Genomic DNA, 55,331 nt, shown 5'->3' with positions numbered 1-55,331 from the left:
GGCGCTGCGGTCGGCGCGGTACGCGCTGCGGCTGCCGTCCGCGCCGGGGGACGGCTCGCCGGTGCGGATCGGGACGGCCGGCGAGGTGACGTCGGCCGTGCAGCTGCTGAGCGCGGTGCCCGACCACCTGCGCGCGGTGTTCGTCGAGCTCGTGCTCGGCCGGCTCCTGGAGCACGACGCGCGCTACAACTCGCAGCTCGTGGCGACGCTCGCGGCGTTCCTCGACTGCGGCGGCTCGTGGGTGCGCGCGGCCGAGCAGACGCACCTGCACCTCAACACGGTCCGCTACCGCATCGCGCGGGTGGAGGAGCTGACCGGGCGCGACCTGTCGAACACGTCCGACCGCGCCGACCTGTTCCTCGCGCTGCAGCTGCGCTGAGCGGCGGGGCGGCGCGGGGTCTCGATACGCCCCTTGCGGGGCTACTCGACCAGCAGGAATGCATGCTGATCGAGTAGCCCGCGGAGCGGGCGTATCGAGATCCACCTGAGCAGGGACGCGGGGTCTCGATACGCCCCTGCGGGGCTGCTCGACCAGCATGGTGCGGCTCTGCGGACCCGTGCGGGTCAGTCGCGCGGCGCCGGGGCGACGACGCGGCGGCCCCGCACGTGGACCGCGGCGATCGCGGGCTCGCGCAGGCCCAGGAGCAGGGCGAAGAGGAGCTGCGCCGTCGCCTCGGCGGCGTCGTCGGCGCGGATCCCGAGCGCGAGCACGTCGGCGAGCGGCTCCCACCGGTCGGGCTCGATGCGGAGGAAGTCCGCGTCCTTGCCGAGGTCGAAGTTGCCGAAGCGGTCCTCCATGTCGAGCGCCCGCGCTCCCGCCAGCGTCGCGGTGAAGAGCAGCTGCGCCGGGTGCAGCGCGATCGACGCGTCGCCCTCCTCCGACAGGTGCACCTTGAAGGCGTCGTTCGCCACCCGCGAGAGCAGCCACTCGTCGCCCGCGCCGATGTCGCTCCCGAGCGCGATCGTCACCCCCGCGGCAGCCGTCCGCCGCCAGGGCATCGTCCCCGAGCCGAGGAACTGCTGCGAGGTCGGGCAGTGCGCGATCGAGGTGCCGGTCGCGGCCATCCGGTGCAGCTCCTCGTCCTGGCAGTGCACGGCGTGCGCGAGGATCGTCCGCCGGCCGAGCAGCGACGATCCGCCGCGCAGCGAGCCGGGCAGGAACAGCCCGTCGTAGGTGTCGAGGTAGCTGCGGGTGCCGAAGCCGGCCAGGACCGCCGCGATCTCGCCGTCGCCGGGCCGGTCGTTCTCGTTGAGGTGGCTGTGCACGTAGACGCCGCGGTCGCGGACCCCGTCGTAGAGCTCGCCGAGTGCGGCGAGCGTCCGGGTCGTCACGGACAGCGAGAAGCGCGGGACGATCGCGACCTGAAGCAGGGCCGTCGCGGGGTCCCCGGTGTCGACGGCGTGCCAGCGCTCGATCTCGTCGACGACGAGCGCCAGGGCCTCGTCCTCTCCGGTGACCAGCGCCGCGGCCGAGGGCGGGCCGACGGTCTGCAGGCCGCGACCCGAGACCGTCCGCAGCCCCGCCTCGAGGCTCTGCTCGAACAGCGCGTCCTGCGCGTGCGGGAACGCCGAGCCGAAGACCATCGCGGCCGTCGTGCCCGCGCACACGCGGCGGCGGGTGAAGGCGCGCGCGACGCGGCCGGCGAACTCCTCGTCGGCGAGCCGCGACTCCGCCGGGAAGATCGCCGTGTCGAGCCACTCCAGCAGCTGCCCGCCGCCGTGCGCGTCGGTCGAGTAGGTCTGCGGGAAGTGCAGATGGGTGTCGACGAAGCCGGGCAGGAGGATCGCGCTCGCGTCCCCGGTCACCGGCCAGTCCGCGAAGTCCCGGGGGAGCGCCGCGTACGGCCCGACCCAGAGGATCGTCCCGGCGTCCCCGACGACGAGGGCGCCGTCCGGGATCGAGACGAGGGCGTCCGCCGCGGTCTCGACGGTGGGCCGGCCCGTCACGTGCAGCACGTGGCCGCGGTGCACCCCGCGGGGTCCCACCGCATCGGCGCCTGCGCTCGCCCCTGCGCTCGACCCCTCGACCCGGCCGGCCCCTGCGCTCACACCAGGCCCGAGTAGGCGCGCCAGGCGGGCCCGGCGTCCGGCGCGTCGTCGCGGGTGACGGCGGCCTGGATCAGCCCGTAGGGCCGGTCGGCGGCGTGGTAGACCTCGTTGTCGTTCTCGACGCCGAAGGGCGAGAGGTCGTAGAGGAAGTGGTGCTTGTTCGGAGCGGAGAGGCGCACCTCGACGATCTGCGGGAACTCCTCGAGCACCGCCTTGCCCATCTCGAACAGCGTCTGCTGCAGGGCGAGCGAGTGCACGGTCGCGAAGCGGCTGATCATCAGCGCCTTCACCCCGGCGTAGACGGCCTCCCAGTCGGCGGCGGCGATCTCCTCGTCCGAGAGGGCGAAGCGCCACTTCGCGACCAGCGACGTCGCCATCACGCGGTCCCGGGTGGGCGGGAGCACGGTGTACGGGTCGGTGAGGAAGCCGTGGAACTCCGAGCCGGTGGACTTGAGGATCGTCAGGTCCTTGAAGCCGCCGGTGATCCAGACCTGCTGGGCGTCGCCCTCGCCCTCGACGGTGACGGAGGCGGTGCGCACCTCCTGGCCCTTGCGGACCCAGGTGTGGTCGTGCTCCGCGCCGTCGACGAGGACCCGCTCCCAGGCGAACTCCTCGATCTCGATCCGCGCGCCGCTGACGGTGGGCGTGCCGTCGACGAAGTGCCGCGCCAGCTCGAGGCCGTACGCCTCGATCGAGCGCAGCCCCTTCTCCTTCGCGAAGGAGTACGCCGTCTGCTTCTGCGTGTCCGTGGGCAGGACGGCGGACTGGTCGCCGGTCAGGTGCGCGGCCTCGAAGTCGCCGCGCAGGGCGGTCGAGACGTTGACGTCGTGGATCTCGTGCCGGGGGCTGTCGCGGTAGATCCGGACGACGCGGTTCTCGGCCTTCCCGTACTGGTGGTCTCCGAGGATGATCGACATGTCCGCTCCTGTTCGCGTTCGGTGGTTCGTGCGGCCGGCTCCGCGCCGGTCGGTCCTGAGCGGCCTCCGCCCGGCGATCCGGTGACGGTGCCCGCCGTGGGGCCGTCTGCCAGGATGCCGCTCGCGCCGCGCCCCGCGCACCGGCGGAGTGCTCAGCGTCCGCGACCCGTCCGCCCCGAGTCTTGTGCGATCCGCCCGGAAGGCGGGTGCGAACCGCAGGAGTTCACACGGCCGAAACCTGGCCGGAACACGGCGGCGGCCAGGGGTGCTCGGGCCGTCAGGGATGCGCGAGCGGTCAGGGGCGCTCGAGCAGCCGGCCGACCGGCGCCGCCGTGTCGCCGGTGACCTGGACTCCGCCGACCCAGGTCGCCGCGACGGCGCCGCGCAGCACGCGGCCGTCGTAGGCGGAGACCTTGTTCTTGTGCGAGAGCGCGTCGACGTCGACCGGGGCGGCCGCGTCGGGCTCGAACGCGACGAGGTCGGCGTCCGCTCCGGCGCGCAGCAGGCCCTTCTGCCCGAGGCCCGCGAAGGCGGCGGTCGCGGTCGACATCCAGGCGACGACCTGCTCGAGCGGGATCCCGCGCTCGCGCGCCCCCGTCCAGACCGCGCGGAAGCTCAGCTCGAGGCCCGAGATGCCGCCCCAGGCGAGGCCGAAGTCGCCGTCGTGCGCGAACTTGAGCTCGGCCGTGGCGGGGGAGTGGTCCGACGCGATCAGGTCGATCGTCCCGTCCAGCAGGCCCTTCCAGAGCAGCTCGCGGTTGCGCTCGTCCCGGATCGGCGGGCAGCACTTGAACTGCGTTCCGCCGTCGGGGATCGTCTCGGCGTCGAAGGTCAGGTAGTGCGGGCAGGTCTCGGCGGTGATCCGGAGCCCCTCGGCCTTCGCCTCGCGCAGCAGCGGCAGCGCCTCGGCGGAGGAGAGGTGCAGGATGTGCGCCCGGCCGCCCGTCTCGCGGACGGCCTGGATCACGTGGGCGATCGCCGAGCGCTCGGACACCGGCGGCCGCGAGTCGACGAAGGCGCCGTAGGAGGTGCCGCCGTCGTTCTCGCTCGCCGCGAGCTCGTCCGGGTCCTCCGCGTGCACGATCAGCAGGCCGTCGAACGCGGCGATCTCGCGCATCGCCTCGAACAGCTGCTCGGTGCTCAGGTGCGGGAACTCGTCGACCCCGCTCGGCGAGAGGAAGCACTTGAAGCCGAAGACGCCCGCGTCGTGCAGGGCGCGGAGGGTGCCGAGGTTCTCCGGGACCGCCCCGCCCCAGAAGCCGACGTCGACGAGCGCCTGCGGACCGGCCGCGGCCTTCTTCGCCTCGAGTCCCGCCACGGTCGTGGTGGGCGGGATCGAGTTCAGCGGCATGTCGATGATCGTGGTGACCCCGCCGGCGGCGGCCGCCCGGGTCGCGGAGGCGAAGCCCTCCCACTCGGTGCGGCCGGGCTCGTTCACGTGCACGTGCGTGTCGACGATGCCGGGGAGCAGCACCTGCCCGGCGGGGAGGACGACCTCCTCGAGCGTCTGCCACGGCGCGTCGACGTCGCCGACGGCGACGATGAGCCCGCCCGCGACGGCGACGCTGGCGGGGTGCACGCCGTTCTCGGTGAGGACGGCGGAGGAGCGGATCACGAGGTCGAGCGAGGGGGAGTCGTCGGGCATGGGTTCGACCATATACTCGGCATGTTTCCCGCGTGTGAGCGCCCGCCGACCGCACGACCCGCCGGTGCCGTCGCCTCCCGCCCGTCGACGTCGGAGGCCGCCGTGCTCGAACTCGCAGTCCCGATCCTCGAGCGCGTCGAGGCCGGCGAGCGCGTCGCCGTGGTCACCGTCACCCACGTCTTCGGCTCCGCCCCGCGTGCCCTCGGCTCCTCGATGGCGGTCGACGCGGACGGCAGCGCGATCGGATCGATCTCCGGCGGCTGCGTCGAGGCCCAGGCCTACGCGCTGGCGCAGGAGGTGCTCGGCACGGGCGGCTCCGGCTCGGAGCACTTCGGCTTCGACGACGAGGCGGCGTTCGCGGCCGGGCTCTCCTGCGGCGGGCAGCTGCGGGTCTTCGGCCACACCGTCGACGCGGGCTCCGGCGCCGTGCTCGCGGAGCTGCGCGCGGCGCGGGCGGGCCGGCCGGCGGGGCTCTCGATGATCGTCGGCGGCCCCGACGAGCTCGTCGGCCTGGTGCTGACGGGGGCGACGCGGGCGCAGGACGTGGTGGGACGCTCCCTCGACGAGGACACCGTGCGCCGCATCCTGGCCGAGCGGGCCGCCCGGCTGGCCTCGGGCCGCTCGGCGACGGTCGAGCTCGCCTGCCAGGGCGTCGAGCTCGAGGTGGCGCACATCGTCAGCGCCGAGAGGCCGCGGCTGCTGATCTTCGGCGCCGTCGACTTCTCCGCGGCGCTCTGCGCGGCCGGGGCGCTGCTGGGCTACCGGGTGACGGTCTGCGACGCGCGACCGGTGTTCGCGACGACGGAGCGGTTCCCCGGAGCCGACGAGGTCGTCGTCGACTGGCCCTCCGACTACCTCGCGAGGACGGCCGTGGACGAGCGGACGGTGATCGCGGTGCTCACCCACGACGAGAAGTTCGACGTGCCGCTGCTGGAGACGGCGCTCACCCTGCCCGCCGCGTACGTGGGGGCGATGGGCTCGCGGCGCACCCACGAGCGGCGGCTGCGGCTGCTGCGCGAGGCCGGCGTGGCGGAGGAGTCGTTGGCCCGCCTGCACTCGCCGATCGGCCTGGACATCGGCGCGTCGACGCCGGAGGAGACGGCGGTGTCGATCCTGGCGGAGGTGCTGGCGGTGCGCTCCGGAGCGTCGGGTGCTCCGCTGGCGGCGCGGAGCGGGCCGATCCACGCGACACGCTGACCTGCACGATCCGCGCCGTCCCGGACCGGATCGCGCCGCCTCGCCGTGAGCGCGCCAGGAAGGCGACAGGGGAGTCGCGGGGCTGTGATCACGGCGGCGTTCCGCCGACCGAGTCCGCTCGACGCCCGACCTTCCTCCTCCTCCGCTGAGCGGCGCCGGTTGTCCGATGCGAAGGTGATCCCGCCGTGCGCGGGCGTCCGCACGCGGCAGGAAGGGGCGACGGCGTCGCGTCTCCTGCAGATCGAACCCGGAGCACCCGCGCCCGGGGAGGAAACCGCCGCGAAACACCGCGCTGCCATGCTCGGAGGATGCAGCGCCACGTCATCACCGGAGCCCACGTCGCCACCGTCGACGCCGCCGGAGCCGAGCACTCCGGCGGCCACGTGGTCGTCGACGATCGGCGGATCGTCGCGGTCGGCGCCGGAGCACCACCCGCCTGGGCACTGGACGGCCGTGCGCCGACCGGGCTCCCGTCGCCGGAGCCCGTCGTGCTCACCCGCGTCGACGGCCGCGGCCACCTGCTGACCCCGGGGCTCGTCAACACCCACCACCACCTCTACCAGTGGCTGACGCGCGGCTGGGCGCAGGACTCGATCCTCTTCGACTGGCTGGTCGCGCTGTACCCGGCCTGGTCGCGGATCGACGCCGACCTCACCCGCTCGGCGTCGCTCGGCGCGATGGGCGTGCTCGCGCGCTCGGGCTGCAGCACCGTCGGCGATCACCACTACGTCTTCCCGCGCGGCTCCGGCGACATCGTCGGCGGGATCGTCGATGCGGCCTCCACGCTCGGGCTGCGCCTGCATGCGACCCGGGGATCGATGGATCTCGGCGAGTCGCAGGGCGGGCTGCCGCCGGACTTCGCGGTCGAGACCACCGCCGCGGCGCTGCGGGCCAGCGGCGAGGCGGTCGCGCGCTACCACGACGCCTCCTCGGACGCGATGGTCCGCATCGCGATCGCCCCGTGCTCGCCCTTCTCCGTGACGCCGGATCTGCTGCGGGAGTCCGCGGTCCTCGCCCGGCAGCTCGGCGTGCGGCTGCACACGCACGGCTCCGAGACGATCGAGGAGGACGCCTACACGCGCGAGGCCTTCGGGATGTCGCCCACCGACTACCTCGAGTCGCTGGGCTGGCTCGGCGACGACGTCTGGATGGCGCACGGCGTGCACCTCGACGACGACGCGATCGCGAAGTTCGCGGCCACCGGGACCGGAGTCGCGCACTGCCCGTCCTCGAACGCCCGGCTCGCGGCGGGGATCGCGCCGATCCCGCAGCTGCTGGCGGCGGGGGCACCGGTCGGGCTCGGCGTGGACGGAGCGGCGTCGAACGAGTCGGGGCAGCTCGGATCCGAGATCCGCGCGGCCGTGCTGATGAACCGGCTCCGCGCGGGCGCCGACCGGATGAGCGCCCGCCAGGCGCTCTCGATCGCGACGATCGGCGGGGCGCGCGTGCTCGGCCGCCAGGACGAGATCGGCTCGATCGAGGTGGGCAAGCTCGCCGACCTCGCGCTGTGGCGGATCGACGGGATCGAGCACGCCGGCATCGCCGACCCGGTCGCGGCCCTCGCCCTCGGCGCGCAGCCGCCGCTGACGCTCCTGCTCGTGAACGGCCGGCCCACGGTGTCGGAGGGACGCCTCGTCACCGCGGACGAGGAGGCGATCGCCCGCGAGGTCGCCGCCGCGAGCGCGGAGCTGGCGTCGCGCGTCTGACGCCTGCTCGCGGGGTCTCGATACGCCGCTGCGCGGCTACTCGACCAGCATGGAGCGCGCGCCCGCGGGGTCTCGATACGCCGCTGCGCGGCTACTCGACCAGCATGGAGCGCGCGCGGCATGCGCGCGCTGGTGCCCATGCCGATCGAGCAGCCCGCGCCCGGTACATGCTGATCGAGTAGCCCGCGGAGCGGGCGTATCGAGATCCGCCGCGATCGAGCCTCAGCCGGGAGGTGCACCCGCGTCGACGGCCGTCACCGGCGCCGCGTCCGGGTGCAGCAGGCGCCAGACGCGGTCGCGCGAGAGGGGCAGCGCGTGCGGCCGCACGCCGATCGCGTCGCGCACCGCGTTCGCGAGCGCCGGCGCCACCGGGTTGTACGGCGCCTCGCTCATCGACTTCGCGCCGAAGGGCCCGAGCTCGTCCGCCGTGTCGGCGAAGAGGACCTCCGTCGGCGGCACGTCGGCCATCTGCGGGATGTGGTAGTTCCGCAGGATCGCCGTCGTCACCGTGCCCTCGCCGTCGAGGATGACTTCCTCGTACAGCGCCGAGCCGATCGCCTGCGCGACTCCGCCCTCGACCTGCCCGCGGCACTGCGCCGGGTTGATCACGAAGCCCGCGTCCGCCGCCTGCACCGACTGCAGGATCCGCACCTCGCCGGTCGGCTCGTGCACCGCGACGCGGAACCCCTGCACGTTGAACGCCAGCGAGCGCTGCGCGCCGTCCTCGCTGCCGGTCGCCGAGACCGGACCGCCGGCGGCGAGCACCAGGTCGGCCCAGCTCACCCGGGTGCCGTCGGCGGCGAGCAGTCCCGCGTCGTCGGTCTCGAACTCGCTGCCGTCGTGGCCGGTCAGCCGCTTGGCGAGCGAGCGCAGATCGGCCAGCAGCCGCAGCGCCGCGCTGTAGACGGCCTTGCCGGCCACGACCGTCCCCGCGCTGCCGAACGCGCCGGTGTCGTAGCGGGCGGCGGCGGTGTCCGACTGGCGGATCCGCACCCGGTCGGCCGAGGCCCCGAACGCGCTCGCCACGAGCTGGGTGTGCACGGTCGTCGTGCCGTTGCCGAACTCCGCCGTGCCGACCCCGATCGTCAGCACGCCCTCGGCGTCGACCGAGACGGTGGCCTCCGAGAAGTGGCCGCGTGGGGGCAGAGTCGCGATCATCGCGACCGCCATGCCGCGCCCGGTGCTCCAGCCCGGACCCTCGGGGGCCGCGGTGCCGGTCGCGCGGTCGAGCGCCGCCTCGGCGAGATCGAGGCACTGGTCGAGTCCGTAGGAGGCGAAGCCGATGTCGTCCCCCTCCTCGTGCGTGACGACGAGCGGCTCGCCGGGCTTCACCGCGTTGATCCGCCGCAGCTCGAACGGGTCGATGCCGAGCTCGCGGGCCAGCTCGTCCATCGCCGACTCGATGCCGAAGATCACCTGGCCGAGGCCGTAGCCGCGGAACGCGCCCGAGGGCAGGTTGTTCGTGTAGACGGCCTGCGCGTCGACGCGCTTGTTCGGCGCGCTGTAGACCGAGACCGACTCCGAGGTGCCGTGGAACATCACCCCGGGGCCGTGGTTGCCGTAGGCGCCGGTGTCCGAGAGCACGTCGATGCTCATCGCGGTCAGCCTCCCGTCGCGGCGCGCGCCGAGCCGGACGTCCACCTGCATCGGGTGGCGGCAGGGCGCCATCGTGAACTCGTCGGAGCGGGTGAACTCGAACTGCACCGGCCGCCCGGTCGCGAGCACGGCCAGCGCGACGACGTCCTCCGTGAGGATCTCCTGCTTGCCGCCGAACCCGCCGCCGACCCGCGCCGTGAAGACGCGGACGCTCGAAGGATCGCGGTCGAAGATCCGGGCGATCTCGTCGCGGACGAGGAACGGCACCTGGGTGGAGGTGCGCAGCACCAGCTCGTCGCCCTCCAGCCAGCCGATGGTGCCGTGGGTCTCGAGCGCGGTGTGCGCGACGCGCGAGGTGCTCCAGCGTCCGTCGACCACCACGTCCGCCTCGGCGAAGCCCGCGGCGACGTCGCCGTGCTCGCCGTGCAGCTCGGCGACCACGTTCGAGCCGGGGTCGGCGATGCGCGAGGCGATCGGGTCCTTGTCGGCGTGCAGGAGCGGGGCGCCGGGCGCGCGCGCCTCCTCAGGATCGAAGACGGCCGGCAGCAGCTCGTACTCGACCTCGATCGCGCGGCAGGCGGCCTCCGCCACTCCCACCGACTCGGCGACCACGACCGCGATCCGCTGCCCGCGGAAGCGCACGACGGTGTCGAGCATCCGGGTGTCGTCCGGGTCGTCCAGCCGCGACTCGTGCCGGGCCGTGGAGTAGAGGATGTCGGGGACGTCGGCGGCGGTCAGCACGGCGACGACGCCGGGCATCGTCGCGGCCACGGCGGTGTCCATCGAGAGGATGCGGGCGTGCGCGTGCGGGCTCTGCAGCACCTTCAGGTGCAGCAGCCCGGGCACGGCGACGTCCAGCGTGTAGGGCTCCCGGCCGGAGACCACGCGGCGGCCGGCGGGGGCGCCGAGCGAGCGGCCCACCCGCGACTCGTCGGCGGTGGCGCGGCCGGTGCGGCGGACGGGCGTGAGTCCTTCCGGCTGGGCGCAGGCGTGCTCTACGACGGCCTCGCGGATCGGCCGGTAGCCGGTGCAGCGGCAGAGGTTGCCCTTCATCAGCCGGGGCAGGTCCTCCTCGCGCGCCCCCTCGAGCGCGCTCGCGGTGACGACCATGCCGGCCGTGCAGAAGCCGCACTGGAAGGCGGCGTGGTCGACGAACGCCTGCTGCACGGCGCCCGGCTCCTCGGGCGTGCCGAGACCGGCGGCGGTGGTGACCTCGCGGCCCTCGACGCGGTGCGCGGGGTAGAGGCAGGAGTGGAAGGGCGTGCCGTCGACGAGCACCGAGCACGCGCCGCAGTCGCCGGCGTCGCAGCCCTTCTTGACCTCGAAGTGCTCGTGATCGCGCAGCAGCGTCCGCAGCACCTGACCGGGGCGGGGCGAGGCGTCGACCGGCTCGCCGTTGACGGTGAACCTCATGCTGCGCCTCCCGCGCTCGGGCCCGGCGCGCCGGTCGGCTGCAGCTCGATCCGGATCTCCTCGGCCAGCACCCCCACGACCGCGCGCCGCCAGTCGGCCGCACCGTGCGGGTCGGTGAACCAGGTCGTGATGCCGTCGAGCGCGGCGGCGAGCTCGTCGGCGGAGGGGAGCGCGGGCCGGCGCAGCAGCTCCGGGCGGATCGTCGCGGCCGTCACCGCGAGCACGAAGGAGCCGTCGGCGTCGACGCGCCCGATGACGACCGCTCCGGAGCGGCCGAGCGGCGAGAGCGCGGTCTTGCGGTAGGCGGTCCGCGCCTCCAGCGCCCGGCGCGGGAACTCGATCGAGCGGATCACGTCGCCGTGGCCGAGCGAGGTGGTCATGTTCCCCGTCACCAGCTCGGCGACGGGCACGAGCGCGTCCGAGCCGTCCGCCCGCCAGATCAGGGCCTCGGCGTCGAGCGCCGCGGCGAGGCTGATCATCGGGCCGGCCGGGAGGGCGTTGGCGATGTTGCCGCCGACGGTCGCGACGTTCCAGATCTTGAACGAGCCGAGCAGCGCGGTGCAGCACTGGAAGAAGAGCGGGTGCGAGGGCCGGCCGCTGTCGGGCATCGCGGCGAGCTCGGCGAGGGTGCAGGTCGCGGCGATCGAGAGCCCCTCGGGCGTCGCGCGGTGCGGCTCCCAGCCGAAGCCCTGCAGATCGAGCAGCTCGTCGAGGTGGTCGTGCGGGAGCGAGAACACCCACGATCCGCCGCCGATCACCGCGGTGCGCGGCCCCATCGCGGCCAGGTCGGCGCGCTCGCGGACGACGCGCACCCGCTGGATCGTGTTCAGGTCCATGCCGCGCCCTCCGCTCCGTGCGCCGACGGCGCGCTCTCCTCAGTGAACCCCACCCGTATGACGCTCGTGTTTCGCACTGCGGCGATCACGGTCAGCCGAGCGAGGCGACCCACTCCGAGCTGCCGTCCACGAACGACTGCTCCTTCCAGATCGGCACGGTCGCCTTGATGTCGTCCACGAGCGCCGCGCAGGCCTCGAAGGCCGCGGCGCGGTGGGCGGAGGCGACGGCGCAGGCGAGCGCGAGGTCGCCGACCACCAGGTCGCCGACCCGGTGCACCGCGGCGACCCGCACCTCCGGGAACCGCTCGGCGATGCGCCGGGCCGAGGCGACCAGCGCGGCCGGCGCCTCCGGGTGCGCCTCGTAGGAGAGCCGCAGCACGCCGCGCCCCTCGTCGTGGTCGCGCACGACCCCGGCGAAGGTGACGACGGCGCCGTGGGCGGGGGAGTCGACGGCCTGCTCGCACTCGTCGACGGTGATGGGCTCGCGGGCGAGCCGGGCCAGGGCGACGGGATCAGCGGACATGGTCGCCTCCGCCGAGCTGGTCGAGGAGGTGGCCGATGACCGGATCGAGCACGTCGATGCCGTCGCGGACGCCGCCGGGGGAGCCGGGGAGGTTCACGATCACGCTCCGGCCGCTGACGCCCGCCCGGCCGCGGCTGAGCACGGCGGTCGGCACGTGCGCGGCGCCGCGAGCGCGGATCGCCTCGGCGAGTCCCGGCAGCTCGCGCTCGAGCAGCGGCGCGGTCTGCTCCGGAGTGACGTCGCTCGGCGCGACGCCGGTGCCGCCGGTGGTGATCACGACGTCCGTGCCCGCCGAGAGCGCGTCCGAGACGGCCTCGCCGACCGCATCGCCGTCGGCGACCACGACCACGCGGCCGCTCCAGCCTTGGCTCTCGAACCAGCTCAGCAGCGCGGGCCCGGTGCGGTCCTCGTAGACGCCGGAGGCGGCGCGGGTGGAGGCGACCACCGCGACCGCGGTGCGGCTCACGACCGGCTCCACGAGCCGCTCCGGCCGCCCTCTTTGGCGAGGACCCGGATGCCCGTGATCGCGGCGCCGCGGTCGACGGCCTTGATCATGTCGTAGACGGTGAGCGCGGCGACACTGACGGCGGTGAGCGCCTCCATCTCGACGCCGGTGCGGCCGCTCGTGCGGACGCGGGCCTCGATCCGGACCCGGTCCTCGCCCGGCTCGAGGTCGATGTCGACGCCGTCCAGCACCAGCGGGTGGCAGAGCGGGATCAGCGTCGAGGTGGCCTTCGCGCCCATGATGCCGGCGATGCGCGCCACGCCGAGGGCCTCGCCCTTGGGCAGCTCGCCCTGCGCGAGGAGGCGCACGACGTCGGGGGTCGTCTCGACGAACCCCTCCGCGACGGCGACCCGCGAGGTGACCTGCTTTCCGCCGACGTCGACCATGTGCACGGCGCCGTCGCCGCGGACGTGGGTGAGCGCCTTGTCCTCGCCCGTCCGGGCGCCCTCGGCGCCCTCGGTGGTCCCGGTCGTGTCAGTCATCGATCCTCCAGATCTCGACCGTGTCGCCGGTCGCGGCGTGCTCGGTCCCGATCGGGACGTGGATGAGCACGGTCGATCGAGCGTAGGACGCGAGCAGGTGGGAGCTCGGACCGCCGACGGCGTGCACGAGCCCTTCGTCGTCGAGGGTGCCGCGCCGGATCTGGTGCAGGTGCGCGGGGGAGTCGAGTGGAGTCGCCAGCCGGGCGCGCAGCCGCGGGCGCTCGGCCGGCACCCGGCCGGCGAGCGAGCGGAGCACGGGGCGCAGGAAGAGCTCGAACGACACCAGGGCGCTGACGGGGTTCCCCGGCAGCGACACGATCGGCAGGTGCAGGTCCTCGCGCACCCGGACGAGACCGAGGCCCTGCGGACCGCCGGGCTGCACGGCGACGTGGCCGAACTCGGAGCCGGCCGGGCCGAGCGCGTCGCGGACGACCTCGTAGGCCCCGGCGCTGACACCGCCGACGGTGATCGCGAGATCGACCCGGTCCGCGTGCGCATCGAGGAGCGCCAGGAGGTCCTCCGGCCGGTCGCTGCCGCACGGCGCCACCACGGGAAGGGCACCGGCCTCGCGGACCGCCTCGGCCAGCAGCGAGCCGTTGGCGTCGTAGATCTGCGCCTCCTCCAGCTCGGTGCCGGCCGCGCGGATCTCGTGCCCGGTCGGCACGACCAGCACGCGGACCCGGGGGAGCACCTCGACCTCGGTCAGCCCGAGCGAGGCGAGCAGGCCGTAGTGCGCGGCGCGGAGCACGGTGCCGGCCGGGAGCGCGAGCTCACCCTGCTTCGCGTCGCTGCCCCGGGCGCGGACGAAGGCCGCCGCGACGACCGGGCGCGAGAACGCCACGCGGGTGCCGGTGCTGCCCGGAGCGGGGAAGCGCGGCGGGTCGACGGTCTCGATCGCCACGACCGCGTCCGCGCCGGCGGGCAGCGGCGACCCCGTCATGATCGGCACCGCGGTGCCCTGCTCGTGCCGGGGCGCCCGGTCGCCGGCCGGGATCGGTGCTGCGACCGGCAGCGAGACGGGGCTGCCGGCCGTCGCTGCATCGAGGTCGGCCGCGCGCACCGCGTAGCCGTCCATCTGGGAGTTGTCGAAGCGCGGCAGGTCGAGTGGAGCGTCGACGGAGCGGGCGAGCACCCGGCGGTCGTAGGCGCCCGGGTCGGCGGCGACGGCGGCGGGATCGAGCACCAGCGTCTCGCGGGCGCCGCGCGTCGCCAGCGGCGAGAGCAGCGCGCGCACGCGGGCGGCGTGCAGATCGATCGAGGTCATCGGGTCCTCTCGGGCGTTCGCGACCGTGCGGGGGTCGCCTCTCGCCGGGCGCGGCGTTCCTGACCGGCGGCAGGGACGTCTCCATCTTGCCCGCTCCCGCCCTGATCCGGCGCGTAGTGTGGGCGGATGAGCACAGCACTGGGGATCCCCGGCATCCGGCCCCGCCCTCGCGGTGCGGTCCTGCCCGCCGAGCGGCCCGAGACCCCGCTCCTGCTCGACACCTACGGACGCGTCGCCGACGACCTGCGCATCTCGCTGACCGATCGCTGCAATCTCCGCTGCACGTACTGCATGCCGGCCGAGGGCCTGCCGTTCCAGCCGCCCGCGTCGCTGCTGAACCGCGAGGAGATCGTCCGCCTCGCCCGGATCGCCGTCGAGCAGTTCGGCGTCCGCCAGATCCGCTTCACCGGCGGCGAGCCGCTGCTGCGCAAGGACCTCGTCGACATCATCCGCGACGTCGCCGCGATCGAGCCGCGTCCCGAGATCTCGCTGACCACCAACGCGATCGGTCTCTCCGGCCGCGCGCAGGCGCTCGCCGACGCGGGCCTGGACCGCGTCAACGTCTCGCTCGACTCCATCTGCGCCGAGACCTTCGCCAAGGTCACCCGGCGCCCCTTCCTCGACCGGGTCCTCGCCGGGATCGACGCGCTCGGCCCCGCGGGCCTCAAGCAGACCAAGATCAACGCGGTCCTCCTGCCCGGCATCAACGACCACGAGGCGCCCGAGCTGCTCGCCTGGGCGCTCGCCGGAGGACACCAGCTCCGCTTCATCGAGCAGATGGCCCTGGACGCCGACCACGGCTGGGACCGCTCGACGATGATCACGGCGGCGGACATCCGCGGCCTGCTCTCGGAGCGCTTCGTCCTCACCCCGAACGCGGCGCCGCGCGACGGCGCCCCGGCCGAGCTGTTCGACGTCCGCGCGATCGGCTCCGACGAGCTGCTCGGCACGGTCGGGATCATCGCCTCCGTGACCGAGGCGTTCTGCGGCGACTGCCGGCGCACCCGGCTGACCGCCGAGGGGGGCGTCCGCAGCTGCCTCTTCTCCAACGAGGAGACCGACCTGCTCGGCGCGATGCGCTCCGGTGCCGACGACCACCACGTCGCGCAGCTCTGGCGCGGCGCGATGTGGGCGAAGCCCGCCGGCCACGAGATGAACCGGGCCGGCTTCGTCCAGCCCGATCGCACCATGAGCGCGATCGGCGGCTGAGCGTGCACGTCCGCTACTTCGCCGCGGCGAAGGCCGCCCTGGGGCGCGCCGACGACGAGATCGACGGCGTCGACGACCTGGCCGCACTGGAGGCCGCGCTGGTCGCGTCCGTCCCCTCCGCCGCCGACGTCCTCGCCCGCTGCAGCTACCTGATCGACGGAGTCTCCACGACCGACCGCGCGACCCTACTCCCCGCGGACGCCGCGGTCGACGTCCTGCCCCCCTTCGCCGGCGGCTGACCCGCCCGGTCCCGCAGCCGCCCGTCCGTCACACAGCCGCCCGTCGGATCTGCAGGTGCCCGTCGGATCTGCAGGTGCTCGTCGGATCTGCAGGTGCCGGTCCGTTCTGCAGGTGCCGGTCCGTGCTGCAGCCGCCTGTCCGATCTGCAGGTGTCCGTCCGATTCGCAGGTGCCTGTCCGATCTGCAGGTGCCCGTCCGATGTGCAGGTGATCCGGGTCCTCGCGGGCCGGATCATGCGGCAGAGCGAGACATCGAGCTCGGAAGACCTGCAGATCGGACAGGCGCGCCCGCAGAGAAGCCCCGGTGGTCAGCGCCAGCCGGCCATCCCGCCGAGCAGCGAGTCCGACGCGATCCCCGCCGCCGCCGCGCGCTCGGCCGCGATCCTCGACCGCACCCCCGACGCGCAGTGCAGCACCAGCGGCCCCGCGGGCAGCAGCGCAGGATCGAACCGCGACATCGGGAGTCGCACCGCGCCGGGGATCGCGACGGAGCGGTCCTCGTCGTCCTCCCGCAGATCCACGACCGTCGGCGGCGTCGGCCCGGCCAGTCGCGCGCGCAGCTCGTCGGCACTCACCGCCCCGGCCACCGCGCCCACCGCGGCGACCGGCGGCACGGCGCGCGCCAGCGGCAGCTCGCTCCACGACCCGTCCAGCGCGTCGTGCACCAGGACCCGCCCGAACAGCGGCTCGCCGACCCCCGTCACCAGCTTCGTCACCTCGCTCGCCATCGCCGAGCCGATCGTCGCGCACAGCGAGCCGAGCACCCCGACCGTCGCGCAGGAGTCGGCCGCGTCGGCGGCTCCGGGGTGCAGGGCGCGCAGCGTGACACCGCCGCCGGGCGCCTCGGACCAGAAGGTGGACAGCTGCCCGTCGAAGCCGAGCGCCGAGCCCCAGACGTGCGGGACGCCGGCCCGGGTCGTCGCATCGGAGGCGAGGTAGCGCGAGCCGAAGGTGTCGAAGCCGTCGACCACCACGTCCCACCCCGCGACGAGCGCATCGGCGTTCGCGCTGGTGAAGGAGACGGGGAAGGCGCGGGCGTCGATGCCGGGGAAGAGCCGGCGCGCGGTCGCCGCCGCGGACTCCGCCTTGGACGCGCCGAGCGAGGTCTCGTCGTGCGCCGTCTGCCGCGAGAGGTTCGACGCCTCGACCACGTCGCCGTCGACGATGCCCAGACGACCGACGCCCGCCGCGGCGAGCGCCGTGATCACGGGCGAGCCGATGCCGCCCGCGCCGAGCACGAGCACCCGCGCGTTCCGCAGCCGCCGCTGGCCGAGCTCGCCGAGCGGCGAGAGCCGGATCTGCCGGGCGAAGCGCTCGCGCTCGGCGGCGGTGAGCGGCGGTCCGGGCTCGACGAGCGGGGTCACCGCGACCCCTCCGCCGACACGCCCTCATCCGCCAGCTTCCACTGGCCCTCCACGGCGATCGCCGTGAACCCCACGGCCTCGTTGACGGCGAGCATCGGCCGGTTCTCCTCCGCGTTCCAGGTGTAGACGGCCCGGCAGTCCGGGTCGGCGGCGGCCAGGTGTTCGAGCGCGTCGAGCTTCAGCAGCATCCCGAGCCGGTGGCCGCGGTGCGCCGGCTGCACGAGCGTCGCTCCCCACAGCGCCGCGCGGCCGGGCAGCACGTCGACGGTGCAGTAGCCGACCGGCAGCCCGTCCCGCAGCGCGACCGAGGTCAGCTCCACCCGGCCCCCGGCGGTCGCCCCGAGCTCGTGCGCCGCGAGCCGCTCGCGGGTCCAGGTCTCCTCCGGCACCGAGAGCCCGGCCGTCGGCGCCTGCGCGGACATGCTCTCGCGCAGGGCGAGCATGCCGTCCACGAGCTCCTCCGGGGTCGCGCCGCTCCAGTGCCGCAGCTCGTAGCCCTCGGCGTGGTCCTGCGCACCGCGGCGCCGGGAGGCCGCGAGCACGGGGTCCAGCGGCAGCCGCACCACGCTGACCCGCTCCACCTGCTCCAGCACCCAGCCGCGGGAGGCGAGCCAGCGGGCACCGGGATCGTTTGAGGGGACGGAGCCGGCGCCCGAGCGCGCGGGCGTCCGCGGCCCCGAGCGGTCGGCGCGGTGCGCGGTCCAGGTCTGCAGCACGCTCCGGCCGAGCGCGTGCGCCTCCGCCGTCAGCCGCTCCAGCAGGGCGGCGCCGACGCCGTGCCCGCGCTCGCCGTCGAGGACGGAGAACGCCAGCCACGCCGCGTCGTCCACCTCCTCGGTGCTCCAGTGCAGCTCGCCGCTGCCGACCGCGCGGACCCCGTCGGCCGACACGATCTCGGCGAGGAACGCGCGCCGCGGATCGAACTCCTGCTGCTGCCACTCGCCGAGGTTCGTCTCGGCCGGGAAGCCGAGCTCGGCGGTTCCCGTGCCCTCCGCCTCGACGGCGTTGCCGATCGCGGTCAGGGTGACGAAGTCGTCCCAGCCCGCGGCGCCCGGGCGCTCGGGGATCGGCAGCTCGCGGATCCGGAGCGCGGGGTCGTGGGGGCTCGTCACCTCCCCAGTGTGCACGCCGCAGGGCCGCACCGCGCGGTTCCGCGGCGCGGAGCAGGCCGTCGAGTACCGTAGGGAGCGTTTTCGAGCGGAGCGAGGCGGCCGGGTGTACCTGAAGAGCCTGACCCTCAAGGGGTTCAAGTCCTTCGCGCAGCCGACCACGTTCGCCTTCGAGCCCGGGGTCACCTGCGTGGTCGGGCCCAACGGCTCGGGCAAGAGCAACGTCGTCGACGCGCTCGCCTGGGTGATGGGGGAGCAGGGGGCGAAGACCCTCCGCGGCGGCAAGATGGAGGACGTCATCTTCGCGGGCACCTCCACCCGCGGCCCGCTCGGCCGCGCGGAGGTCGCGCTCACCATCGACAACACCGACGGCGCCCTGCCGATCGAGTACACCGAGGTGACGATCAAGCGGACCCTCTTCCGCAACGGCGGCAGCGAGTACGCGATCAACGGCCGCGCCTGCCGCCTGCTCGATGTGCAGGAACTGCTGAGCGACTCCGGTCTCGGTCGCGAGATGCACGTCATCGTCGGCCAGGGCCAGCTCGACGCCGTCCTGCACGCGACCCCGGAGGAGCGGCGCGGCTTCATCGAGGAGGCAGCCGGCATCCTCAAGCACCGCCGCCGCAAGGAGAAGACCCTCCGCAAGCTCGACGCGATGCAGGCCAACCTCACCCGCCTCTCCGACCTGGCCGGCGAGATCCGCCGCCAGCTCAAGCCGCTCGGCCGCCAGGCGGAGGTCGCCCGGCAGGCGCAGACCATCGCCGCGGTCGTCCGCGACGCGCGGGCCCGCCTGCTCGCCGACGACGTCGTCACCCTCCGCACCGCGCTCGACGGCTTCGCGCGGACCGAGAGCGAGCGGCACAGCGAGCGGGTCGTGCTCCAGGAGCGCCTCGAGCAGAGCACGCTGCGCACCGCGCGGATCGAGTCCGAGATGGTCGGCGACGCCGTCGACGACGCGCGGCGCACCACGTTCGAGCTCGAATCGGTGCAGGAGCGGCTGCGGAATCTCGCGGCGCTCGCCGGGCAGCGCCTCGCCCTGCTCGAGGCGGAGTCGGAGCAGCCCGCCGTGCAGCCCCGCGTCACCGCGCCGATGGTCGAGGAGGCGCGCGCCGAACTCGAGCGCCTGCGCACGGCCGTCCTCGACGCCGAGACCGCGTGGACCGACTCGCAGCGGGCGACGGTGCAGGCTCGCGCCGCCCTGGACGCGGTCGACGAGGAGATCGCGGCGCAGTCGGCGCTGGTCTCGCGGTACGACCTCGAGCTGTCCAAGCTCACCGGGCAGGCCGACACCGCCGCCTCCCGTCTCGCGGCGGTCCGCGGCGAGGTCCTCCGCGCGCAGAACACTCTGGACTCCGCCGTGCAGCGCCGCGAGGCCGCCCAGCGCCAGCTGGACGCGCTGGAGGACGAGATCGGCGAGGCGGGCGGCGGCACCGACGGCACCCTCGACGAGGGCTACGAGCTCGCCCAGTCCGCGGTGTTCGAGGCCGAGGGCGAGATCGAGCGACTGCGGGAGGAGCTGCACGCGCTCGAGCGCGAGCGCGACGGCCTCGCCGCCCGCCGCAGCGCGCTCTCGCTCGCCCTCGACGTCTCCGACGGCTCCGCCGAGCTGATCGCCACCCGCCTCGACGGCATCCGCGGCCGGGTCGCCGAGCGGATCCAGGTCCGCGCCGGCTACGAGGCGGCCGTCGCGGCGGCGCTCGGAGCGGCCGCCGACGCCGTGCTCGCCGACTCCCCGTCGCACGCCGAGGCCGCACTCGACGAGGCGATCCGCCGCGAGCTCGGCCGGGTCGAGCTGCTGATCGGCGACGCCGCCCGTCCCGCCCTCGCGATCGAGGTGCCGGAGGGGGCGATCCGCGCCGGCGACCTGGTCACCGGTCCCGACGGCGTCCTCGCCCTCCTCGAGCAGGTCGTCGTCGTCGACGACCTCGACACCGCGCGGCGGCTCTGGCCCGCCCTCGCCGGCGGCGAGCACCCCGTCACCGTCGTCACCCGCGACGGCGCCTCGGTCTCGGACGCCGTGCTCAGCGGGGGAGCGGGCGGCCAGCGCAGCCGGCTCGAGCTGGTCTCCGAGCGCGACGCCGCCGCGAGCCGCCTGGAGGAGATCGAGGGCCGGATCGACCGCCTCCGCTTCGACCTCGCCGAGCAGACCGGCGCCCTGCGCGCCGCGAAGGAGCAGTCGCGCCTCGCCCTCGCCGCCCTCCGCGAGCACGACGCCGCCCGCGCCGCGCACACCGAGCGCCTCGGCCGGGTGCGCGCCCAGCTCGAGGGCGCCACGGCCGAGCTCGGCCGCGGAGAGAAGGCCCTCACCATCGCGACCGAGCGGGTCGGCGACGCCGAGACCGCCGCGCGGACGGCGAAGACCGAGCTCGACGCCGCTCGCGCGCGCCCCCGGCCGGTCCTCGACGCGAGCGCCCGCGACGGCCTCCAGCGGGAGGTCGACGCGGCCCGCGAGCGCGAGATCGAGGCGCGCCTGGGCGTCGAGACCGCGAAGGAGCGCGTCCGGGCCGAGCAGTCCCGCGGGGAGTCGCTCGACCGCCAGCTCGCCGTTGACCGCGCCGCCGCCGACGAAGCCGCCCGCCGCGCGGTCATCCGCCGGCGCCAGCACGACGCCGCGGCCGACGTCACCGGAGCGATCCCCGCGGTGCTCGCCTCCGTCGACCGCTCGGTGCAGCAGTCGCGCGCCGAGCTGCTCCGGGCCGAGACCGCCCGCTCGCAGCAGAACGAGGAGCTCCAGGCGCTGCGGCGCGAGGAGTCGGTGCTCCGCGACCGCCTGCAGAGCGTCACCGAGAGCGTGCACGGCCTCGAGCTGCAGATCTACGAGAAGCGCCTGCAGCTCACCGGCCTGCTCGAGCGCGCAGGCTCCGAGCTCGGCCTGGTCGAGGACGTGCTGGTCGCCGAGTACGGCCCCGAGGTCCCGGTGCCGGACGAGAGCGACGCCGAGGCACCCGCGCGCCCCTTCGTCCGTGACGAGCAGCGCCGCCGGCTGGAGAAGGCGGAGAAGCAGCTCGGCCAGCTCGGCCGGGTGAACCCGCTCGCCCTCGAGGAGTTCGCGGCGCTCGAGCAGCGCCACGTCTTCCTCACCGAGCAGCTGACCGACCTCACCAACACGCGGCGCGACCTGCTGACGATCATCGAGGAGCTCGACGAGACGATGCAGACCGTCTTCGCCTCGGCCTTCGACGACACCCAGGCCGCCTTCGCGGACGTCTTCCCCGTGCTCTTCCCCGGCGGCACGGGCAGCATCCGCCTCACCGACCCGGAGAACCTGCTCACCACCGGCATCGAGGTCGCGGTGCGGCCGGCCGGCAAGAAGATCGAGCGGCTGTCGCTGCTCTCGGGCGGTGAGCGCTCCCTCGCCGCGGTGGCCTTCATGGTCGCGATCTTCAAGTCGCGGCCGAGCCCGTTCTACATCATGGACGAGGTGGAGGCGGCGCTCGACGACGCCAACCTCGGCCGCCTGCTGAGCATCTTCCAGGACCTCCGGACCTCCAGCCAGCTGATCGTGATCACCCACCAGAAGCGCACGATGGAGATCGCGGACGCCCTCTACGGCGTCTCGATGCGGCAGGACGGCGTGTCGGCCGTGGTCGGCCAGCGCGTGGAGGCCCCGGCGGTCTGACGAGCCGTGCGCGGTCTGCGAGCACGCGGAGCTCAGCCCGGGCTGAGCGCCGCGCTACTCTGGGCCGCATGCGAGCAACCGTCCGGGATGTCGCCACTCGTGCCGGGGTGAGCCCGAAGACCGTCTCGAACGTCATCAACGGCGTCGTGTTCGTGAGGCCCGACACCCGGGAGCGCGTCGAGGCCGCCATCGCCGAGCTCCACTACGTGCCCAACCTCAGCGCGCGGGGGCTCCGCAACGGCCGCTCCGGTGCGATCGCCCTCGCGTTCCCCGACCTCACCACCGAGTACTCCGCCGCGATGCTCGACACCTTCGTGGAGGCCGCCCATGAGCGCGGGTGGTCGATCCAGATGGAGCAGACCGGCAGGCGACCCGACCGCGAAGGGGAACTGCTCTCGCGGGCGCGCGAGCACCTCATCGACGGCCTCGTCCTCAATCCGGTCAGCCTCAAGCTGAGCGCCATCGTCGGTACCGCCGAGCTGCCGCCGATCGTCGTGATCGGCGAGGTGGAGCAGGATCTCGTCGACAGGGTCGCCGTCGACAGCGTCGCCGCCGCTCGGGAGATGACCGAGCACCTCCTCGCGCGCGGCCATCGGCGCATCGCGGTCGTCGGGACGGACGGCCCCGACTCCGATCGGGCGTCGGCGCGAGCGAGGACGAAGGGCTACCGCGAGGCCCTGGCGGCCGCGGGTGTGCCGAACGATCCGGCCCTCGAGATCGTGACGGAGGACTGGGTTCCGAGCGCGGCCGGCGAGGCGTTCGCCCGCGCGCTCGACGCGGGGGTCGAGATGGACGCCGTCTTCTGCTTCACCGACTCCATGGCGGTCGGAGTTCTGAGCATCCTGTTCGCCCGGCACATCCGGGTGCCCGAGCAGATCGCCGTCGCCGGCTTCGACGACGTGCGCGGCGGCCGCTTCGCGTCCCCGCCGCTGACCACCGTGTCCTTCGACAAGCGCGCCTTCGCCGAGACGACGCTGTCGGTGCTCGCGGAGCGGATCGCCGACCGATCCCTCCCACCGCGCAGGATCTTCATCCCGCACGAGATCATCGCTCGTGCGTCCACCGCGACGGACCGAGCAGCGACGCACTGATTCTGCGAGGCGACGCGCACGAAGTCCTTGACTCACCGTTACAACGATGTAACGCTGCTCTTCAAGCGCTACGACCGACTCGCTCGCGGGCCGTCGAGCACAGTTGTCACGGGCGCTACCACACGACGAGGAGGTCGACATGGTGTCACCGTTCACCCGACGGGCGTTTCTGGGCGGTTCTCTCGCCGCGGCGAGCACTCTCGCTCTTTCCGGCTGCGCGAGCAGTCCGATCGGAGCCGGCCTCTTCGGCAGCCCGCTCAACCCCGAGCAGCTCATCTTCTGGAGCCTCTTCGGCGGCGGCGACGGCGTCCGGATGCAGGAGATGCAGGCGGGCTACGCGGACGCGAACGGCGGCCCCGGCTCGCTCCAGGCCACCGTCTTCGCGTGGGGCAACCCGTACTACTCCAAACTGACGCTCGCCACCGTGGGCAACAAGCCGCCGGACGTCGCGGTCGCGCACCTCACGCGGGCGAAGCCGCTGTACGACGGCGGGATCCTCGACCCGATCACGGAAGAGGACCTCGCCTCGGTCGGCATGTCCTCCGCCGACTTCAATCCGGCCTCCTGGGACGCCCAGAAGACGGACGGCACGACCATCGCGATCCCGCTCGACACCCACCCGCTCGTGATGTTCTTCAACTCCGACGTCTGCGGCCAGGCGGGACTCCTCGATCCGGACGGGAAGCTGAAGGACCTCACCGGCCTCGAGACGTTCGAATCCGCGCTCGGCGCGATCGCCGAGGTCACCGGCGGCACAGCGATCACCTTCGGGAACGTCAACGAGACGGCGACTCCCTGGCGTGTGTTCTGGACGCTCTACAACCAGATCGACGGCGTGACGCCGTTCCTCTCCGACAACGGAGCGACGATCTCGGTCGACGAGGACGCCTTCCTCCAGGTGACCACGAAGATCCAGGACTGGGTGAACAAGGGCTGGCTGAACACGGGCCTCGACTACGCCGGTGCGCAGACGGCGATGTTCACGGGACAGTCCGGCATCTTCCTCCAGGGGGAGTGGGAGATCACCACGGCGCAGTCGATCGAGGGCCTCACGTTCGGGATGGTGCCGGTTCCGCAGCTGTTCGACAGGCCGGCCGTGCAGGCCGATTCGCACACTTTCGTCCTGCCCCGCAAGGACCGCACACCCGAGCAGCGCCTGCAGGCGATGGGATTCATCAAGTCGATGCTCGACCAGGGCCAGACGTGGGCGATGGGCGGCCATGTGCCCGCATACCTCCCGACCCTCGAGAGCGCCGACTACAAGGCGCTCGAACCGCAGGCCGACTACTCGTCCGCGGCCGACTACGCCGTCTACGACGACCCGGCCTGGTACGGCGGATCAGGATCGACGTTCGAGGTCACCGTGGGCGCGCAGCTCGCCCTCGTCCAGCAGCTGTCGCTGTCGCCCGAGGGAGCCTTGAAGGCCATCAAGGATCAGCTCGCGATCTACACGAACACCCCCAGCCCCCTCTGACCTGCTCTCGACCGCTGACCCCTGGAGGTACAACGACGTGACCGCCGCACCTGCCCTCATCCGCCCCGCCCCGACATCGACGTCGAGCAGCGGCACCACGGGATCCCGCCGCACTCGCGGCGAGAGCCGGGGAGCCTGGCTCTTCATCGCTCCCTTCGGACTGTTCTATCTGGCCTTCCTCCTCGGGCCGGCCGTCTGGATGGTCGTCTCCAGCTTCTTCAACACCTCGACGGTGCGAACGGGTCTGGGCTCGTTCGCCGGGTTCGCGAACTACGCCGAGATGCTCTCGCGCGCCGACTTCTGGAGCGCGATGTGGCACACGCTCCAGTTCACGCTGTACACGGTTCCCCCGCTCGTGATCATCGCCTTCGTCTTCGCGATCCTCACCAACCGGGTCCGGCACGGGCAGTGGTTCTTCCGCCTCGCGTTCTTCCTGCCCTACATCCTCCCGTCAGCGACCATCTCGCTGATCTGGCTGTTCATCTTCACGCCGGGCACGGGACTGTGGGCGACTGCGCAAGGCTGGTTCGGCATCACCGGCGCGACCGGCGTCCTGGCGGATCCGAGCACCGCGATGATCGGCATCGCGATCGCCACCGTCTGGTGGACCCTCGGCTTCAACTTCGTCCTATATCTCGCCGGTCTCCAGGAGATCCCGCGTGAGCTGTACGAAGCCGCGGCCATCGACGGGGCGACGCCCTGGCAGCAGATCCGCTTCATCACGCTGCCGCTGCTGAACCGCACCACGACGCTCGTGATCCTGCTGCAGATCATCGCGTCCCTGAAGATCTTCGATCAGGTCTACCTGATGACGTCCGGCGGCCCCGGCATCTCGACCCAGGTCGCACTCTCCCTCGTCACGAACGTCGGCTTCACCGACAACCGCCTGGGCGCGGCCTCCGCCGCATCGGTCCTCCTCCTCATCGTCATCGTCGCCATCGCGCTGATCCGTCAGTACATCGACCGCGCTGCCACCCGAAAGGCGGCCTGATCATGGCCATCACCGACGCTCCTCGTGCCGCGAAATCGCCCATCTCCGGTGCGGCACCCCTGGCCAGGCCGACCGCGGCCCGTGTGGGCACGGGCAGCCGGACCTTCAGCACCGTCTCGACCACTGTGCTCATCGTCTTCGCGATCATCTGGCTCATCCCCAGCCTGTTCGCGCTCAAGACGTCTTTGACGGCCAATGGGGTGGCTGCTCTCGGTGCCCCGGCGATCATGAAGGACCTCAACCCCACCCTCTACTCGTACGCCACGCTCCTCCGAGCGGGCGACATCTGGAACTGGTACCTCGCTTCGGGCATCACCTCGGTCGTCACTGCCGTGCTGACCGTCCTCTTCGCCTCGATGGCGGCCTTCGCGCTGTCACGATTGACGTTCCGCGGCTCCAACGTCGTGCTGCTGCTCATCCTGTTCGGGATCATGATCCCCGGCCAGGTGCTGATCATCCCGATCTTCCAGGAGCTCGGCGCTCTCAACCTGCTCAACACCTACTGGTCGGTGATCTTCCCGCAGGTACCCGCCGCTATCGCGGTGTTCATCTTCAAGCAGTTCTTCGACGGGATCCCGAAGGAACTCGAGGAGGCCGCCCGCATCGACGGTGCCGGCCTGTGGAAGATCTACTGGTCGGTCATCATGCCGCTCTCGCGCCCCGTGATCGCGGCCGTCGTGATCCTCACGTTCGTCGGGGTGTGGAACAACCTCCTGCTGCCGCTGTTCGTGCTCTCGAACCCGAATCTGATGACCATCCCGGTCGGCCTCGCCACCGTGCAGGGCTCGTTCGGTCAGCGGTTCGCGGACATCCAGGCCGGCGCTCTGCTGGCGGCACTCCCGCTGATCGTCATGTACCTGGCGTTCCAGCGTCAGATCGTCGAAGGCGTCACCGGTTCGGGCCTCAAGGGCTGACCTCCGCTCCCGCCCCCGGGTGGGCACCCACTCTTCCTTCACACCTACGTCAGGAGCTCCATGCCCACGGCACACATCGTCATCGACCGCGACTTCACGATCGGCCCGGTGCCGCGTCGTCTGTTCGGCTCGTTCGTCGAGCACATGGGACGCTGCGTCTACACCGGCATCTACGAGCCCGGCCACGAGCAGGCCGACGAGCGAGGCTTCCGCCAGGACGTCCTCGAACTCGTCAAGGAGCTCGGCCCCACCGTCGTCCGCTACCCGGGCGGCAACTTCGTCTCCGGTTACAACTGGGAGGACGGTGTGGGCCCGGCGTCCGAGCGTCCCCGCCGCCTCGACGGCGCCTGGCACACGGTGGAGAGCAACGCCTTCGGGCTGCACGAGTTCGTCGACTGGTCGAAGGAGGCCGGCGTCGAGATCATGGAGGCCATCAACCTCGGCACTCGCGGCGTCGACGCGGCTCGCGAGCTCGTCGAGTACGCCAATCACCCTGGCGGCACGGCGCTGTCGGATCGCCGCATCGCCAACGGCGCCGCGGATCCGTTCGACATCAAGCTCTGGTGCCTGGGCAACGAGCTCGACGGCCCGTGGCAGATCGGCCACAAGACAGCCGACGAGTACGGCCGACTCGCCCAGGAGGCGGGCAAGGCGATGCGTTTCGTGGACCCGTCCATCGAGCTCGTGGCCGTCGGATCGTCCAACTCGGGGATGGAGACCTTCGGCTCGTGGGAGCACACGGTCCTCTCCCACGCCTACGACGAGGTCGACTACATGTCGATGCACGCCTACTACCAGGAGCACGACGGCGATGCGGCGTCGTTCCTCGCCTCGTCCGTCGACATGGACTACTTCATCGAGTCGGTCGTAGCGACCTGCGATGCCGTGCGGGCCAAGCGCAAGGCGAAGAAGTACATCAACCTCTCGTTCGATGAGTGGAACGTCTGGTACCAGTCGGGGCTCGACACCGACGACCAGCCGAGCGCCGTCTCGCAGTCGTGGCGAGAGCATCCCCGCCTCATCGAGGACACCTACAGCGTGACCGACGCCGTCGTCGTCGGCACCCTGCTCAACTCCCTGCTGCGACACGGCGATCGCGTCTCGATCGCCAACCAGGCGCAGCTCGTCAATGTGATCGCGCCGATCCGCTCGGAAGAGAACGGGCCGGCCTGGAAGCAGACGATCTTCTGGCCGTTCGCCCGGATGGCGGCGCTCGCGCAGGGGCAGATCCTGCGCACGGCCGTGACCTCCGACAAGGTCGACGCGGGAACCTTCGGCGACGCCGACCAGGTGGACGTCGCCGCGACCTACGACGCCGATCGCGGCGTCGTCGCGTTCTTCCTCGCCAACCGCGGACTCGACGACGCATCGGCCGTCTCGATCTCGCTGCACGGCTTCACGGGCGGCCGGGTGCTGCGCGCCGAACTGCTGGAGGTGCCGTCGGGTGGCACGCGCCACACGGCGAACACGCTCGAGGCGCAGGACGCCGTCGGGCTCGTGCCGCTCGCGGGAGTGGTGGTCGAGGGTTCGGTCGTGACACTGGAGCTGCCCGCGCTGTCGTGGGCGGTCGTGGAAGTGTCGGTGAGCGCGGCGTAGGGGAGGGGCCGGCGCCGTGGACGCGCGCGGACCCGCCCCGCGCCGCAGCTCGCCCCCCGCGCGCGCCGGTAGCCTGGGCGCATGGCAGAACGCAGCTCCTGGTCGCTCGGTCGCGCACTCCGCGGCCTGTTCGAGAAGCGCACGATCGACGACCAGACCTGGGACGACCTCGAGACCGCCCTGATCACCGCCGACTTCGGGCCGGACATCACCGAGGAGATGGTCGAGGACCTCCGCGCCAAGGTCGACCGCTACAACACCACCGACCCCCGCGACCTGCAGCGCATGCTCCGCGAGTCGCTCGAGGAGCGCCTCTCGAAGTACGACACGACGCTGAAGCTCAGCGAGCGCCCCGCCGTGATCCTCGTGGTCGGCGTCAACGGCGTCGGCAAGACGACGACCATCGGCAAGTTCGCCAAGTTCCTCCGCAACTTCGACCGGAGCGTCGTGGTCGGCGCCGCCGACACCTTCCGCGCCGCCGCGGTCGACCAGCTCGCCACCTGGGCGCAGCGCGCCGACGCGCAGATCGTCCGGCCGCAGCAGGAGCGCCAGGACCCGGCCTCCGTCGCCTATCAGACGGTCGAGTACGCCAAGACCCACGGCATCGAGATGGTCATCATCGACACCGCCGGCCGCCTGCACACCAAGGGCGGCCTGATGGACGAGCTCGGCAAGATCAAGCGCGTCGTCGAGAAGCAGGCGCCGATCTCCGAGATCCTCCTCGTCCTCGACGCCACCACCGGTCAGAACGGGCTGATGCAGGCCCAGGCCTTCATCGAGCACGCCGGCGTCACCGGCCTCGTCATCACCAAGCTCGACGGCTCCGCCAAGGGCGGCTTCGTCCTCGCCGTCCAGGAGAAGACCGGCATCCCGATCAAGCTCGTCGGCCAGGGAGAGGGCATCAACGACCTCACCGGCTTCACCCCCCACGTCTTCGCCGCCCAACTCGTCGCCTGACGCGTCCCTGCCCCTTCCCCTCCGCGAGATGCCACTTGTGCACGCGACACGCCGGGAAAGGCGCGCACAAGTGGCATCTCGCGGGGTGAGTCAGAGGCGTCGGGTCCGGAGTGCCTTGGCCAGGGGCAGGAGCTCCTCGTCGAGGATCTCGACGATCAGCTCGGGCTGGATGCGGAAGTACTCGTGGATGATCACGTTGCGGAGCCCCGCGATGGCCGCCCAGGGAACGCCGTCGAACTCGGCCAGAGCAGAATCGGGGAGTGCTCGCACGGCCTCTCCGATCACGGCGAGATTGCGCAGGACCGCGTCCAGCGCCATCCCAGCCATCGCGGTGTCGGCGCCGCTGAGGTAGGGCCGGTACTCGATGCAGCGGTCGATCGCCGCGCGGATGTCCGAGAAGCGGTCCTCCGGCGATCTGCTCACAGGGCGACCATGTCGCGGTGCGCTGTCTCCGAGACGGGTCTGCGGAGCAGCGACTCCGTCACCACGTCCACCCGCACCCCGAGGATGCGGCTGATCTCCTCGCCGATCCCCGCGACCCGCAGCAGGGCGTTGCCCCTGCCGTTCTCGAGGTCGACGAACAGATCGATGTCGCTGTCCGGACGGGCGTCGCCGCGAGCGACGGAGCCGAAGAGCCGCGGCTCGCGCGCTCCGTACCGGGCGAGGACCTCGTCCACTGCGGCGCGATGCGTCTCCAGCGCTCGGCGCAGGAGGACTGCTCGCACCGTGGCCGTGGACATGCGTCCAGGATACGAGGCGGGGTCACCCACCGCTGCCCCTCCTCGCGAGATGCCACTTGTGCACGCGACACGCCGTGAAAGGCGTGCACAAGTGGCATCTCGCGGAGAGAGGGAGGCGGGAGGCGCGGTCAGACCGCCTGGGAGAAGGTGAGGGCCGCGTCCGCCAGGTGGCGCAGGTGCTCCGGGACGGGCAGGCCCTTCGACTCCATCGAGCGGGCCCAGAGGCGGCCGGCGCGGTAGGAGGAGCGGACCAGCGGTCCGGACAGCACGCCGAGGAAGCCGATGTCCTCCGCCTCCTCCTTGATCGCCACGAACTCCTCCGGGTGCACCCAGCGGTCGACCGGCAGGTGCCGCGGAGTCGGGCGGAGGTACTGCGTGATCGTCACGATGTCCGTGCCCGCGTCGTGCAGGTCCTGCAGCGCCTGCGAGATCTCCTCGCGCTCCTCGCCCATGCCGAGGATGAGGTTCGACTTGGTGATCAGCCCCGCGTCGCGGCCCTGCGTCAGCACGTCGAGCGAGCGCTCGTAGCGGAACGCCGGCCGGATCCGCTTGAAGATGCGCGGCACCGTCTCGACGTTGTGCGCGAAGACCTCCGGCCGCGCGTCGAACACCCGCTGCAGGTGCTCGGCGCGCCCCGTGAAGTCGGGCACCAGGATCTCCACGCCCGTCCCCGGCGCCTGCGCGTGGATCTCGCGGATCGTCTCGGCGTAGAGCCACGAGCCCTCGTCCGGCAGGTCGTCGCGGGCGACCCCGGTGACCGTCGCGTAGCGCAGGTTCATCCGCGCCACCGACTCGCCCACGCGGCGCGGCTCGTCCGCGTCGTAGTCGGCCGGCTTGCCGGTGTCGATCTGGCAGAAGTCGCAGCGGCGCGTGCACTGCGAGCCGCCGATCAGGAAGGTCGCCTCGCGGTCCTCCCAGCACTCGAAGATGTTCGGGCAGCCGGCCTCCTGGCAGACGGTGTGCAGCTCCTCGTCCTTCACCAGCGACTGCAGCTGCCGGTACTCGGGGCCCATCACGGCCTTCGTCTTGATCCACTCGGGCTTGCGCTCGATCGGCGTCTCGGCGTTGCGGACCTCGAGGCGCAGGAGCTTGCGTCCGCCGATGTCGGCGCTCACGCGGCCACCCCCTCCGAGATCGCGGCCACGTCCACGAAGGCGGGCGCCGCCTCCCGGAACCGCGCCTCGACCCGCGCGCGCACCGCCGACATGGCGGGCGCCTCGCCGCGCTCGCGCTCGACGGTGGTGACGCCGGCGTCGGCGATGCCGCACGCGACGATGCGGGAGTAGGGCTCCAGGCTGTTCGAGACGTTGAGAGCGAAGCCGTGCATGGCGACGCCGTGCGCCACCCGGATGCCGATCGCGGCGATCTTGTCGGCGCCGCCCTCGTCCCGACGGATCCAGACGCCCGAGCGCCCGTCGACCCTGACGCCCGCGACACCCAGGTCGTCCAGCACGTCGATCAGCACGCCCTCGAGCGCGCGGACGTAGGCGACCACGTCCACCGGCTCGCGGAGGCGCATGATCGGATAGCCGACGAGCTGGCCGGGCCCGTGCCAGGTGAGGCGCCCGCCACGATCGACGTCGACGACGGGGGAGCCGTCGTCGGGGCGCTCGTGCGGCTGGGTGCGCTTGCCCGCCGTGTAGACGGCGGCGTGCTCGCAGAGCACGAGCGTCCCGGGCCGCGCGCCGGCGACGACCTCGCCGTGCAGCCGCCGCTGCAGCTCCCAGCCGTCGCGGTAGTCCAGGGGGTGTCCGGCGTCGCCGGCGAGGAGGGTCTCGATCATCCCGCCACCTTAGACGCCTTCTTGCACTCGGTACAGTTAATCGCGTCGGCCGCCGATCGTCCGACCTCCGAGCGGGCTCCGGTAGAATTCCCGGCATCATGGCTACTTTCGGCACCCTCTCCGATCGACTCGTCGAGACCTTCAAGAACCTGCGCACGAAGGGCAAGCTCTCGGCCTCGGACGTCGACGGCACCGTCCGCGAGATCCGGCGCGCGCTGCTCGACGCCGACGTCGCGCTCGACGTCGTCAAGGCGTTCACGGGCAAGGTGCGCGAGCGCGCCCTCGGCGACGAGGTGAACAAGGCGCTGAACCCCGCGCAGCAGGTCGTCCAGATCGTCAACGAGGAGCTCGTCGCGATCCTCGGCGGCCAGTCGCGCCGCCTCGAGTTCGCCAAGCGCCCGCCGACGGTCATCATGCTCGCCGGCCTCCAGGGCGCGGGCAAGACGACCCTCGCCGGCAAGCTCGGCAAGTACCTCGGCAAGGACGGCCACACGCCGCTCCTCGTCGCGGCCGACCTCCAGCGTCCCAACGCGGTGCAGCAGCTGCAGGTCGTCGGCGAGCAGGCCGGCGTCGCGGTCTACGCGCCGGAGCCGGGCAACGGCGTCGGCAACCCGGTCAAGGTGGCGCAGAACGCGATCCGCTTCGCGACCGACAAGCAGTACGACACGGTCATCATCGACACCGCCGGCCGCCTCGGCGTCGACGCGGACATGATGAAGCAGGCCTCCGACATCCGCCGGGTCACGAACCCCGACGAGGTCCTCTTCGTCATCGACGCGATGATCGGCCAGGACGCGGTCGCCACCGCGAAGGCCTTCCAGGAGGGCGTGGACTTCACCGGCGTCGTGCTGTCCAAGCTCGACGGCGACGCGCGCGGAGGCGCGGCCCTGTCGGTCGCGTCGCTGACCGGCCGCCCGATCCTCTTCGCCTCCACCGGCGAGGGGCTCGACGACTTCGAGCAGTTCCACCCCGACCGCATGGCGAGCCGCATCCTCGACCTCGGCGACGTGCTCACCCTCATCGAGCAGGCGCAGAGCGCCTTCGACGAGGACGAGGCGCGCAAGATCGCCGAGAAGATCATGGGGGACACGTTCACCCTCGACGACTTCCTCGGCCAGATGCAGCAGCTGCGCAACATGGGCTCGATCAAGAAGATGATCGGCATGCTGCCCGGCGCCAAGGGCATGCGCGAGCAGCTCGACCAGTTCGACGAGCGCGAGATCGTCCGCACCGAGGCGATCATCCAGTCGATGACCAAGGCGGAGCGGGTGAACCCGAAGCTGCTGAACGGCTCGCGGCGCCTGCGCATCGCGCGCGGCTCCGGCATGACCGTGACCGACGTCAACCAGCTCGTCCTCCGCTTCGAGCAGGCGGCGAAGATGATGAAGACCGTGGCCAAGGGCGGCATGCCGAACGTGCCCGGCATGGGTCCCGTGCCCGGTGCCGGCTACCAGGGCCGCCCGAAGCCGCAGAAGAAGAAGAGCAGCAAGTCGGGCAACCCCGCCAAGCGCGCCGCCGAGAACGCGGCGATCGGCTCCGCTCCGCAGTCGACGAACGCGGGCGGCTCGGGCTTCGGCCTGGGCGGCGGCGCGGGTGCGGGCGCGCAGCCGACGCCGGAGGAGCTCGAGCAGCTGCAGAAGCTCCTCGGCCGATGAGGGCGGCCCGCGCCGGTCTCGCGGTCGCCGCGGCGGCCGCCCTGGCCCTCGGCCTCACCGGCTGCTCCGAGGGCTCCGGAGTCGACGCCGCGTCGGCTCCGTCCCCGGACGAGCTGGTCGGCCGCTGGGTCACCGGGGTCTCCTACGAGTCGCCGGAGGTGCCGTTCCTGCTCCTCGCCGAGGACGGCACCTGGACCGGATCGGACGGCTGCAACGGCGTGCAGGGCGAGTGGTCGATCGATGACGAGGGATCGCTGAGCGTGGACGCGGGGCCGAGCACGATGATGGCCTGCGACGGCGTGGCGCTCCCCGCGATCTTCGCCGACGCGATGATGGCCTCGATCGACGGCGGCCGCCTCCGCCTCTTCGACGCCGACGGCGCGACCGTCGTCAAGCTCGCCCGCTCCACCACCGACGAGGCCCCCACCGCGTCCCCCGACCCGGCCGGCGAGTAGCCGCCCCGATCGGATCTCGATGCGCCCGCTGAGCGGGCTGCTCGATCAGCAGGGGTCCGCCTCATGCTGGTCGAGTAACCCCGCCGGGGCGTATCGAGACCCACCACCGTCACCACGAGAGCCGTGCAGTCCGCCCGCCGCGAGGTCTAGCGTGAAGGCATGACAACCGCTTCTTCGCGCCCCGTCCGCATCGGCGTCCAGATCGCTCCGCAGCACGTCTCCTACGAGGTCATCCGCGACACGCTCGCCGAGCTCGAGGACATCGGCGTCGACATCGCCTTCAACTGGGACCACTTCTACCCGCTCTCCGGCGAGCCCGACGGCCTGCACTTCGAGGGCTGGAGCATGCTCGCCGCCTGGGCCGAGCAGACCAGCCGCATCGAGTTCGGCCCGCTCGTCACCTGCAACACCTACCGCAACCCCGACCTGCTCGCCGACATGGCCCGCACCGTCGACCACATCAGCGCCAAGGGCGCCGAGGGCCGCCTGATCTTCGGCATCGGCTCCGGCTGGTTCGAGCGCGACTACCAGGAGTACGGCTACGAGTTCGGCACGGCCGGCTCGCGCCTCGACGAGCTCTCGGAGGCGATGCCCCGCATCCGCGCCCGGTGGGAGAAGCTCAACCCCGCGCCCACCCGCGACATCCCCGTGATGATCGGCGGCGGCGGCGAGAAGAAGACCCTCCGCATCGTCGCGGAGCACGCCGACATCTGGCACAGCTTCTCCGACGTCCCCACCCTCGAGCGCAAGCTCGGCGTGCTCGGCGAGTGGTGCTCGCGCGTCGACCGCGACCTCGACGCCATCGAGATCTCGACCGGCGCGAGCGTCCGCGGGGGAGTGGGCGACGCCTCCTTCGGCGTCCTCGACCAGCAGTTCGACCTCGGCGCGCGCCTGTTCACGCTCGGCATCACCGGCCCGGACATCGACCTCCAGCCGGTGCGCGACCTGCTGTCCTGGCGCGACGGCAAGAACAGCACCACGCGCTGAGCGGATCCCCGGGATCAGCCGGGCGCGTCCGTCGCCCGCTGATCACCGGGGATCTCCTGCGCGAGGCCGGACTTCTCCGCGGCGAGGACGAAGGCGTCGGCCAGCGCGACCTGACCCTCGGCGGTCGGGTGCACGCCGTCCTCGGCCAGGAGGCCGTCGGGGCGCAGGGGGTCCGGGTACTCCAGCGCGATGCCGCCCGCCGCCTCGACGTCCTGGACGAGCGCCGCGTCGTAGGCGTTCAGGTCCTCGGGCCGCGGATCCGGGCCCCAGACCGAGTCGAGTGCGATCAGCCGCGCCGACGGCGACGCCTCGGCGATCGCCTCGACCGCCGGCCCCATCGCGTCCGCGACCTCCTCAGGGGTCCAGCCCAGGTCGTTGCTGCTCGCGATCAGCACGATCGCGTCGGGCCGGGTGTCGGCGATCTCCTCGGCCCGGTCGCCGATCGCGACGCCGCAGTCGCCGGGCTCGATGAAGCCGCCGCCGTCGCAGCCGAGGTTGACGACGCTCCAGCCCAGGTCGTCGCCGACGAGCGCCGGCCACGCCTGCCCGGGCTCGAGCCCCAGGCCGCGGACGATGCTGTCGCCGACGATCGTCACGCGCGAGCCGGCCGGCAGGGCGCCGCCGAGGGCGAGCGGCGCGGAGTCGGACAGCGGGTCCGGGGTCGGCGACGGCCAGGCGCTCGCGGAGGAGGAGGCGCTGGGTGCGGTGCTGGCTCCGGTGCTCCCGCTCGTGGCGCTCGAGCAGCCGGCCAGCGCCAGGGCGCCGGCGCCGAGCAGGGCCGCGCCGGCCAGCAGCCGCCTCGTCATGCCCGCGGGTCCTGGAGCCCGTCGCGCAGCTCGCCGGCCAGCGCGCGGACCACGGCCTTCAGATCCCCGTCGTTCGCGGCCGCCGTCCGCAGCTGGCGCTGGTAGCTCGCCCCGGCGACGAGGATGAGCTCGACGTCCGCCAGCTCCGCCGTGCAGTCCAGGCGCTCGGCCACCGGCGCGAGCGTCTCGAGCAGATCGCGGATGTCGTCGGTCACGAGCCGCTCGTTGCCGGCCGCGTCGAGGATGATCTCCGCGTCGAGTCCGTAGCGCGCCGCGCGCCACTTGTTCTCCCGGACGTACCAGGGCTGCATGGTCGCGAGGGTCTCGCCCTCGTCGAGCTTCGTCGACAGGTGCTCCACCAGGCACTGGATGAGCGCCGCGACCGCGCCGATCTCCTCCGGCGAGGACAGGCCGTCGCAGGCCCGCATCTCGATCGTCCCCCACTGCGGCGAGGGGCGGATGTCCCAGCGGACCTCGGTGTGGTCGTCGATGACGCCGGTGCGCATCATGTCATCGACGTACTCCTCGTAGTTCGCCCAGGCGCCGAACTGCGGCGGCAGCCCCGCTGTGGGCAGCTGCTGGAACATCAGCGCGCGGTTCGAGGCGTAGCCCGTGTCGACCCCGCCCCAGAACGGGCTGGACGCCGAGAGCGCCTGGAGGTGCGGGTAGTAGTCGAGGAGCGAGTTGAGGATCGTGAGGACCTTGTCGCGGTCCTCGATGCCCACGTGCACGTGGATGCCCCAGATCATCATGTTCCGGCCCCACCACTGGGTCCGGTCGATCAGCCGGTGGTAGCGCTCCTTGTCGGTGATGGTCTGGTCGTACCACTGGGCGAACGGGTGCGAGCCCGAGCAGACCAGGTCCAGGCCCATCGGATCGGTGATCTCGCGCACCTGGCGCAGCTGGTCCTGCAGATCGGCGACGGCGTCGCGGACGGTGCGGTGCACACCGGAGACCAGCTCGACGGTGTTCTTCAACAGCTCGCCGGTGATCCGCGGGTGCGGCGACCCGTCCTCGCCGCGGAGGGCCTCGAGCACGACGTCGGCGACATTGGCGAGGTCGCCCGTCTGCCGGTCGACGATGGCGACCTCCCACTCGATCCCGAGGGTGGAGCGGTCGGATTCGGCGAAGGTGATCTCCATGACGGCGTCCTCGTCAGTCCGGCGTCCACCGGGTCGGGACGCGCCCCCACATCCTCGCACCCGGGCCGGTGCGGAAGCCGCGGGTCGGTCGTCCCGTGTCGGCGCCGCGCGGCGCGGGTTTTTCTGGCAGAATGATCCGTCGGGTCCGAGGCGGTCGACCCTCTACTCACCGCCGAAGAAACCCCCTCGAGCTTCCGGCCGGGTGTGCCCCCACGCTCACGGCTCAGTTCATCCATCATCGACCTCACGGTCAACGACCACACAGGAGAATTGTGGCTGTCAAGATTCGTCTGAAGCGCCTCGGCAAGATCCGAGCGCCCTACTACCGCATCGTCGTCGCCGACTCGCGCACCAAGCGCGACGGCCGCGTGATCGAGGAGATCGGTCAGTACCACCCGACCGAGCAGCCCTCGTTCATCAAGGTCGACTCGGAGCGCGCGCAGTACTGGCTCGGAGTCGGCGCGCAGCCGACCGAGCAGGTCGCCGCGATCCTCAAGCTGACCGGCGACTGGGGCCGCTTCAAGGGCGACGCCGACGCCGTCAGCACCGTCCAGGTGAAGGAGACCAAGGCTCCGTTCGTCGTCGACGCGAAGAAGAAGCCGGTCCTCAAGCCGAAGTCCGAGGCTCCCGCCAAGGCCACCGCGCCCGAGGCGCCCGCCGCCGACGAAGCCTCCACCGAGGCGTAGTCCGTGCTCGCTCCCGCCGTCGAACACCTCGTCAAGGGGATCGTCGAGAACCCCGATGAGGTCAAGGTCGTGGCTACGAGCTCCCCGCGCGGAGAGGTCCTCGAGGTGCGCGTGCACCCCGAGGACCTCGGCCGCGTGATCGGACGTTCCGGTCGCACCGCCAAGGCCGTCCGCACTCTCGTCGCTGCCCTCGCCGACGGGCGACGCGTGCGCGTCGACGTCGTCGACACCGACAAGTAGGGTGGCGGCCCCCGCAGCGGGCACGACGCAGCTCCGCGTCGCCCGACTCACCAAGGCCCACGGGCTGAAGGGTGCGATCAAGCTCGAGCTCTACACCGACGAGCCCGACAAGCGCTTCACGCCCGGCGCGACCTTCACGCTCCAGGTGCCCCGCACCTCCGAGTGGCACGGCAAGAAGCTCGAGCTCGTCGAGCTGCGCTGGTACAACAGCCACCCCGTCGCCTTCTTCAAGGGCATCGCCGACCGCGACGCCGCCGAGACCCTCCTCAAGGCGATCCTCTGGATCGACGAGGCGGTGCAGACCGAGCCCGGCGACGACGACTCCTGGTACGACTACCAGCTGGTCGGCATGTCCGTCGTGCGCGACGGCCGCGAGGTCGGCGTCGTCCGCCGCGTCGACCACTTCCCCGCGCAGGACCTCCTCATCGTCGGCACCCCCGCGGGCGAGGTCATGGTGCCGTTCGTGAACGCGATCGTGCCCTCCGTCGACCCGGTCGCCGGTGTCGTCACCGTCACTCCGCCGATCGGTCTCTTCGAGGAGGCTCCCGAGGAGGAGCCCGCCGAGGTGGACCTCAGCGGCGTCGACCTCCTAGACCCCGAGCTGGCCGCGGCCGCTCCGGTTGAGGAGGAGGACGAATCCGACTCGAGCGATGCCGACTCGAGCGATGCCGACGCGACCGATTCCGCGTCGATCGACGCCGGCGCCGAGCCCGCTGTCGCGACCCCGGACTCCCAGGAGGAGCCGCGGTCGTGAAGATCGACATCGTCACGATCTTCCCGGAGTTCTTCGGCGTCCTCGACATCAGCCTGCTCGGGCGTGCGCGCCAGAGCGGGCTGATCGAGCTCGGCGTGCACGACCTCCGCTCGTTCACCCACGACCGGCACCGCACCGTCGACGACACTCCCTACGGCGGCGGCGCCGGCATGGTGATGCGACCGGAGCCGTGGGGCGAGGCGTTCGACGCGATCCTCGAACCCGTGACGGACCCGCTGGTGATCTTCCCCTCACCCGCCGGCGAGGTCTTCACCCAGGCCACCGCGCGCGAGCTCGCGCAGGAGTCGTCCCTCGTCTTCGGCTGCGGCCGCTACGAGGGCATCGACCAGCGCGTCGTCGACCACACGGCCGAGCGCGCCCGCGTGCGGATGATCAGCCTCGGCGACTACGTCCTCAACGGGGGAGAGGTCGCCGTGATGGCGATGATCGAGGCCGTCGGCCGCCTCGTGCCCGGCGTCGTCGGCAACCCCGCGAGCCTGGTCGAGGAGAGCCACTCCGACGGACTCCTCGAGTACCCCAGCTACACCAAGCCCGCGTCCTGGCGCGGCCTCGACGTCCCCCCGGTGCTGCTCAGCGGCAACCACGGAGCGATCGCCGCCTGGCGCCACGAGCAGAGCGTCGAGCGCACCCGCCGCGTCCGCCCCGAGCTCCTGCCCTGACCTGACCCCTCCCCGCGAGATGCCACTTGCGCACGCTTCTCACGGCGTGTCGCGCTCATAAGTGGCATCTCGCGTCTGCGCGCCTGACTCGATCCGATCGTGCGAGATGCCACTTGTGCACGCTTTTCACGGCGTGTCGCGCTCATAAGTGGCATCTCGCGACGGCGGGGGTCAGGGCTCGCGGGCGAGGGCGAGGGTGAGGTGGCGGTCGCGGAGGGCGAGGAAGAGCGGGAAGGCGAACGCCAGGGCGACCAGCGGCGCGAGCAGGACGAGGATCCAGACGCGCTTCATCCCGATGCGGCGGCCCTCGGCGATCATGAAGGCGACGGCGGCGATCGCGACCACCAGCAGGTCCGTCGTGATCGACGAGACCGCCGGACCACCGCTCGCGAGATCGCCGAGGAAGTCGACGCTCTCGAGCACCGCCCGGACGTTGTAGGTCCAGGTGCCGACGAGTCCGGCCACCGCGAGCAGCAGGTAGACCACCGCGCTCGGTGTCCAGCCGTGCCGCAGCCGGCTCATCGGGCCACCGCCGCGGACGCGCGACGGATCGCGACGACCGCCGCGACCACGAGGACGAGCGTCACCGCACCGCCCGCCGCGAGCGTCAGCGGGTCCGGAGCGACGATCGACTGACCGCGCAGCGCCTGCCAGCAGGTCAGCGCGACGAGGGCGGACCAGCCGAGCACGGCGATCCCGACCAGCCGCAGCCGGAGCGTCGCGTCCCGGAGCAGCGGCACCCGCGTGCGGAGCCGCGCCAGCGCGAAGGCGAGCAGCGGCAGCCCCTGCAGCGCGTGCATCCCGACGAAGTGCGGGATGCGGAGGTCACCGCCGGTGGTGCTCCAGCCGAGCAGCGGCAGCCCCGGGCCGCCGTCGTCCACGCCGACCGCGTGGGCGCCGACGACGCCCTGGTAGTCGGAGATCTGCGCCGCGGTCGGCCCGGTCATCAGGAACGCGAGCGCCATCCCGACGAGACCGATCACGAGACCGGCGCGCACCGCGAGAGTCACGGATCGGTCGGCCAGCGGCACCCCTGCGAGGAGTCCCGCGAGGACCAGCGTGACCAGCCAGACCGCGACGATCGACACCGCCATCGCCGCCCAGAGCGCGGAATGCAGGGGGGTGGTGACGTTGAAGTGGCTCGTGACGCCCACCGCGGCGGCGCCGGCGATGACGACCATCTCGATGCCGAGTCCGGCGACGGCGACCGTGCCGAGCAGCCGTGCGAGCCGGCGGCGCCGCTCGGGGACGAGGCCGATCAGCCACGCGAGCGTCAGCGCGTACACCGCGATCGAGAGGCAGAACTTCAGCGGCTTCGCCCAGAGCGGCTGACCGCCGAGCTCGCGGGGATCGACGAGCAGGAGGACGAGGCAGGCCAGGACGCCGACGGCCATCGCCGCGGCGAGGACGACGAGCGGATGGTGCGGTCGGGCGGGCGACTCGGCCGTGCGGGCCGGGTGCTGGATAGTGGCGGTCATCGCGCCGCCTCCGCGCTGTCGTGCGTCGCGCTGTCCTCGGAGGCGGGCGCGGGGTGCTGGCTCTTACCGAACCTCCGCTGCGTCTCGCGCGCCTGGGCGACGCGGCGCATCGACTGCAGCACGACGTCGCCCAGTGCCGTTCCCACCGCGGCGATGGACGTCTGCTCGCTCACACTGGTCCGCGCCTCGAGCTCGTCCAGGTCCGCGCTCGCGACGATCTCGGCGGCGCGGGCGTAGGCCTCGAGCCACGCCGGCGTCATGCCGCCGCTGGAGAGCTCCAGCGCATCCAGTGCCCGGGCCGCCGTCCGCACGGCGGGGTGCTCGCAGTACTCGACGCCGACCCGCGCGCGGACCCGCTCGAGCGAGTCGGCCGAGGCCGGCGCCTCCGAGTCGACGTTCGCCGACACGACGTCCTGCGCCACCTCGAACGCGTAGGCCGGGGGAGCGTCCTCGTCCAGGACGGCCGTGATCCGCTTCGCGCCGGCGATGCCGACACCGCCGCTCTCGATCAGCGCCCGGAGCAGGCGGAGCCGGGCGAGGTGGGCGTCGCCGTACTCCGAGCGCTGCGGCCCGGAGGCCGTGCCCGGAGGCAGCAGCCCCTCGCGGATGTAGTACTTGATGGTGGGCAGGCTGACACCGCTGAGGTGGCTGAGCTCCGAGACGCGCATGCGGATAGTATTGCTATCCGATACTGGCGCTGTCCACCAGTTCTTACAAAGAAGTCCCGGACGGCGTCAGTCGCGGGCGGAGAGGACGATGTTGCCGGTCTCCGTGATGGCGATGGTGTGCTCCATGTGCGCTCCGCGCGAGCCGTCGCGGCTGCGGAGGGTCCAGCCGTCCTTGTCCGTGTAGATCTCGTCCGTGCTCTGCAGGAACCACGGCTCGATCGCGATGACGAGGCCCGGGCGCAGGGGGTAGCCACGGCCGGCGCGGCCGTCGTTGGGGATGTGCGGGTCGCCGTGCATCGTGCGGCCGACGCCGTGACCGCCGAAGTCGGTGTTGATGCTGAGGCCCTCGGCGTGCGCCACCGCGGCGATGGCGGCGGAGATGTCGCCGATCTTCTTCCCCGGCTGAGCGGCGGCGATGCCGGCCTCGAGCGCGCGGGTCGTGGTGTCGACCAGCTTCTGATCCTGCGCGCGCGACGTGCCCACGGAGACGGTCAGCGCGGAGTCGGCGACCCAGCCGTTCACCGAGGCGGCGAAGTCGAGGGTCAGCAGATCGCCGTCGCGCAGGCGGTAGTCGAAGGGCAGGCCGTGCAGGACCGCGTCGTTGACCGAGGTGCAGAGCACCTTGCCGAAGGGGCTGGCGCCGAACGAGGGGTGGTAGTCGATGTAGCAGGACTCCGCGCCGGCCGAGCGGATCATGTCGTGCGCGAGGCGGTCGAGCTCGAGCAGGTTGACGCCCACGGCCGCGGCGGCCGACGTCGCCTTCAGCACCTCGGCGACGAAGCGGCCGGCCGGGCGCATCTCCTCGATCTCGGCGGGTGTGCGCAGCTCGATCATGCTGATCCTCTCGGTGGTCGCTGAGGCGTTCTTCAGCGGTCGTGGGTACCGTCGGTGCATGCGCACGAGACGGGCTTTCGGTTCCTGGCTGTACCCGGCGGCGGTCGTCCTGCCGCTCTGGATCCTCCTGGGGTACGGACTCTTCGGGGGATCGAGCGGCTGGACCGTGCTCGGCCTGGTCATCGCTCTCCCTATTCTGGCGGTCGCTCTGGCCGTGGTGGCGAGCATCGTGGCGTTTCGGGTGACCGTGCGGCCCTCGCGGACGCCCGCGTGGGGCGATGTCGCGACACTGGGCGCGTGGCACGCGTCGCTGATCGCGTTCGGCTTCTTCCCTCCCGGCGCCTGGGCGCTCGGACTGCTCTCGATCCTGCTGGGTGTCGTCGCCTTCGGGCACTCTGTGTGGCGCTTCTTCACGGATGCGCGCGCCACGCTGCTCGCGTTCGCCGCGGCGGCCGAGGTGCAGGCCCAGGGCGGCCCGCGCCCCGTGGAGGAGGAGCGCTACGACCCGGACCGCCCCCAGGACGGCCAGACGATCGTCCTCTGAGGCCGAGCGCCGCCGACAGCGCGCCCGCGACGCTCCACCCGTTCCTCACAAGTTGCGGTAATCGCGCTCGACTACCGCAACTTCTGCGTACTGGCGGGAACCCGACCGGCGACCCCGGCGTCGAGCCATCGAAAGTTGCGGTAGTCGCGGCCGACTACCGCAACTTCTGCGCAGTCAGGGAGGCTGTTCCGCTACCGCACCGCCCGTCGCTTTGACGGGCGCTCCGGCGGCATGGCAGAATGAGCGCTTGTGCCTCGCGCAGGCTCTGCCACAGGGGAGCCGCGACGACGTGGGCACGACCGACTTCCATCAACGAAACGGTGTTCGACCTGTGGCGGGCACGGAGAGCGATACAGCATGCACATCCTCGACTCACTCGATGCGGCGTCACTCCGCACCGACATCCCCGAGTTCCGCGCCGGCGACACCGTCAAGGTGCACGTCAACATCGTCGAGGGCACCCGCTCGCGCATCCAGATCTTCCAGGGCGTCGTGATCGGCCGCTCCAACGAGGGCGTCCGCGAGACCTTCACGGTCCGCAAGGTCAGCTTCCAGGTCGGCGTCGAGCGCACCTTCCCGGTCCACTCCCCGGTGATCGACCACATCGAGGTCGTCACCCGCGGTGACGTGCGTCGCGCGAAGCTCTACTACCTCCGCAACCTCCGCGGCAAGAAGGCGAAGATCAAGGAGAAGCGCGACGCCTGAGCGGCGTCCGAACAGCTCTTCCCGGACCCCGGCCCATCTATGATGGACCGGGGTCCGACCCTTTTCCGGGACGCAACGACCCGGTGATCCACAGATCGGCGCTGCACCGCGCGGGTCGACCACAGTAGGGGCCACGGCACGCGATGACAGACAGCACGGCCCCCGTGACCCTCCCGCACGAGGGCGGCCGTCACTCCGCCGATCCGGACGGCGAGCACCGTCCCCGCCGCCGCCGCGGGGTGCTCCTCTTCCTCCGCGACGTGCTGATCATCGTCGTCGTCGCGGTCCTCGTGTCGTTCCTCGTGAAGACGTTCCTCATCCGCTCGTTCTACATCCCGTCCTCCTCGATGGAGCAGACGCTGGTCGAGAACGACCGGATCCTCGTGAACGAGCTGGTTCCCGGCGTCGTCCCGATCTCCCGCGGCGACGTGGTCGTCTTCCGCGATCCGGGCGGCTGGCTCTCGCCGTCGACCGAGCCCGACGTGCCCGCCTTCCAGGCCGCGATCGACTCGGCCCTCGCGCTCGTCGGCCTCACCGCGCCGGACAGCAACGACCACCTGATCAAGCGCGTGATCGGCCTGCCCGGCGACCACGTCACCTGCTGCACGCCGCTCGGCCAGGTCGAGATCAACGGCAACCCCATCTCGGAGCCGTACGTGAAGCTGCCCGACGGCGTCCAGGCGGTCTCGGCGACCCCGTTCGACGTGGTCGTGCCCGAGGGGTCGCTCTGGGTGATGGGCGACAACCGCTACAACTCCGCCGACTCCCGCTACAACACCGACAAGCCCGGCAACGGCTTCGTGCCGATCGACAACGTCGTCGGCCGCGCGATCCTGGTCACCTGGCCGGTGCAGCAGTGGGCCTGGCTGGACGACTACCCGTCGGTCTTCCGCGGGGTCGACACCGAGGCGTCCGACGAGCAGTCGGAGGACGACCGGGCGACCGCGGGCGAGCGCTAGATGGTCGTCGCCGAGCCGGACCTCCGTGAGGAGCGCCGGCTGTTCCGCCAGGGCTACGAGAGCGTCATCGGCTGCGACGAGGTCGGTCGCGGCGCGATCGCGGGCCCGGTGTCCGTCGGTGTCGTCGCGATCGGGTCGCGCTGCGGCCGCTTCCCCGAGGGCCTGCGCGACTCGAAGATGCTCGCCCCGGCCCGCCGCGAGGCGCTGCTGCCCGGCGTCGTGAAGTGGGTGTCCGGCTGGGCGATCGGCGAGTCCTCCGCCGACGAGATCGACGACACGGGGATCATCGCCGGCCTCGGCCGCGCCGCCTCCCGCGGCATCGAGCGCCTCGTCGACCAGGGCGTGGACCTCGCGCGCTCGGTCGTCCTGCTCGACGGCAAGCACGACTGGCTGACGCCCGCGCTCGGCCCCTGGGCGGCGGAGCTGACGATCGTCACCCGAGTGAAGGCCGACCGCGATTGCGCCTCCGTCTCGGCCGCGTCCGTGCTGGCGAAGGTCGGGCGCGACGGGCAGATGGTGCGCCACCACGACGAGTTCGCCGACTACGCCTGGGACAGCAACAAGGGCTACGGCAGCGCCGCGCACTGGGCCGGCCTCGAGCGGGTCGGTCCGTCACCGCTGCACCGGGTCACCTGGCTGTCGCGCTCGCGCGAGGCCGACCCCGTCTCGGCCTAGCGCGGTCCCGGCGCCGGGCGCCGTCGCGTAGAATCGTCTGACGATGGATGAGGACGAGTTCGAGGACTACGACCGCGAGGTCGAGCTGGCACTGTACCGGGAGTACCGCGACGTCGTCTCGCAGTTCTCGTACGTCGTCGAGACCGAGCGGCGCTTCTACCTCGCCAACGAGGTCGAGCTGGTCCGCCGCGACACCGAGCACGACTTCTACTTCGAGCTGACCATGCGCGACGTGTGGGTCTGGGACGTCTACCGCTCCGACCGCTTCGTGAAGTCCGTCCGCGTCCTCACCTTCAAGGACGTCAACGTCGAGGAGCTCTCCCGCAAGGAGTTCGAGCTCCCGAAGGAGCTCGCCCTCGACGAGTAGGGCCCCGCGCCTGCTCGCCGCGCCGCGGAGCGCTTTCAGCGTCAGGTTCTCGTCCTGAGGAGCGCTTGCAGCGCGCGATCGTCTTTTGGAGGAGTGCGCTAGCGCTCGGCGCCGCCTCCTGCCGCGCGGGTACCGGTGTCGCAGCTCGACTTCGCGGACGTGATCGGCAACGAGGAGGCGGCCTCCGCGATGGTCGCGGCGGCCGCGGGTGGCCATCACGTGTTCCTGCTCGGTCCGCCTGGGGCGGGGAAGACGATGCTCGCCTCGCGCCTGCCGGGGATCCTGCCCGATCTGGACGACGAGGCCGCGCTCGAGGCGACGTGCATGCGCTCGCTCGTCGGCGAGGACACCGGCGGCAGGCTGGTGCGTCGCCCGCCGTTCGAGAGCCCGCACCACTCCGCCTCCGCCGCAGCGATCGTCGGCGGCGGGAGCGGCAGGATCCGACCGGGAGCCGTCGCGCGCGCCACCAGGGGAGTGCTGTTCCTCGACGAGGCGTGGAGTAGCGAAGTACCCCACGCTGACAGGAGCTGTGCGCTGCGCTGTCGGTGTTTCCTGCCAGGATCGGGCCCATGACACCCGAAGAGTGGCGGACGCACGCAGAACGGCTGATTGAGGCCCTGGACAGCCCGAACGCCGCCGACTGGCTTGCCTCGATCGCCACCGTCCTAGCAGCCGTCGTCGCCGTAATTGCTCTCATTGTCGCCATCCTCGCCGGTCGAGGTCAGATCAACGAGGCGAGAGAAGCACGGGCGCTCACGGCGAAGCTGGACCGAGATCGATCGCAGCCCTCAGTCGTGATGTTCATGGAGCCGAGCGTCGCTTCTATGGCTCTCCTAGACATCGTCATCAAGAACTTCGGCCTCACGCCCGCACGAGACGTTCGGGTACAGATCGAGCCATGGCCAGAGATGGCGAGGGGCGAAGGAAGCTCGACGAGGACGAAGATTCCGATTCCCGAGGTCATCCCGATGCTTGCTCCTGGGCAGGAGTGGCGAGCCATGTGGGACAACGGGATTGTTCGAAAGAAGACCGACCTGCCGGAGGTGCATAAGGGAACTGTCTCGTACTCGGGCATTGATGGAGAAGAGCTAAGTACTCCCTCGACTATGGACTGGTCCATCTACATGAAACGCCGTGTTGTCACCCTTTATACAGTTCACGACGCCGCAAAGGGATTGAAAGGTATAGCCGATTCCATCAAGAAGGTCAGTCACAACGGTCTTGATGTAATGGCGAGGAACGGTGACAATAGAGACGTCCTGCAAGAAGTCGATTTCTACGATCGAGAGATGTTGGAGCATCGGCGTGACCCGGAGAACTGGCCAGCGCCCGACCCGGTGGCCGGTTGGATCAGGGCACGAGCTTCGCAGATACGAGGAAAGAAGCGTCGGCGATAGGACTCTCATCCTCGACCTTCAACGGAACACCGCTCTTCTGAGTGGAGCACGTGCGAGCACTCCTGGCAGCGGTTCAGGCAGACCGTGACGGCGGAGAACGACCGGTTTAGAGGATCGGCCTGGTTTGCTGTGCTGGGTTGCACACGGTGCAAGGCGAAGGTGCTGGTGGACTACATGGTGGAGGCGCACCAGTAGGCTCCAAGCATGGCTGACCCCACTGCTGGCATCGGTTCCGTCGCTGACTGGGTGAGCGGGATCGGCACGCTGGCTGCCGTCTTCGTCGCTCTGTTCCTGTACTGGCGAGAGCAGAAAGACAAGAAGAACAAGTACATCGATAACATCGTCATCGGCTCAGACGTCACGGAGGCGGGTCCCGACGATGACCTCTTCAGCGTCCAGGTGAGGCTAGTAAACACTGGCGGTGGGGTGATTCCCTATGCTGCTGTGTTGGGGGAACCAGGGATCGAAGGCAACAAGATCCTTCGCCTGTACGTCAAAAAGCCGTCATCCAGCCCTAACCGTAGCGTGCTGGGCTACTATTGGGACCCGATCATCCAGCCTGGTACCGAGTCGCAAGTGACCTATGAGTATCCGGTAGGCACGCCTGTCGGTGAGTATCTGCTGGTTCTTCAAGATGCCGCTGGAACAACGTGGTTCAGAGAAGTGCGGAGGAAGAAGTACATTTCCCGCAGCGAAGCATTCAGCAGGTATCCTGCTCTGACGGATGGTTCTGTTCACCTGACTGGCGATGTGCTATAACAGTGGTATTTGCAAGACGCCCCAACACAACCGGAGAAGCGCGCAGGCGGTCGACCGCTTAAGTACGAGACAGTCGAAGCTCTCGATCTAGCGATCCAGGCTTACTTCGACAAGCAGGACCCTCACGTCGAGACGCACATGGTTGTCTCGGGTTGAAAGACCAACGGCGAGACGATGTTCGAAGAGCGGAGCGTCATCATGGACCAGAAGCCCTACACGATCAGCGGGCTCGCTCGTGCGCTCGGACTCATTCGTCAGTCGATCCTGAACTACCAGGCTCGTGAGAAGTTCTTTAACTCGATAGAGGGTGCGAAGCAGCGCTGCGAGGAGTACGCCGAGGCTCAGCTCTTCAGCGCCGACAGCAACGGTGCCAAGTTCTCCCTCATCAACAACTACCAGGGCAAGCACCAGGACTGGTCTGACAAGCACGCCATCGAACACACCTCTGGCGACATGCCGATCCCACTCCTCGCCGGCCTAGCGACCCCTGGTCCGCTGGTAATCGAGGACGACAATGGCCCTGCTCAAGCAGACGACCGCACTCCACAAGATCAGTAGCCTCACCCGACGGCTCCGCATCATCCAGGGTGGGACGAGCGCCAGCAAGACGTTCTCGATCTTGGCGTACCTGATCCACGTCGCTCAGACAAATCTCGACATCCTGATCAGCGTGGTTTCTGAGTCGATGCCCCACTTCCGGCTCGGTGCGATCCGAGACTTCGGCTTCATCATGAAGGCTCAGCGCTACTGGGAGGAGGGTGCCTGGAGCACCGTCTACAACACCTACACCTTCCCCAACGGCGCCACGATCGAGTTCTTCTCCGTCGACAGCAGCAAGGCGCACGGCCCCCGTCGTGACGTGCTCTTCCTCAACGAGTGCAACAACGTGAGCTACGAGATCTACACGCAGCTCGAGACACGTACCCGCGAGCTGATCATCCTCGACTACAACCCGACCAGTGAGTTCTGGGTCCACACCGAGGTCATGCCGCACAACGTGCACGACTTCCTCAAGCTGACGTACCGGGACAACGAGGCCCTGGCGCCGGTCATCGTCCGCTCGATCGAGAGCCGCATGCACGACACCAACTACTGGCGTGTGTACGGCCTGGGGGAGATCGGCATCCTAGAGGGCGTCATCTACGACAACTGGGAGCAGGTGGAGGGCGTCCCAGCCGGGGCCACGCTGCTGCGCCACACCCTCGACTTCGGCTTCACGAACGACCCGTTCGCCATCGTGGACGTCTACCGCTATCAGGGCGGCTTCCTGCTCGATGAGCAGTTGTACCTGACCGACCAGAAGAACAAGGCCCTGGCCAACGCCCTACGACGGGCCGAGGGGCTCGCTCCAGCCGCCCAGGACGGCAACTACGTCGGGCGTATCCACACGCTGACGATCGGTGACTCCAGCGAGCCGAAGAGCATCGCTGAGATCCGGGACTACGGCGTGACGATCACGGGTGCCGTGAAGGGACCGGACTCGATTGACTACGGCATCCAGCTCGTGCAGCAGCAGAAGCTCTACGTCACGGCACGGAGCGTGAACCTCATCAAGGAGCTACGCAACTACGTCCGGAAGGTCGACAAGAAGACGGGGAAGAGCCTCAACGTCCCGATCGACGACTGGAACCACGCCCTCGACGCCGTGCGGTACGGCATCGCTGACGTGCTCAGCGCCAAGAAGACGTCGTCGGTCCGGGTGGTCTGACAGACTCGGCGAACCACGACGAAGGGGACCACTGTGGCGAAGCCTGCACCTGTCGAGCGCTGGGACAAGCTCGCAGTGCTCCTAGCCCGCACCATCCCATCGAGCGGGGCCGAGGTGAAGGCGATACCGGGTCGGGTCGTTCGGTACTCATTACACCTACAGCACACTAAGAGCATCACCGGCGTCTACACGCAAGCTAGCCTGAACCGTCTAAGCCTGGAACGGCGGGTGCCGGCCACTGAAACGGAGCTACTGCGGGTCGTGCGGCCGGAGAAAAATCCAGAACGTTTGCCAGCGCCCACGGGTCACCTGATACGTGAGACGCTGTACGTCATTCTGGCCGAGATGATGCTCGACTGCGGCCGTGTCGTCAGTTTGGTGGACTCAGGCAGTCCATATATCAAAATGAGCGAATACTCCACTGCTCGGGAGTCCTTAGAGCAGATGCTTCCAGTCTCGGTGCGGTGGGTCAAAGATGGTGAAGGGCTTTATCCGGGTGTGGCCGCACGGCTGATGCAACGGTCGCTTGAAGCTTCTGCTGTCCTTCGCCAATCTTAGCTATTCCCGAACATGGCGTGTTGCTTTACTATGGGCTGCAGAAGCACATAAGCAACGCACTACATGCCAAACAGAGTATCGAAACTCCGCAACAAGCTCGCTCAAGCACTCTCGTCGAAGGAGTTTATTCCGCCGCTCTCCATGCTCGACATGGCGACCGGTGTTCCACTCACGACCTACGAGACGAAGCCTGAGCAGCTTCGGACCAACATCGGCTGGGTCCGCACCGCTAACCGTGCCATCGTTACCCCGACCTCGTCGGTGCCGCTGAAGCTACGCCGCATCAAAAAGGTCAAGGGCAAGATCGAGTACGAGGAGATCTCGGAACACGAGATCCTCAACCTCCTCGACGACCCGTACGTGGCGCTCAACGGCAAGAAGCTCCGTGAGCTAAACCACACCTACCTCAACCTCACCGGCGAGACGTTCATGCTGATGCGCAAGAACGGCGAGCCCTTCGAGATGAAGGACGGGGTGAAGACGCTCCCTGATGCGCTGGAGTTGCTGCCGTCTCATGTCGTGCAGTTCAAGCTCGGCAAGGAGCGCTTCTCCGACAGCCTGATCAACTACGGCCAGTCGGAGTACAAGATCGGCCAGGTCATCCGTGCCCACAACCCGGACCCTGAGAACACCTACCAGGGCCAGTCGATCATCAGCGCCGCTTCCTCAGCCATCGACTCCGAGCAGCAGATGCAGAGCTGGAACCGTCGGACGTTCAGCAACAACGCTCGTCCCGGCCTGGTGTTCAACCTCCAGGGCGAGAACATCGACCCTGCTGTCTACGAGCGTCTCAAGCAGCAGATGGACGAGCGGTACACGGCTGACGGGGCGTTCAAGTCGCTCGTCGTCGAGAACGGCGACGTCAAGCCGTAAATGCTCACCCACCAAGACCTCGACTTCCTAGCGTCCCGTGAGTTCACCCGTGACGAGATCCTCGCCATCTTCTCCGTGTCACCGTCGATGCTGGGCATGACGACCGACTTCAACCGGGCCAACATGGATGCCGCCATCTACCTGCACATCCTGCTCAACGTGCTCCCTCGCCTCGACGACGAGATCGCCATGTGGAACACGCAACTCGTCAAGAAGTACGACCGCACGCTCGAGCTCTACTACGTGTCTCCGATCCCTGAGGACGTTGAAGCGAAGATCAAGGAGGCCCAGGCCTGCACGAACACCTGGCGCACGATCGACGAGACCCGTGAGCTGTACGGCCAGGAGCCGCTTCCAGACGGCCTCGGTGCGCAGATCGTGGTCCCGATCACCTCGACCACCCTCGACCGTGTCTTGAACCCGGCGAAGCCGGCGGAGCCAGCCGTGGAGGAAGAACCAGTCGACGACGACGCCAAGCCTGTCGAGGGTAAGAAGAGCGTCCCAAAACCAAGGCAGTGACGCAGGACGAGCTGGGCGAATCGAAGGCACAGCTCTACACCCGCAAGGCAGTCGGCTACGAGTCGACGCTGCTGACCGCCATCCGGGGCGAGTTCAACCGTCAGGGTGACGAGGTGCTGGCCAGTGTCGCCAGCGTGCAGCGTTCCATCGGCGGACGCACGAAGGACTGCGTCGATTCGCTCCTCAACTGGGAGCAGGCCGACGCAGCCGTGAAGCGTGCCGTGGAGCCCGCTCTGCTCGCCGTAATCATCGAGACCGGCTTGGACGCCATGCAACAGATCGGCATGCAGCCGAGTGGGTACGACCCCTACAGCGAGGCAACCACCACCTGGTACCAGCAGCGCACCACGAGGGTCGCTGTCGACGTGAACGACGAGACGGAGAAGCAGCTCAGGGCGACGCTGACCGAAGGCGTCAACGCAGGGGAGAGCAGCCACCAGCTCCAGGCCCGCATCGAAGCGGTCATGGGGCTCGCTGCCACACTCCGTGCTGACCTGATCGCACAGACCGAGATCGCTCGGGCGCAGAGCTACGCCGACGTGCAGGCGTGGTGCCAGAGCGGCGTCGTGAGTGGGAAGGAGTGGTACACCGCCTAGGACGAGCGGGTCTGCAAGTTCTGCGGACCGATGCACGGACGAGTGATCGGGCTGGTGGAGAACTTCTACTCGAAGGGAGACGTGCAGACCGAGGAAGGGACGAACCGGAAGGGGGAGGAGACGACGTACAGCTACAACCACGACTACGACGACGTGGCCGGCGCTCCATTGCACCCTCAGTGCCGATGCACGTTGCTACCTGTGCGTGTCCGCTAGGTTTCCCGCATGGACGAATATCTGAGTGGCTTGGGCAAACTGCTCGGGACACTTGAACTTGGGAACATGGGGGACTGGGTCGCGGGTATTACCGCCGGTCTAGCGTTTGTTGGTGGAGTCGTCAATTTCCTGTACATTAGACGTTCGAACCTCCAGTCAGAGGCGACTAGGTTCGTCAGTGCCATGAAGCTCTTGCCTAAGCATCCTTGGGAGCCTAGGACAAGCTATAATAATAGCCAGAAGATCTTTACTCTCCTTGTAGGAAACTTCACCGGCCGCACCATGGAGAAGGTTGTACTTCGTGTTGTAGTAGGAAACCCGGGCCGCAGAGATAATCTTACGTTTTCCTCACATGAAGTTGAAGTCGACGAGTCGTCGATCGACCTTAGTACGGATAGCTACAGCTTAGAGCGTTCATCCGTTAACTTGATCAAGTTCGCTCCGATTGAGTCCGGACTGGAACACCGCTTGTGGATACATATGCCATTGGACGCAAAATTCAGTGCAAACCTCTACTTCTCGGACTCGTCTGGAAACTCTTGGAAGAGAGGCTTCAACGGCCGCTTGCGGCGGGGCAGCGGTTGGTTCAATGGACGTCGGGTCTAGGGTTGTCATATCAGTCCTTGTGCCGCACATGAGGATCTATATAAACAAGATCACTATTACATGGCACTACCCGACGGACTACCAACTAAGAATACAGCGGGTGCTTTCCGGCTCCGGGGTTCGATCTCTGCACCGTCTCAGGTGACCGGATTCCAATTCGCTCGCCTGGTAGTACCTCCGAGCTCTAGTGCGGGGCCTTCAGCAGCAGTTCGAGCGATTGCAATGAGCGTCAAATGCGTTGTTGCGTCCGACTTCACTGGAACCTTCAAGAGCTACGGGCAATCTCCACAGCTAACGGTGGCACTATTCTGCGCATTCAGAACGTGTCTGCGTACCCGGATAGCTTTATCTCAGATGTCACCGGAAGAATTGCTGCTGGTGTCAACACGACAATGACTGGATTCGGAACTCTGGCTAGTCCGTACACCACCTCGTCAGCGACGCCCCTCGCATCTCCGACCTTCACCGGGACCGCCACCCTGCCGCTCACCGTCCTGACTGGCGCTCTCGCTTCGCCTGTGGCGCAGCGGAACGCTGCCACCACCCTCGACGCCACGCACTACGCCCTCGAGCTCAGCACCACTGCCACGCGGACGCTCCATGCCCTCTCCACCTGTCAGGGCCGCATCTACCAGTTCGTCAACGTCAACGCCGCTGCCGCCACCTTGAAGGCCAACGGGACCGAGCTGATCGGCAACGTCACGACGGCCAACACGTACTCGCTCCCATCCGGCTCGGCCGTCAGGCTCCAGGCGTTCCAAGGGGCATGGAGGGTCGTCTAGTTCCACTACGGTGAGCGCATGGACGAGATCTGGGGCGGGTTCTCCGAGTGGCTGACTGGTACGTCAGACATGCGGCAGTGGGACTGGGGGTCGACTGCTGACTGGGTTACGGGCCTCCTCACCTTTGCTGCGGTCGTCGTGGCCGTTCAAACGTTCCGCCACGACCGACGCCGGCAGCTCGAAGCGCAGGCGTCCCTGATAGGAGTCGAATACAACTTCGTGACGAATGAACCGTGGGCGGACCGGATCATCCGTGTTCGAAACAACTCTCAGCTGCCGGTCACTTCGGTAAGCGTGATGTTCAACGCTGAATCAGCGGACGTCGTCGAAGCAAGACGAGTCCAGGCAGCACATATGGCTGTTTTGAAAGCCCAACTCAGAGACGCCGTCAGGATAGGTGCAGTCAGCAGATTCGGGATGTGGCAGCTCCTTCGGCAATTCCGCCACCTTAAACCGACCCACGGCTTCGTTGAGCTCAAAGACCTGGCACCTGGTGAGACTGATGAAGTGATTTTGCCTCACCCATATGGCGCATTCATGATGGGTGCGCAGTTCAAGGACAGCCTCGGGCGACAATGGGCGAAAGACGTGTCTACTCATCGGGTCTTACGGCGATCTCGTGCACGGAAGATGGCCCTTGGGGCGAACGGGCAGCTTGCTCCCCAGGGTGAGCCGGACGCTACAGCGACGTAGCTATTGCAATCACACTGCCACTTCCTTATAAGTAGTGGCAGACATGAAGACTCAACTGAACAAGAAGATCAACAAGCTGTTCAACATCAACCTCAAGTCCGTGGACGCCGAGAAGCGGACAGTCACTTTCGTGTTCAGCGACGACTCAGTGGACCGCTACGGCGAGAAGGTCGACCAGAAGCCCTGGGACGTCGCTCACTACAAGAACAACCCCGTCGTTCTCTGGGGGCACGACCCGTCTGAGCCTGAGAACATCCTCGGCACCGCCGTCGACATCCAGCTCGACCAGAGCGGCAAGTCACTGCTGACTGCCCAGTTCGACACGGCCGAGATCAACCCGAAGGCTGACCTCATCTACCGCCAGGTCAAGGCCGGCACGCTGCGCACCGTCTCCGAAGGATTCATCCCTCACACCATGGAGTTCGAGAACGACGTGCCTGTGCTCAAGGACAACGAGCTGCTCGAAGTGAGCGTGGTGGCCATCCCGGCGAACCGGAACGCTCTGGCGCTGAGCTTCAGGAGCGGTGCGCTCGACACGAATACGCAGGCGCGACGAGGACGCTCCTCCACAATGCCCAGCTTGGCAATCGTCTCCCCCGAAGTTGCCCCGCTGTGCCCTGCACTGCGCGCGGTTCGTCAGGGTCTGTCCCGGGAGGTTCTGCATGGACAAGGACGAGTTGGGCCGGCGCGGCGAGGAGATTGCTGCGGCGCATCTGCGGGAGCGGGGTTTCGAGATCCTGGACCGCAATTGGCGGGTGCGGGAGGGGGAGTTGGACATCGTCGCGCGTGAGGGTGCGGCGCTGGTGGTGGTGGAGGTGAAGACGCGGTCCTCGACGCGGTTCGGGCTGCCGATCGAGGCGATCACGCGGGTGAAGGCGCAGCGGTTGCGGCGGCTGGCGTATGCGTGGGCGCGGGAGCACGATGAGCGCTCGTGGCATCTGCGGATCGACGCGGTCGCGATCGTGGCGCCGAACGGGGTGCCGTCGCAGGTGCGTCATGTGCGGGCGGTGGCGTGATGGGGCTGGGTCGGACGTCCGCGGTCGGTCTGGTCGGCTTCACCGGGGCTTTGGTGGGGGTGGAGGCGCATTCGGCGGACGGTCATCCGGGCATGGTGATCATCGGGTTGCCGGATGCGGCGCTGTCGCAGGCGAAGGAGCGGGTGCGGTCCGCGGCGATCAACTCGGGCAGCGGGATCGCGGAGTACAAGATGACGGTGAACCTGTCGCCGGCGGCGATGCCCAAGCACGGGTCCGCGTTCGATCTGGCGATCGGGCTCGCGGCGCTGGCGGCGCTGGGGGAGGTGAACCGGGAGTCCGTCGCCGCGGTCGTGCACATCGGCGAGCTCGGGCTCGACGGACGGCTGCGCTCGGTGCCGGGCGTGCTGCCGGCGGTCCTCGCCGCGGTCCGGGCCGGCCGGCGCCGAGTGATGGTGCCCATCGACGACCGGCTCGAGGCGGAGCTGGTCGAGGGAGTGGACGTCATCGCCGTCTCCTCCCTCGCCGCAGCGGCGGTCTGGCACGGCGCGGACTGGGAGGTGCCGGTCCTGCCCGAGCGCTCGGCGCCGCCTCCTGCGGCGCGGGTACCGGTGTCGCAGCTCGACTTCGCGGACGTGATCGGCAACGAGGAGGCGGCCTCGGCGATGGTCGCGGCAGCCGCCGGCGGCCACCACGTGTTCCTGCTCGGTCCACCCGGGGCGGGGAAGACGATGCTCGCCTCGCGCCTGCCGGGGATCCTGCCCGATCTGGACGACGAGGCCGCGCTCGAGGCGAC

56 protein-coding genes and 3 pseudogenes (2 of these 59 only partly in view) are annotated in these 55,331 nt (G+C 70.4%); 38 read left to right on the top strand and 21 right to left on the bottom strand.

The window, feature by feature from the left end; genetic code table 11:
- Positions 1-379: the final stretch of a helix-turn-helix domain-containing protein gene (locus tag HQQ82_RS02880; RefSeq protein ID WP_173231570.1), read on the top strand. The gene continues 1,157 nt to the left of window position 1, outside the view; only the last 379 of its 1,536 coding nucleotides appear in the window; its start codon lies off the left edge, out of view; the stop codon is at positions 377-379.
- 185 nt (positions 380-564) lie between these two features.
- On the opposite strand, the gene HQQ82_RS02875 is transcribed toward HQQ82_RS02880, so the two are convergent.
- From HQQ82_RS02875 to allB, 3 genes are all read right to left on the bottom strand, one after another.
- On the bottom strand, positions 565-1,986 hold the full coding sequence (locus HQQ82_RS02875; RefSeq protein ID WP_173231569.1) for an amidohydrolase family protein: 1,422 nt from the start codon (positions 1,984-1,986) through the stop codon (positions 565-567).
- 59 nt (positions 1,987-2,045) lie between these two features.
- Complete coding sequence (gene pucL, locus HQQ82_RS02870; protein ID WP_173231568.1) at positions 2,046-2,966, bottom strand: factor-independent urate hydroxylase; 921 nt, start codon at positions 2,964-2,966, stop codon at positions 2,046-2,048.
- Positions 2,967-3,261: 295 nt separating this feature from the next.
- Entirely contained in the window at positions 3,262-4,611 is a 1,350-nt protein-coding gene (allB, locus tag HQQ82_RS02865) for an allantoinase AllB (protein ID WP_173231567.1), read from the bottom strand.
- A 102-nt stretch (positions 4,612-4,713) separates the two neighbouring features.
- On the opposite strand from allB, the gene HQQ82_RS02860 reads away from it, so the two are divergent.
- The gene (locus HQQ82_RS02860) at positions 4,714-5,808 is read left to right on the top strand and encodes an XdhC family protein (protein WP_367947783.1); all 1,095 of its coding nucleotides are present in this window, start codon (positions 4,714-4,716) and stop codon (positions 5,806-5,808) included.
- Between the two features lie 308 nt (positions 5,809-6,116).
- On the top strand, positions 6,117-7,514 hold the full coding sequence (locus tag HQQ82_RS02855) for an 8-oxoguanine deaminase (RefSeq protein ID WP_173231565.1): 1,398 nt from the start codon (positions 6,117-6,119) through the stop codon (positions 7,512-7,514).
- A 222-nt stretch (positions 7,515-7,736) separates the two neighbouring features.
- Here HQQ82_RS02855 and HQQ82_RS02850 read toward each other — a convergent pair whose 3' ends face one another.
- The 6 genes from HQQ82_RS02850 to glp form a co-directional block, all read right to left on the bottom strand.
- Positions 7,737-10,523: a molybdopterin-dependent oxidoreductase gene (locus HQQ82_RS02850; protein ID WP_173231564.1), complete on the bottom strand. Its 2,787-nt coding sequence runs from the start codon at positions 10,521-10,523 to the stop codon at positions 7,737-7,739.
- On the bottom strand, positions 10,520-11,359 hold the full coding sequence (locus tag HQQ82_RS02845; protein WP_173231563.1) for an FAD binding domain-containing protein: 840 nt from the start codon (positions 11,357-11,359) through the stop codon (positions 10,520-10,522). The genes HQQ82_RS02850 and HQQ82_RS02845 overlap by 4 nt, the downstream gene beginning before the upstream one ends.
- A 91-nt stretch (positions 11,360-11,450) precedes the next feature.
- Positions 11,451-11,882: a molybdenum cofactor biosynthesis protein MoaE gene (locus tag HQQ82_RS02840; protein WP_173231562.1), complete on the bottom strand. Its 432-nt coding sequence runs from the start codon at positions 11,880-11,882 to the stop codon at positions 11,451-11,453.
- Entirely contained in the window at positions 11,872-12,348 is a 477-nt protein-coding gene (locus tag HQQ82_RS02835; protein WP_216848154.1) for a MogA/MoaB family molybdenum cofactor biosynthesis protein, read from the bottom strand. Before HQQ82_RS02835 ends, HQQ82_RS02840 begins: the two co-directional genes overlap by 11 nt.
- Positions 12,345-12,773 (bottom strand): cyclic pyranopterin monophosphate synthase MoaC, encoded by a 429-nt coding sequence (gene moaC, locus HQQ82_RS02830; RefSeq protein ID WP_216848302.1) that lies wholly within the window; start codon positions 12,771-12,773, stop codon positions 12,345-12,347. The genes HQQ82_RS02835 and moaC overlap by 4 nt, the downstream gene beginning before the upstream one ends.
- 88 nt (positions 12,774-12,861) lie before the next feature.
- Positions 12,862-14,133, bottom strand: a complete 1,272-nt coding sequence (gene glp / locus HQQ82_RS02825) for a gephyrin-like molybdotransferase Glp (RefSeq protein ID WP_173231559.1) — start codon at positions 14,131-14,133, stop codon at positions 12,862-12,864.
- 126 nt (positions 14,134-14,259) lie between these two features.
- Between glp and moaA the strand changes: the two genes are divergently transcribed.
- Together moaA and HQQ82_RS02815 are read left to right on the top strand one after the other, a co-directional pair.
- Positions 14,260-15,342 (top strand): GTP 3',8-cyclase MoaA, encoded by a 1,083-nt coding sequence (gene moaA / locus HQQ82_RS02820; RefSeq protein WP_173231558.1) that lies wholly within the window; start codon positions 14,260-14,262, stop codon positions 15,340-15,342.
- Positions 15,343-15,344: 2 nt separating this feature from the next.
- Positions 15,345-15,581, top strand: coding sequence for a MoaD/ThiS family protein (locus HQQ82_RS02815; protein WP_367947782.1), 237 nt, complete (start codon positions 15,345-15,347; stop codon positions 15,579-15,581).
- A 308-nt stretch (positions 15,582-15,889) separates the two neighbouring features.
- On the opposite strand, the gene HQQ82_RS02810 is transcribed toward HQQ82_RS02815, so the two are convergent.
- Positions 15,890-16,945, bottom strand: a complete 1,056-nt coding sequence (locus HQQ82_RS02810; protein ID WP_173231557.1) for a HesA/MoeB/ThiF family protein — start codon at positions 16,943-16,945, stop codon at positions 15,890-15,892.
- Positions 16,942-18,057, bottom strand: a complete 1,116-nt coding sequence (locus tag HQQ82_RS02805; RefSeq protein ID WP_173231556.1) for a GNAT family N-acetyltransferase — start codon at positions 18,055-18,057, stop codon at positions 16,942-16,944. The genes HQQ82_RS02810 and HQQ82_RS02805 overlap by 4 nt, the downstream gene beginning before the upstream one ends.
- Before the next feature lie 103 nt (positions 18,058-18,160).
- On the opposite strand from HQQ82_RS02805, the gene smc reads away from it, so the two are divergent.
- From smc to ftsY, 7 genes are all read left to right on the top strand, one after another.
- The gene (gene smc, locus HQQ82_RS02800) at positions 18,161-21,673 is read left to right on the top strand and encodes a chromosome segregation protein SMC (RefSeq protein ID WP_173231555.1); all 3,513 of its coding nucleotides are present in this window, start codon (positions 18,161-18,163) and stop codon (positions 21,671-21,673) included.
- Positions 21,674-21,741: 68 nt separating this feature from the next.
- Entirely contained in the window at positions 21,742-22,764 is a 1,023-nt protein-coding gene (locus HQQ82_RS02795; RefSeq protein ID WP_173231554.1) for a LacI family DNA-binding transcriptional regulator, read from the top strand.
- A gap of 139 nt (positions 22,765-22,903) precedes the next feature.
- The gene (locus HQQ82_RS02790) at positions 22,904-24,238 is read left to right on the top strand and encodes a sugar ABC transporter substrate-binding protein (protein ID WP_173231553.1); all 1,335 of its coding nucleotides are present in this window, start codon (positions 22,904-22,906) and stop codon (positions 24,236-24,238) included.
- A 37-nt stretch (positions 24,239-24,275) separates the two neighbouring features.
- The gene (locus tag HQQ82_RS02785) at positions 24,276-25,229 is read left to right on the top strand and encodes a carbohydrate ABC transporter permease (protein ID WP_173231552.1); all 954 of its coding nucleotides are present in this window, start codon (positions 24,276-24,278) and stop codon (positions 25,227-25,229) included.
- Positions 25,230-25,231: 2 nt separating this feature from the next.
- Complete coding sequence (locus HQQ82_RS02780) at positions 25,232-26,143, top strand: carbohydrate ABC transporter permease (protein ID WP_173231551.1); 912 nt, start codon at positions 25,232-25,234, stop codon at positions 26,141-26,143.
- A 60-nt stretch (positions 26,144-26,203) separates the two neighbouring features.
- Positions 26,204-27,739: an alpha-N-arabinofuranosidase gene (locus HQQ82_RS02775; protein WP_173231550.1), complete on the top strand. Its 1,536-nt coding sequence runs from the start codon at positions 26,204-26,206 to the stop codon at positions 27,737-27,739.
- An 81-nt stretch (positions 27,740-27,820) separates the two neighbouring features.
- Positions 27,821-28,696, top strand: coding sequence for a signal recognition particle-docking protein FtsY (ftsY, locus tag HQQ82_RS02770; protein WP_173231549.1), 876 nt, complete (start codon positions 27,821-27,823; stop codon positions 28,694-28,696).
- A gap of 90 nt (positions 28,697-28,786) precedes the next feature.
- On the opposite strand, the gene HQQ82_RS02765 is transcribed toward ftsY, so the two are convergent.
- From HQQ82_RS02765 to lipB, 4 genes are all read right to left on the bottom strand, one after another.
- The gene (locus HQQ82_RS02765) at positions 28,787-29,119 is read right to left on the bottom strand and encodes a HepT-like ribonuclease domain-containing protein (RefSeq protein WP_173231548.1); all 333 of its coding nucleotides are present in this window, start codon (positions 29,117-29,119) and stop codon (positions 28,787-28,789) included.
- Positions 29,116-29,436, bottom strand: coding sequence for a nucleotidyltransferase family protein (locus tag HQQ82_RS02760; protein WP_173231547.1), 321 nt, complete (start codon positions 29,434-29,436; stop codon positions 29,116-29,118). The genes HQQ82_RS02765 and HQQ82_RS02760 overlap by 4 nt, the downstream gene beginning before the upstream one ends.
- A gap of 128 nt (positions 29,437-29,564) precedes the next feature.
- Complete coding sequence (lipA, locus tag HQQ82_RS02755; protein WP_173231546.1) at positions 29,565-30,551, bottom strand: lipoyl synthase; 987 nt, start codon at positions 30,549-30,551, stop codon at positions 29,565-29,567.
- Complete coding sequence (lipB, locus tag HQQ82_RS02750; RefSeq protein ID WP_173231545.1) at positions 30,548-31,219, bottom strand: lipoyl(octanoyl) transferase LipB; 672 nt, start codon at positions 31,217-31,219, stop codon at positions 30,548-30,550. The genes lipA and lipB overlap by 4 nt, the downstream gene beginning before the upstream one ends.
- 98 nt (positions 31,220-31,317) lie before the next feature.
- On the opposite strand from lipB, the gene ffh reads away from it, so the two are divergent.
- From ffh to HQQ82_RS02735, 3 genes are all read left to right on the top strand, one after another.
- Positions 31,318-32,874, top strand: coding sequence for a signal recognition particle protein (gene ffh / locus HQQ82_RS02745; protein ID WP_173231544.1), 1,557 nt, complete (start codon positions 31,318-31,320; stop codon positions 32,872-32,874).
- Positions 32,871-33,329 carry an META domain-containing protein gene (locus HQQ82_RS02740; RefSeq protein WP_173231543.1) on the top strand — a complete coding sequence of 153 codons (459 nt, stop codon included), beginning with the start codon at positions 32,871-32,873 and terminating at the stop codon, positions 33,327-33,329. The genes ffh and HQQ82_RS02740 overlap by 4 nt, the downstream gene beginning before the upstream one ends.
- Positions 33,330-33,488: 159 nt before the next feature.
- Complete coding sequence (locus HQQ82_RS02735) at positions 33,489-34,316, top strand: LLM class F420-dependent oxidoreductase (RefSeq protein ID WP_173231542.1); 828 nt, start codon at positions 33,489-33,491, stop codon at positions 34,314-34,316.
- 14 nt (positions 34,317-34,330) lie between these two features.
- On the opposite strand, the gene HQQ82_RS02730 is transcribed toward HQQ82_RS02735, so the two are convergent.
- Positions 34,331-35,122 (bottom strand): SGNH/GDSL hydrolase family protein, encoded by a 792-nt coding sequence (locus tag HQQ82_RS02730; RefSeq protein ID WP_173231541.1) that lies wholly within the window; start codon positions 35,120-35,122, stop codon positions 34,331-34,333.
- Positions 35,119-36,264, bottom strand: a complete 1,146-nt coding sequence (locus HQQ82_RS02725; RefSeq protein ID WP_173231540.1) for a glutamate--cysteine ligase — start codon at positions 36,262-36,264, stop codon at positions 35,119-35,121. Before HQQ82_RS02725 ends, HQQ82_RS02730 begins: the two co-directional genes overlap by 4 nt.
- A 272-nt stretch (positions 36,265-36,536) precedes the next feature.
- On the opposite strand from HQQ82_RS02725, the gene rpsP reads away from it, so the two are divergent.
- From rpsP to trmD, 4 genes and pseudogenes are all read left to right on the top strand, one after another.
- A complete protein-coding gene (rpsP, locus tag HQQ82_RS02720; RefSeq protein WP_173231539.1) occupies positions 36,537-36,950 on the top strand; it encodes a 30S ribosomal protein S16 in 414 nt (137 codons plus the stop codon).
- 3 nt (positions 36,951-36,953) lie between these two features.
- The gene (locus HQQ82_RS02715) at positions 36,954-37,190 is read left to right on the top strand and encodes an RNA-binding protein (protein ID WP_123445714.1); all 237 of its coding nucleotides are present in this window, start codon (positions 36,954-36,956) and stop codon (positions 37,188-37,190) included.
- A 1-nt stretch (position 37,191) separates the two neighbouring features.
- Positions 37,192-37,749, top strand: a pseudogene (rimM, locus tag HQQ82_RS19730) (ribosome maturation factor RimM); the annotation flags it as partial.
- A 191-nt stretch (positions 37,750-37,940) separates the two neighbouring features.
- The gene (gene trmD / locus HQQ82_RS02705; protein ID WP_173231537.1) at positions 37,941-38,624 is read left to right on the top strand and encodes a tRNA (guanosine(37)-N1)-methyltransferase TrmD; all 684 of its coding nucleotides are present in this window, start codon (positions 37,941-37,943) and stop codon (positions 38,622-38,624) included.
- 171 nt (positions 38,625-38,795) lie between these two features.
- On the opposite strand, the gene HQQ82_RS02700 is transcribed toward trmD, so the two are convergent.
- The 4 genes from HQQ82_RS02700 to map form a co-directional block, all read right to left on the bottom strand.
- The gene (locus HQQ82_RS02700; protein ID WP_173231536.1) at positions 38,796-39,146 is read right to left on the bottom strand and encodes a DUF2834 domain-containing protein; all 351 of its coding nucleotides are present in this window, start codon (positions 39,144-39,146) and stop codon (positions 38,796-38,798) included.
- Positions 39,143-40,102, bottom strand: coding sequence for a hypothetical protein (locus HQQ82_RS02695; protein WP_173231535.1), 960 nt, complete (start codon positions 40,100-40,102; stop codon positions 39,143-39,145). Before HQQ82_RS02695 ends, HQQ82_RS02700 begins: the two co-directional genes overlap by 4 nt.
- Positions 40,099-40,770: a MerR family transcriptional regulator gene (locus tag HQQ82_RS02690; protein WP_173231534.1), complete on the bottom strand. Its 672-nt coding sequence runs from the start codon at positions 40,768-40,770 to the stop codon at positions 40,099-40,101. Before HQQ82_RS02690 ends, HQQ82_RS02695 begins: the two co-directional genes overlap by 4 nt.
- A 66-nt stretch (positions 40,771-40,836) precedes the next feature.
- On the bottom strand, positions 40,837-41,604 hold the full coding sequence (gene map / locus HQQ82_RS02685) for a type I methionyl aminopeptidase (protein WP_173231533.1): 768 nt from the start codon (positions 41,602-41,604) through the stop codon (positions 40,837-40,839).
- A 58-nt stretch (positions 41,605-41,662) separates the two neighbouring features.
- On the opposite strand from map, the gene HQQ82_RS02680 reads away from it, so the two are divergent.
- From HQQ82_RS02680 to HQQ82_RS02590, 19 genes and pseudogenes are all read left to right on the top strand, one after another.
- Entirely contained in the window at positions 41,663-42,148 is a 486-nt protein-coding gene (locus HQQ82_RS02680; protein ID WP_173231532.1) for a hypothetical protein, read from the top strand.
- Between the two features lie 357 nt (positions 42,149-42,505).
- Positions 42,506-42,853 carry a 50S ribosomal protein L19 gene (rplS, locus tag HQQ82_RS02675; protein ID WP_159985112.1) on the top strand — a complete coding sequence of 116 codons (348 nt, stop codon included), beginning with the start codon at positions 42,506-42,508 and terminating at the stop codon, positions 42,851-42,853.
- 143 nt (positions 42,854-42,996) lie between these two features.
- Positions 42,997-43,812 carry a signal peptidase I gene (gene lepB, locus HQQ82_RS02670; RefSeq protein ID WP_173231531.1) on the top strand — a complete coding sequence of 272 codons (816 nt, stop codon included), beginning with the start codon at positions 42,997-42,999 and terminating at the stop codon, positions 43,810-43,812.
- The gene (locus tag HQQ82_RS02665) at positions 43,813-44,487 is read left to right on the top strand and encodes a ribonuclease HII (RefSeq protein ID WP_173231530.1); all 675 of its coding nucleotides are present in this window, start codon (positions 43,813-43,815) and stop codon (positions 44,485-44,487) included. It abuts the gene before it with no gap.
- 43 nt (positions 44,488-44,530) lie between these two features.
- On the top strand, positions 44,531-44,854 hold the full coding sequence (locus tag HQQ82_RS02660; protein ID WP_056044100.1) for a DUF2469 family protein: 324 nt from the start codon (positions 44,531-44,533) through the stop codon (positions 44,852-44,854).
- Positions 44,855-45,001: 147 nt separating this feature from the next.
- Positions 45,002-45,349: pseudogene (locus tag HQQ82_RS02655) on the top strand (ATP-binding protein); the annotation flags it as partial.
- A gap of 74 nt (positions 45,350-45,423) precedes the next feature.
- Positions 45,424-46,251, top strand: a complete 828-nt coding sequence (locus HQQ82_RS02650) for a hypothetical protein (protein ID WP_173231529.1) — start codon at positions 45,424-45,426, stop codon at positions 46,249-46,251.
- Positions 46,252-46,455: 204 nt separating this feature from the next.
- Entirely contained in the window at positions 46,456-47,010 is a 555-nt protein-coding gene (locus HQQ82_RS02645; protein WP_173231528.1) for a hypothetical protein, read from the top strand.
- 198 nt (positions 47,011-47,208) lie between these two features.
- Positions 47,209-47,568 carry a terminase small subunit gene (locus HQQ82_RS02640; protein ID WP_173231527.1) on the top strand — a complete coding sequence of 120 codons (360 nt, stop codon included), beginning with the start codon at positions 47,209-47,211 and terminating at the stop codon, positions 47,566-47,568.
- Positions 47,525-48,718 carry a PBSX family phage terminase large subunit gene (locus tag HQQ82_RS02635; RefSeq protein ID WP_173231526.1) on the top strand — a complete coding sequence of 398 codons (1,194 nt, stop codon included), beginning with the start codon at positions 47,525-47,527 and terminating at the stop codon, positions 48,716-48,718. Before HQQ82_RS02640 ends, HQQ82_RS02635 begins: the two co-directional genes overlap by 44 nt.
- Before the next feature lie 33 nt (positions 48,719-48,751).
- Positions 48,752-49,276 carry a hypothetical protein gene (locus HQQ82_RS02630; protein ID WP_173231525.1) on the top strand — a complete coding sequence of 175 codons (525 nt, stop codon included), beginning with the start codon at positions 48,752-48,754 and terminating at the stop codon, positions 49,274-49,276.
- Between the two features lie 63 nt (positions 49,277-49,339).
- Positions 49,340-50,668: pseudogene (locus HQQ82_RS19725) on the top strand (phage portal protein).
- Complete coding sequence (locus HQQ82_RS02615) at positions 50,665-51,264, top strand: hypothetical protein (RefSeq protein ID WP_173231522.1); 600 nt, start codon at positions 50,665-50,667, stop codon at positions 51,262-51,264. The pseudogene HQQ82_RS19725 and the gene HQQ82_RS02615 overlap by 4 nt, the downstream one beginning before the upstream one ends.
- Before the next feature lie 225 nt (positions 51,265-51,489).
- The gene (locus HQQ82_RS02610; RefSeq protein ID WP_173231521.1) at positions 51,490-52,086 is read left to right on the top strand and encodes a hypothetical protein; all 597 of its coding nucleotides are present in this window, start codon (positions 51,490-51,492) and stop codon (positions 52,084-52,086) included.
- A gap of 518 nt (positions 52,087-52,604) precedes the next feature.
- Complete coding sequence (locus HQQ82_RS02605) at positions 52,605-52,868, top strand: hypothetical protein (RefSeq protein ID WP_173231520.1); 264 nt, start codon at positions 52,605-52,607, stop codon at positions 52,866-52,868.
- An 18-nt stretch (positions 52,869-52,886) separates the two neighbouring features.
- Entirely contained in the window at positions 52,887-53,561 is a 675-nt protein-coding gene (locus tag HQQ82_RS02600) for a hypothetical protein (protein ID WP_173231519.1), read from the top strand.
- Between the two features lie 43 nt (positions 53,562-53,604).
- Positions 53,605-54,351 carry an HK97 family phage prohead protease gene (locus tag HQQ82_RS19720; RefSeq protein ID WP_254071166.1) on the top strand — a complete coding sequence of 249 codons (747 nt, stop codon included), beginning with the start codon at positions 53,605-53,607 and terminating at the stop codon, positions 54,349-54,351.
- On the top strand, positions 54,239-54,577 hold the full coding sequence (locus HQQ82_RS02595; protein ID WP_254071233.1) for a YraN family protein: 339 nt from the start codon (positions 54,239-54,241) through the stop codon (positions 54,575-54,577). The genes HQQ82_RS19720 and HQQ82_RS02595 overlap by 113 nt, the downstream gene beginning before the upstream one ends.
- Positions 54,577-55,331, top strand: the beginning of a protein-coding gene (locus tag HQQ82_RS02590) for a YifB family Mg chelatase-like AAA ATPase (RefSeq protein WP_173231517.1). The gene runs 781 nt beyond the window's last position; 755 of the gene's 1,536 nt are visible here — the first part of the coding sequence; the start codon lies at positions 54,577-54,579; its stop codon lies off the right edge, out of view. Before HQQ82_RS02595 ends, HQQ82_RS02590 begins: the two co-directional genes overlap by 1 nt.

It is taken from the genome of Rathayibacter sp. VKM Ac-2856 (genome assembly GCF_013205055.1).
Taxonomy (GTDB): domain Bacteria; phylum Actinomycetota; class Actinomycetes; order Actinomycetales; family Microbacteriaceae; genus Rathayibacter.
Note: the sequence above shows the minus strand (reverse complement) of the source record. Positions and strands in the feature narration are given on the sequence as shown.

Excerpts from the sequence above, each read along its gene's own strand:
- pucL (WP_173231568.1), bottom strand. The coding sequence starts at position 2,966 with ATGTCGATCATCCTCGGAGACCACCAGTACGGGAAGGCCGAGAACCGC.
- allB (WP_173231567.1), bottom strand. The coding sequence starts at position 4,611 with ATGCCCGACGACTCCCCCTCGCTCGACCTCGTGATCCGCTCCTCCGCC.
- HQQ82_RS02855 (WP_173231565.1), top strand. The coding sequence starts at position 6,117 with ATGCAGCGCCACGTCATCACCGGAGCCCACGTCGCCACCGTCGACGCC.
- HQQ82_RS02850 (WP_173231564.1), bottom strand. The coding sequence starts at position 10,523 with ATGAGGTTCACCGTCAACGGCGAGCCGGTCGACGCCTCGCCCCGCCCC.
- HQQ82_RS02845 (WP_173231563.1), bottom strand. The coding sequence starts at position 11,359 with ATGGACCTGAACACGATCCAGCGGGTGCGCGTCGTCCGCGAGCGCGCC.
- HQQ82_RS02840 (WP_173231562.1), bottom strand. The coding sequence starts at position 11,882 with ATGTCCGCTGATCCCGTCGCCCTGGCCCGGCTCGCCCGCGAGCCCATC.
- moaC (WP_216848302.1), bottom strand. The coding sequence starts at position 12,773 with ATGGTCGACGTCGGCGGAAAGCAGGTCACCTCGCGGGTCGCCGTCGCG.
- glp (WP_173231559.1), bottom strand. The coding sequence starts at position 14,133 with ATGACCTCGATCGATCTGCACGCCGCCCGCGTGCGCGCGCTGCTCTCG.
- moaA (WP_173231558.1), top strand. The coding sequence starts at position 14,260 with ATGAGCACAGCACTGGGGATCCCCGGCATCCGGCCCCGCCCTCGCGGT.
- HQQ82_RS02795 (WP_173231554.1), top strand. The coding sequence starts at position 21,742 with ATGCGAGCAACCGTCCGGGATGTCGCCACTCGTGCCGGGGTGAGCCCG.
- HQQ82_RS02790 (WP_173231553.1), top strand. The coding sequence starts at position 22,904 with ATGGTGTCACCGTTCACCCGACGGGCGTTTCTGGGCGGTTCTCTCGCC.
- HQQ82_RS02780 (WP_173231551.1), top strand. The coding sequence starts at position 25,232 with ATGGCCATCACCGACGCTCCTCGTGCCGCGAAATCGCCCATCTCCGGT.
- HQQ82_RS02775 (WP_173231550.1), top strand. The coding sequence starts at position 26,204 with ATGCCCACGGCACACATCGTCATCGACCGCGACTTCACGATCGGCCCG.
- ftsY (WP_173231549.1), top strand. The coding sequence starts at position 27,821 with ATGGCAGAACGCAGCTCCTGGTCGCTCGGTCGCGCACTCCGCGGCCTG.
- HQQ82_RS02760 (WP_173231547.1), bottom strand. The coding sequence starts at position 29,436 with ATGTCCACGGCCACGGTGCGAGCAGTCCTCCTGCGCCGAGCGCTGGAG.
- lipB (WP_173231545.1), bottom strand. The coding sequence starts at position 31,219 with ATGATCGAGACCCTCCTCGCCGGCGACGCCGGACACCCCCTGGACTAC.
- ffh (WP_173231544.1), top strand. The coding sequence starts at position 31,318 with ATGGCTACTTTCGGCACCCTCTCCGATCGACTCGTCGAGACCTTCAAG.
- HQQ82_RS02740 (WP_173231543.1), top strand. The coding sequence starts at position 32,871 with ATGAGGGCGGCCCGCGCCGGTCTCGCGGTCGCCGCGGCGGCCGCCCTG.
- HQQ82_RS02735 (WP_173231542.1), top strand. The coding sequence starts at position 33,489 with ATGACAACCGCTTCTTCGCGCCCCGTCCGCATCGGCGTCCAGATCGCT.
- HQQ82_RS02730 (WP_173231541.1), bottom strand. The coding sequence starts at position 35,122 with ATGACGAGGCGGCTGCTGGCCGGCGCGGCCCTGCTCGGCGCCGGCGCC.
- HQQ82_RS02725 (WP_173231540.1), bottom strand. The coding sequence starts at position 36,264 with ATGGAGATCACCTTCGCCGAATCCGACCGCTCCACCCTCGGGATCGAG.
- HQQ82_RS02700 (WP_173231536.1), bottom strand. The coding sequence starts at position 39,146 with ATGAGCCGGCTGCGGCACGGCTGGACACCGAGCGCGGTGGTCTACCTG.
- HQQ82_RS02695 (WP_173231535.1), bottom strand. The coding sequence starts at position 40,102 with ATGACCGCCACTATCCAGCACCCGGCCCGCACGGCCGAGTCGCCCGCC.
- HQQ82_RS02690 (WP_173231534.1), bottom strand. The coding sequence starts at position 40,770 with ATGCGCGTCTCGGAGCTCAGCCACCTCAGCGGTGTCAGCCTGCCCACC.
- map (WP_173231533.1), bottom strand. The coding sequence starts at position 41,604 with ATGATCGAGCTGCGCACACCCGCCGAGATCGAGGAGATGCGCCCGGCC.
- HQQ82_RS02680 (WP_173231532.1), top strand. The coding sequence starts at position 41,663 with ATGCGCACGAGACGGGCTTTCGGTTCCTGGCTGTACCCGGCGGCGGTC.
- rplS (WP_159985112.1), top strand. The coding sequence starts at position 42,506 with ATGCACATCCTCGACTCACTCGATGCGGCGTCACTCCGCACCGACATC.
- lepB (WP_173231531.1), top strand. The coding sequence starts at position 42,997 with ATGACAGACAGCACGGCCCCCGTGACCCTCCCGCACGAGGGCGGCCGT.
- HQQ82_RS02665 (WP_173231530.1), top strand. The coding sequence starts at position 43,813 with ATGGTCGTCGCCGAGCCGGACCTCCGTGAGGAGCGCCGGCTGTTCCGC.
- HQQ82_RS02660 (WP_056044100.1), top strand. The coding sequence starts at position 44,531 with ATGGATGAGGACGAGTTCGAGGACTACGACCGCGAGGTCGAGCTGGCA.
- HQQ82_RS02650 (WP_173231529.1), top strand. The coding sequence starts at position 45,424 with ATGACACCCGAAGAGTGGCGGACGCACGCAGAACGGCTGATTGAGGCC.
- HQQ82_RS02645 (WP_173231528.1), top strand. The coding sequence starts at position 46,456 with ATGGCTGACCCCACTGCTGGCATCGGTTCCGTCGCTGACTGGGTGAGC.
- HQQ82_RS02640 (WP_173231527.1), top strand. The coding sequence starts at position 47,209 with ATGGACCAGAAGCCCTACACGATCAGCGGGCTCGCTCGTGCGCTCGGA.
- HQQ82_RS02635 (WP_173231526.1), top strand. The coding sequence starts at position 47,525 with ATGGCCCTGCTCAAGCAGACGACCGCACTCCACAAGATCAGTAGCCTC.
- HQQ82_RS02610 (WP_173231521.1), top strand. The coding sequence starts at position 51,490 with ATGGACGAATATCTGAGTGGCTTGGGCAAACTGCTCGGGACACTTGAA.
- HQQ82_RS02600 (WP_173231519.1), top strand. The coding sequence starts at position 52,887 with ATGGACGAGATCTGGGGCGGGTTCTCCGAGTGGCTGACTGGTACGTCA.
- HQQ82_RS19720 (WP_254071166.1), top strand. The coding sequence starts at position 53,605 with ATGAAGACTCAACTGAACAAGAAGATCAACAAGCTGTTCAACATCAAC.